The organism is Brevundimonas sp. FG8, from assembly GCF_057808845.1.
On record NZ_JBMDIU010000005.1, the window covers coordinates 166,091 to 220,774 of the forward strand.

A 54,684-nucleotide genomic window follows, 5' to 3' on the forward strand; every position below is an offset into this window, starting at 1 on the left:
CACCCAGGACACCTTCGGCCCGATCTTCTTCGAGATCATCCAGCGCAAGGGCAACGAAGGCTTCGGTAACGGCAACTTCCAGGCCCTGTTCGACTCGATCGAGCTGGACCAGATTCGTCGCGGCGTCATCAAGGTCGACGCCTGAATGCAGATGCGCCCGCCGTCATGGCTGCCCTGGCTCGGCCCCGTCCTCGCGGCCGGGGTCGGGGCGGCGGTCGGTAAATACGGCCTCGGCGGCGGCTTCTGGACGGTGCTGATCGCCGCGTTGGTGTGCGGGTTCGCACCGATCGTCGGGTACCGCGTGTGGAAGTGGCGGTTTCACCGGCGAAGTTGAAACTGATTTCCGGGACGTCTCGCCGCGTCGTCACGAGTTGTCAGTTTTCTGCATGACCCACTCCCCTAGAGTCACAGCGCATCTTGGGAGAACGACATGCGGCTGTCTGGCTATGGAATTCTGGCGATGGCGCCCGCTCTGATAATCGCCGGAGCCGCTCTGGCGCAGGATAGTACATTGCCGGGCCTGACGCGTAGCGCCGTTGCCTCTTGCGAGGGGGTGATCCGCACGGGTGGAACGATCGCGGACCAGCGCTTGCTTCATGACTTCGAGCGGATAACGGTCCCGGGAACGGACGAAGCCTGGGGCCGGGGCTTCCGCGCCTCGGGCGACGCTGAGGTCTATGTGAAGGTCATGCGGGGTCGGGGAGCCTGCGTCGTAATGGTGCGCGACACGGTCAGGAATGAGGCCGGGGCGGCGGTCGAGGGCTGGTTGCGCGCCTCTGGAATAGTCCTTCAATCCCAGCCGGACGGCTTCCGCACGGCTAGGCGGAACAGCCTCGAGTATCGGTACCATCTCGCCCAGCAGGGCATTCACGTCGTTTTTGTTGGCCCTGCCCCGACCTGAAATCTGTGACGACGGCCTCATGCCGGCCCTCCCCTCAGTGAAAATCCCGCGATCCCGGCAACACCCGCACGTCCCTCGGATGCCGTCCCCGCGCCGGGGCATGGGCTGAGCCCGGCGCGGCATCCGGCGACAAATGGCCCAGCATGGGCGTCCAGTCCTCCAGCTCCTCGACCACCAGATGGGTCACCCCCTCGGCGGTCTGCACCTTACCCCGGGCCAGCACCATCCGCGCGCCCATGGCCACCGGGCGCAGGCGCTCGAACACGTCGGGCCACAGCACAAGATTGGCCACGCCGGTCTCGTCCTCCACGGTCATGAAGCAGACGCCCTTGGCCGTGCCGGGCCGCTGGCGGACCAGCACCACGCCCCCGACCGCCACCCGCCTGCCGTTGGCCTCCGCCGGATAAGCCTCCGCTGTCCGCGCCCCCGCCGCCTCCAGCCGATCGCGCAGATAGCGGACCGGGTGCCCCTTCAGGGACAGGCGGATCGCCTGATAGTCCCCGACCACCTCCTCGGACGGGGCCAGTTCCGGCAGAGCCTCGGGCGGGCGACCGTCCGCCTCGCGCAGGCCCATCGCCTCGAACAGGGGCGCAGAGGCCGCCGGCGGCGCCCCGCGCGCGGCCCACATCCCCTGCCGCCGGCTCAGTTTCAGCGATCCATAGGCGTCCGCCTCGGCCAATCGATCCATGGCGGCGGGCGTCAGCCGCGCCCGCAGGCGAAGGTCGTCCAGATCGGTGAACGGCCCTTCCGCCCGCGCCGCCATGATGGCCTCAGCCCACCCCTTCTTGAACCCGTCAATGGCCCGCAGGCCGAGACGCATCGCCCTGCGCCGCCGCCGGGGGCGCGGCTCCAGCGTCGCGTCCCAGTCGCTCAGGTTCACATCCGGGTGCCGCACCTCGACCTTATGCTCCCGCGCATCCCGCACGATCTGGGCCGGGGCGTAGAAGCCCATCGGCTGGCTGTTCAGCAGGCAGGCGGCGAATACATCCGGGTACAGCCACTTCACCCAGGCCGACACATAGACGAGGTGCGCGAAGGAGCAGGCGTGGCTCTCCGGGAAGCCGTACTCCCCGAACCCCTTGATCTGGTTGAAGCAGTTCTGTGCAAAGTCGGGATCATAGCCGCGCGCGATCATCCGCCCGACCATCAGCTCCTCATAGTTGCCGATGGTGCCGTTGTGCCGGAACGTCGCCATGGCCCGCCGCAGGCCATTGGCCTCGTCTCCGGTGAACTCGGCCGCCACCATTGCGATCTTCATCGCCTGCTCCTGAAACAGGGGCACCCCGAGCGTCTTCTGCAGCACCCGCGTCAGTTCCTGCGGGTCCGCCGTCGATCCCGGCATCTGGAAGACATAGGGCTCCCGCCGCACCTCGGCGGCACGCCGGTCCGACCGCCGCTGCAGATAGGGATGCACCATCTTGCCCTGGATCGGACCGGGCCGGACGATGGCGACCTGCACCACCAGATCATAGAACTCGCGCGGTCGAAGCCGGGGAAGCATCGACATCTGGGCCCGGCTCTCGACCTGGAAGACCCCCAGCGAGTCCGCCTTGCACAGCATCCGGTAGACGCCCCGCCGCTCGGATGGCACCGCCGCCGTATCCTTCAACGGCCGCCCGTAGGTGTCCTCGATCATGCGGAAGGCGCGCTTCATCGCCGTCAGCATGCCCAGCGCCAGCACATCGACCTTCATCAGCTTCAGATGATCGATGTCGTCCTTGTCCCACTCGATGAAGGTGCGGTCGTCCATCGCCGCATTGCCCACCGGCACGATCTCGATCAGCGGCGTCCGGCTCAGCACGAAGCCGCCCACGTGCTGGCTCAGGTGGCGCGGGAATTTGATGATCTCGGCCGTCAGCTCCAGCGCCAGTTTCATTCGCGCGTCGTCGCGGCTCAGCCCCGTGCGATCGACGTGTTCGTCCTTCACCGCATCGCCCCACGAACCCCAGACCGTATCGGCCATGCGCGCCGTCACATCCTCGGTCAGACCCAGCGCCTTGCCCACATCACGAATGGCCGACCGCGGACGGTAGTGGATGATGGTCGCCACGATGGCCGCCCGGTCGCGGCCGTAGCGCTCATAGACGTACTGCATCACCTGCTCGCGCCGTTCGTGCTCGAAGTCGACGTCGATGTCCGGCGGCTCGGATCGCTCGGACGAAATGAAGCGCTCGATCAGCACATCCTGCTTTGTCGGATCGACATTGGTGATGCCAAGGCAGAAGCAGATCACCGAATTCGCCGCCGAGCCCCGGCCCTGACACAGGATCGGATCGGGTCTTGATCGGGCCCAAGCGACCACATCGTGCACCGTCAGGAAGTAGGAGGCGTAACCGAGGGCCTGAACCAGCCGCAGTTCCTTGAGGATCGTCGCACGGATATGCGGTGGCACGCCTTGGGGCCAGCGCATCCTCGCCCCCTTCAGAGTCAGTCGAGCCAGCCAGCCCTGCGGTGAATACCCGGCCGGAACTGGTTCGTCCGGGTACTGATATTCCAGTTCCCGCAGCGAAAACGTGCAGGCCCGCGCCACGTCCATCGTCCGCGCCAGCGCCGCTTCATGGCCGCGAAACAGCCGCGCCATCACCTCCGGCGGCTTCAGGAAACGCTCGCCGTTGGCCTGCAGCCGCCGTCCCGCCTTGTCGATGGTCGTTCCCTCGCGGATGCAGGTCAGCACGTCCTGCAGCATCCGCCGGTCGGGATGGTGATACAGCACGGAATTGGTGGCGATCATCGGCGCGCCGGTGCGTTCCGCCATCGCCGCCAGCCGGGCCAGCCTGCGCCGATCATCTCCCCGCCACAGGGGCGCCGCCGCCAGATACAGCTCATCCGGCCACGCCTTTCGCCACATCGCCAGCCGCGCCTCGAACGCCGCATCCACAGCTTCGGGAGCGGGGACAAGGGCGATCATCCCTTCGCCCAGCCCGACCGCCTGTTCGAACGTCAGTCGCGTCTCGGCCTTTTCGATCCGTTCGCAGCCGGCCTGCGCCCCCGGTTGCGGAACAGCCTCGCTCTTGCCCAGCGTCAGCAGGCGGCACAGCCGCCCATAGGCGGGGCGGTCACGCGGAAAGACCATGAGGTCTGTCCCATCGGTGAAACCCAGCCGAGCCCCGACGATCAGGGGGAGGTCCACCTCTTCGGCCCCCATCAGGGCGCGCACCATCCCGGCCAGCGTATTGCGGTCCGCCACCCCCACGGCGGCCAGCCCCAACGCCTTGGCCTGATGCATGATCTCGCCCGGATGGGACGCCCCCTCCAGAAAGCTGAAGTTGGTGATCGCGCCCAGTTCAGCGTATCGGCCATCCCAGCTCATGCCAGCACCCCGTGCATCCACCAGCTCGGCGCCCGACGGTCATCGCCCGCACCGGTATAGTCCCAGCCGTACCGCCCCTCGCGGAACAGCCAGTAGCGCCCACCCTCGCCGTCCTCGACGCGGTAGTAGTCACGGGTTCGCATCTCACGTCCGTCCGGACGCGGCCGCCACCATTCGGGCGACAGGCGCTCCGGCCCCTCGGCCCGCACGATGCGCCGGCTGACCCGCCTCCAGGTGAAGCGCGCGGGCGCCCCGTCGGGCAGGTCGAACACCGGGTCCTCCAGCGGTTCCGGCGGCTCCAGCAGAAGGATCGGCCGCCGTCCCACCTCGGCCCCGTCCGCCGTCGGTGTCCGCCCCAACATGGGGACCAGCCGCTCGGCCCGTTCCGGAATCCAGCTGTCCACCGGTTCGGGCGTCAGCACCCGATCCTCGCCCAGCCGCGCGGTCAGCCGATCAATCAGCGCCGCCAGACTCTCGGCCTGCCTCGCCTCCGCCTCGCTTTCCAGCGCACCCTGCCGCGCCGTAATCGGCTCGGTCAGATCAGCGCTCAGCATCAGGGCGTCCAGGCCGAAGCCTAACTCCAGCCGCCCGAAACCGGCCTCGCGAAACAACCGCATCCAGATCGTTCCGTCCCGTCCGGGCAGGCCCATCCTCACCGACAGGCGGGTCGTTTCGCCGTCCGTGCGGAAGCCGGTCAGGGTCAGGGCCTTCGCCCCCTGCCCGTCCTGTTCCAGCGCCCGGGACAGGTCATCCGCCAGTTCCGGCAGCCGCATCTCCACGCCCTCCACATCCCCCAACGGCTCGGCGAAGGCCTGCCAGACACGATAGCGCGGGGGGGGGCGCACCGGGGTCAGCGCCTCGCCCGCGTGCCCCCGCGCCTGATCCAGCCGCTTCACCAGACCGATGGCGTCTCCGTCCCGAAACCGTCGCGCCAACCCGGCTCGGGGCATGGCGTATAGGCTGCCCACGGTCTTCAGCCCCAGCCGCCGGGCACCCGACACCATCCGTTCGTCCAGCCGGAGGGCCTCCACCGGCAAGTCGGCCAGCAGGTCCGACAGGGTCTCGTCGGTGGCGACAGGGTCTCGCTCCTCGCCCCAGCGCGCCAGGGCCCAGGCCGCCCCCGGTGTCGGCGCCATGGAGACGCGCGCGGTCGCCCCCGCCTCGGCCAGCCGGTTGCGGATCAGCGCCAGAAGGGCCGCCTCCCCGCCGAACAGATGGGTCGCCCCGGTCACATCGAGGAACAGGCCTTCCAGTCCGTCACCAGACAGATCGAGACTGACCGAAGGCGACCAGCGCTCGGCCCAGATCGCCAGCGCCTCAAGCGCCCGATGATCGGCGGCGACGTCGGCGGGCCGACAAAGCAGATGCGGGATCATGGCCAGCGCGTCCGCCTGGGTCTGCCCCCGACGCAGTCCCGCCGCCCGAGCCGCCGGGTTCAGGGCATGGATAACGGCCGCGCCTCGCCGGTTCTTCAGGATCAGGGCGAACGGGTTTTGTGGATCAAGGACGGGATCAGGCGGCGAGGCCGGTCGCCGCGCCCGTTCCAGCGATCGGCGGCGGACGGAAACCGGCCAGTCGATCAGCCAGACGGAGACGATGCGTTTCATCATCCTGCTCCATCATCCAGACGCCGGTGCGTTCGCCCCGGCCACGCGTCAGTTCGGCCATCAGACGGGCTCTCCCCGGCGCGCGGGGATCGTCGAGGTCCGCCGCGGACAGGCTCGTCACGACCCGCCAGCGTCGTCGCGCGGCGCTGAGACCCTCCGGCGTGCGTGGCAGCATCACCCCGGTGGCGCCGCCCGCCTTCGCCGCGAACTCCAGCCGCCGAGACTGCGCCAGACTGACGCCGTCCACCGCGCCCATGGCCAGCGCCACCGCGCCGGACCGCAGGGCCTGTTCCAGCACCCACAGCCCCTCGGCCGCCGTCGACACCGGCGTCAGGATCAGGGCCTGTCCCGGCAGTCCCGGTCCATAAGGCCGGCCATTCTCCCCCAGCCAGGCCCGGGATGCGGCGATCAGCACCGGCCGCTCGTCGACCTTTGATCGCCGTGACAGGGCGAACAGGAAGGCCGCAGCCCGGTCACGGGGCATAGGCGCGCACACCTCCTCCAGGGACTCGGCGGCCTCCGGAAACGGCTCCAATGACAGGGCGGAATGGGGGGACATGACGGGCTCGGAACGATAGATGTTCATTATTTGTTCCGCCCGTCCCGGAGTCAAACCGGAATCGCTTCGCGTGTCGAAAGACACCGCTGAAATCCACTCCTGATTGCAGAACTGGTCCGGTCCATGCACGTTTCCGGACCGGAACCTGTCATGGTTCCCGAAACGGGACAGCATCGTCATGGCGCTGAGAGAGATCACCGAGAGCGACTATCCGGCCATCCAGGCCCTGCACCGCAGCGTCGGCTGGCCCGAACGGTCACTGGCCGGCTGGCGATGGCTTCACGCCAACCCTGCCCGCCTCGACATCGGCGCGCCTACCGGCTGGGTCGCCGACGGCCCGGACGGAGAACCCGCCGCCCATGTGGGCAACCTGATCCAGCGCTTCCGCTTGGGCGAGCGGCGCCTGCATGGCGCGACCGGCTTCAACATCATCGTGACGCCGTCCGTGCGCGGGACCAGCCGCCGGATGCTGCAGACCTTCACCACCCAGCCGAACGTCTTCGCCCGCTATACCTTCAACGCCAATTCGAAGTCCCAGCCCCTGTATGTCCGGCACGGCATGCAGTCCTGGCCGGAACAGACCCATGCGGTGAAACTCAGCTGGGTGGTCTCACCCCTGCCTCTCGCGATCAGCAAGGTCTGGCGCAAGCTGTACGGCCTGGCGCCCAAAGCCATTTCGGGTCTGGGCGAGCAATTGATGAACGACCGCCTGGGCCGCACGCCTCGCCTGTCCCTGCCGCCGGGTGTCAGTCTGCTGGACGACTTCAGCGACGCTTCTCCCTATGCCGCCTTCTGGTCCGCCCTGACACAGGATGGTCGGCTGCTGGCCGACCGCAGCCCGGAGATCCAGCGGTGGCGGCTGCAGGACCCTGATCTGTCGGAACCTCCGCTGACCCTGGCCTTCGAGCGGGACGGCGTGATGGTCGCCTACGCCATGGCCATGATGGCCAAATCGAACATCCTCGAGCCGCCGGTTCTGGAAATCCTCGATCTGGAGGCCCTGCGCAGCCACGCCGACGCCATTCCGGTTCTGATGACGGCCCTGAAGGACGCCGCCCGGATCATGGGCGCGGCCAAGTTGAGGCTTTCAGTCGTCACGCCGGAGGCCATGGCGCGGCTGAGGGACTTCGCCCGAACAGCTCGCAATGAGGGTGGCTGGGGCCACTGCCATGTGCAGTTCGCGACGGATGCGCCGAATACGGCCCTTTGGTCGCCGACGCCCTATGACGGCGACTACGCCATCTGCCTGCGCCCCATTCCTTTAGATGCGATCCACCACGGGGCGCGCAGGCCCGTTCAAACGTCACAGACCGCATCCAAGGCCTGAGCCGCGATCTAGGCTTTCGGGCGCGCTTTCAGTTCGTCGCGGATTTCCGCCAGCAGAGCCTCGGTCGCGGTCGGGGCAGCAGGGGCTTCCGGCGCGGCCGCCTGCTCACGACGGAGCTTGTTGACCAGCTTGACCATCAGGAAGATCACCACCGCGACGATCAGGAACTGGATGACGGTGTTGATGAAGGCGCCGTACTGGATGGCCACCTTCTCGACGTCAGTTGTGGCCGGGTTCTCGGGAACCAGAACCCACTCCAGATTCGAGAAATCCACCCGCCCCAGAAGCAGGCCGACCGGCGGCATTACGATCTGCTCGACCAGACTGGTGACGATCTTGCCGAACGAGGCGCCGATGATCACGCCGACGGCCAGATCAATGACGTTGCCGCGGGCGATGAATTCCTTGAACTCGGTAACCAGTCCCATGGGGCTCCTGTGGGTCAGTCAGCGTTCAGCCGCTCGCGCAGCTCCTTGCCGCTCTTGAAGAAAGGCACCGCCTTGGCGGGCACCTCGACCGACTCGCCTGTGCGCGGGTTACGACCGGCGCGCGCCGGGCGGCCCCGAACAGAAAAGGCTCCGAAGCCGCGAAGTTCCACGCGCCCCCCGTTGCCCAGAGCATCGACCATACGGCCGAGCACGACATTGACCACACGCTCGACCTCGGCATGGGTCAGATGCGTGTTTTCCGCCGCGAGCTTTTCGATCAGCTCTGATTTGATCATGCAGGCCCCCGCCCTTTTCAGCCCGTCCCGGGCACATACGGGTGCATCTGAACGCCGGATGCAAGCCCACCCTAACGCTCGCGCGACGAGGGAAAAAGGGCCAAAGCCGCGCTGAGGGACCAAATTGTGAGTTAACCGTCGGCAACCGCACACAAAATTCCGATTGGCAGGGATGCGGGCACGAAAAAGGCGGCCGGATTTCTCCGACCGCCTGATCCGTCTTCAGTCTGTAACGAAGGGGCTTAGTCCTTCGAGCCGGCCTTTTCGCGCAGGGCGGCTCCCAGGATGTCGCCCAGCGAGGCGCCCGAGTCGGACGAACCGAACTGTTCGATGGCCTCGGCCTCGTCCTTCATTTCCAGGGCCTTGATCGACACCGAGACGCGGCGCGAGGCCTTGTCGATGCCGGTGACCATGGCGTCGACGCGATCGCCGACCGAGAAGCGCTCGGTGCGCTGCTCGTTGCGGTCACGCGACAGGTCCGACTTGCGGATGAAGGCGGTCGCCGGAGCGTCGTCTTCACCGAATTTGACCTCGATGCCGCCGGTTTCGATCGCCGTCACGGTGACGGTGATCTGCTGACCCTTCTTGAAGGTGTCGCCTTCCATCGGATCGCCGCCGAGCTGCTTGATGCCCAGCGAGACGCGTTCCTTCTCGACGTCGACGTCCAGGACCTTGGCCTTGACGGTTTCGCCCTTGCGGTAACGCTGGATGGCTTCCTCGCCCGACACGTTCCAGTCCAGATCCGACAGGTGGACCATGCCGTCGATGTCGTTGTCCAGGCCGATGAACAGGCCGAACTCGGTGGCGTTCTTGACTTCACCCTCGACGGTCGAGCCGATCGGGTTGGCGGCCACGAAGGCATCCCACGGGTTGTCCTGGGCCTGCTTCAGGCCCAGCGAAATACGGCGCTTGGAGGCGTCGACGTCCAGCACGACCACGTCGACTTCCTGCGAGGTCGAGACGATCTTGCCGGGGTGGACGTTCTTCTTGGTCCACGACATTTCCGAGACGTGCACCAGACCTTCGACACCGGCTTCCAGCTCCACGAAAGCGCCGTAGTCGGTGATGTTGGTGATGCGGCCCGACATCTTGGCGCCGACCGGGTACTTGGCTTCCACGCCGTCCCACGGGTCGGCCTGCAGTTGCTTCATGCCCAGCGAGATACGTTGGGTGTCCGGGTTGATCTTGACGATCTGGACCTTGACGGTGTCGCCGACGGCGAGGACTTGCGACGGGTGCGAGACGCGCTTCCACGACATGTCGGTGACGTGCAGCAGGCCGTCGATGCCGCCCAGGTCAACGAACGCACCGTAATCGGTGATGTTCTTGACGACGCCTTCGCGGACTTCACCCTCTTGCAGCTGGCCGACCAGCTCGGTGCGCTGTTCGGCGCGGGCTTCTTCCAGGATGGCGCGACGCGAGACGACGATGTTGCCGCGCGGACGGTCCATTTTCAGGATGGCGAAGGGCTGTTCCTTGCCCATCAGCGGAGCGACGTCGCGCACCGGACGGATGTCGACCTGCGAGCCCGGCAGGAAGGCCGAGGCGCCGCCCAGATCGACGGTGAAGCCGCCCTTGACGCGACCGACGATGGTGCCGTTGACGGGTTGGCCGTCGGCGAAGACGACTTCCAGACGGGTCCAGGCTTCCTCGCGGCGAGCCTTGTCGCGGCTGATGACCGCTTCACCCAGGGCGTTCTCGACGCGCTCCAGATAGACTTCGACGTTGTCGCCGACCTTCGGGATCACGGCGCCTTCGCCGATGCCGAATTCGCGGGCCGGGATGCGGCCTTCGGTCTTCAGACCGACGTCGATGATCAGGATGTCCTTTTCGATGCCGACGACGCGGCCGTGGACAACCTGGCCTTCGCCGAGGTCACGACCCTGCAGGGTCTCATCAAGCAGCGCCGAGAAATCGTCGCGGGTGGGGGAAAGGGTATCGGTCATGTAACTCTGGAGTTGGAGAAAAGGGTCTCTGCGCGCGACCGGAAGGTCCCGCGCGAAGGGGTTCAAAAGGGGAAATCAGGTCGTCTGACGCGAGGCTTCAAACTCAGCCAGAGCGCCCGCGGAAGCCGAGGTTTGGAGCGTTGGATTTGCGGACCGGGCCTAGAGACCCTGTTTCGCGCGCGCCGCCTCGACGATACGGCGGGCCGCATCGAAGGCCGTCTCTATATCCATATCGGTCGTATCCAGCAAGACGGCGTCTTCAGCCTGCACCATGGGAGCCGCGCCGCGCCCGGCGTCGCGCTCGTCCCGCTTGATGATGTCGGCCAGCATGGCCTCGAAGGCGATGTCGTGCCCGCGCGCGGTCAGCTGCTTCCAGCGCCGGGTCGCCCGCACTTCGGGCGTGGCCGTGATGAACAGCTTGGCCGGAGCCTCCGGCGCGATGACCGTGCCGATATCGCGCCCGTCCAGCACCGCGCCGCCCGTCTGCGCCGCAAAGGCCTTCTGGAAGGCCAGCAGGGCCGCGCGCACGCCCGGATAGCCGGCGATCCGGCTGGCGGCCTCGCCCGCCTCTCCGCTGGTCAACCGATCGGTGTCTGTCAGATGGCTGGCGTCCAGAGCCTGTGCGACAGCCTCCGCGGCGGCCTCATCATCCAGAGACTTGCCCGCGTCCAGCAGACCCACGCCGACGGCGCGGTACAGCAGGCCGGTGTCCAGATGCGCCAGCCCATAGGTCGCGGCCAGCCGAGCGGCGATGGTGCCCTTGCCCGAGGCAGCGGGGCCGTCAACGGCGATGATGAGGGAAGCGGTCATTGGTCTGCCGCGATATCCGCCCCAAGGCCGTTCATCAACTCCACGAAACCCGGGAAACTGGTGGCGATCATGTCCGGCTCGTCGACGGTGACCGGCTGTTCGGCGGCGAGGCCCAGCACCAGATGGCTCATGGCGATGCGGTGATCGTGGGCGGTGTGCACCGTCCCGCCGCCCCGCACGGGCCCACCCGTGACAATGAAGCCCTCGGGCTCTTCCTCCACGGCGACACCACAGGCGCGCAAGCCGTCGACCATCAGCTTGATGCGGTCGCTCTCCTTGACCCGCATCTCGCCCACGCCGCGCATGACGGTGACACCGTGGGCGAAGGCGGCCGTGGCGGCCAGGATCGGATACTCGTCGATCATCGAGGCCGCGCGATCTTCCGGCACGACGACACCCTTCAGCGCCGAATGGCGGGCGGTGATGTCGCCGACCTCCTCACCCCCGGCCCTGCGGCGGTTTGTGATGGTCAGGTCCGCGCCCATCTCCCGCCAGGTCTCGAACAGACCGGTTCGCAGCGGGTTCAGCATGACGCCCTCGACCGTGACGACCGAGCCCGGAACCACGAGCCCTGCCGCCAGCGGGAAGGCCGCCGACGACGGATCGCCCGGCACCGCCACGAAGGTCCCCGTCAAGGGCTGCCCGCCCTTCAGCGTAATCGTCCAGCCCTCGCCGTCTTCCACAACGCTGACCTCCGCTCCGAAGGCGCGCAGCATCCGTTCAGTGTGGTCCCGGCTCTTCTCCGGCTCGGTGACAGTGGTCACGCCCCCGGCGTTCAGCCCGGCCAGCAGGATGGCCGACTTGATCTGGGCCGAGGCGACCGTCTGCACATAGTCGATGCCGGTCAGCGTCCCGCCGGTCAAACGCAGCGGCACCCGATCCTCGGCGGTCAACCAGTCGAAGGTCGCGCCCATTCCAGCCAATGGGCCAGTGACACGCTTCATCGGACGTTTTCGCAATGAAGCGTCCCCGTCGAAGGTCGCGGTGATCGGATAGCCGGCCGCCGCGCCCATCAGCAGGCGCACGCCCGTCCCGGCGTTGCCGCAGTCGATGACGCTGTCCGGGGTGCGGAAGCCCCCCTGCCCCGTGATCCGCCAATGCCCGTCCCCCAGCCGCTCAACCTGCGCGCCGAAGGCCTCCGCCGCCCGGGCCGTGGCCAGGACGTCGTCGCCCTCAAGCAACCCCTCAACCTCGGTCACGCCGGTGGCCATCGCCCCGAAGATCATCGAGCGATGCGACATGCTCTTGTCGCCCGGTGCGCGCACGGAACCGGTCAGCGCGCGGCTGCGACGGGCGGTCAGATGTGTGGTGTTCGTCACCCAGCGGTCTCCGAAAGGGCGTGTCAGGCGCGGGTGGCGGCCATTTTTGCTTCAGGTCTACGAGACCTGAATCCAAAAAATGGCCCAAGCTCCAAAGTTCGGCGAAATCTGAGTTCGGGAGCGCGCAGCGCTCCTGAACCGATTTCGCCGGAGAGAACGTTTTTGACAGCGGCTCCAAGGGGTGGCAAGGGACGCGCCCGAATTCCCCGAACGTGAGAGGCGCCTCCGTGGCTAATCCCGAACTGGGCCAGAAGCAGGTCTGTCCGAACTGCCAGGCCAAATTCTACGACCTCAACCGTCGTCCGGCCCACTGCCCCAAATGCGGCACCGACTTCGATCCCGAAGAAGCCCTGAAGCTGCGCAACCGCCGCGGCCGTCCGGCCGGCTACCCGGCCGACGACGAGGCTGAAGATCAGGTCAAGGACAAGAAGGTCGACGGCGACGAGGACGACGAGGAAGAAGCCGTCTCCACGCCCGAGATCGACGAGGAAGGCCATGAGCCGATCCTGACCCCGGACGACGACGATGACTCGCCGACCGACCCGACCGAAGAGCCCGGCATGGGCGAGGCCGGTGAAGATGACGATGACGTCCTGGGCGACGACGACGATGACTCGGTGCCCTTCATCGAGGACGAAGACGATGACGACTCGTTCGAGGACGAGATCGGCAAGCCCGAAAAGGACGAGGACTAACGCACTTCCGGGCGGATCAGAGCCCTCTGATCCGCCCGGAAATCGCCTTTCGAACAGCGTTCGAAAAAGGTGAAAATAAAAGGCGAAAACGGGCTTGATCCTCAAACGGCCCTGACATAGTTTCCGCCGCCTCGCCGGGGGCCAACACCAATACCGCGGCGGACCAGACCGGCAACGGTTCGGGGCTTTAGCTCAGTTGGTAGAGCGCTTGCATGGCATGCAAGAGGTCAGCGGTTCGACTCCGCTAAGCTCCACCATGAAGGCCTCGCGGGACACCGCGAGGCCTTCTCCAATTCCGGTTCTGATGATCCCTACAGGCTGATGGTGCGGGCGCGGCCCAGATCGGCTTCGTCGGGCACGTCGACGTTCTGCGAACGCAGGAGAGCCGACACCGGACCGATCATGGACCGCATCGCATTCAGCTGCGTCCCGGCCAGACCGCCCAAGGTGCGCAGATGGCCCAGCTTGCTGACATTCGCCGGATTACGCGAAGCCGCCGTCAGCATGGCGGGGAAGTCGGAGACCAACTGCGCGTCGATCAGACCCGCGCGGATCATGTTCACCCCGGCGTCCAGCATCAGGCCGCGCTGGTTGCGGTTGGCGGTCTCGTACAGCGCCTGAAGCTCGGCCTCGCTTCCGGCGTTGGCCTTCAGGGCGTCGATGTCCTCCTCGAAGGCGGCGTTGTACGAACCCAGATCATCCGCGTCCTGCACGACCTGGATGGCGTTCACCCGCTCACGGATCGACGCCATGTCGTTCTTGTTGCGCGACATCTGGGCCAGCACGGCGGCCGCGACCATCATCTGCTTGGTCGCCTCCACGCCCTCACGAAGGAACACATCCGGGTTGTGAGCCGTCGCACCGGACGCGCCGCCGCCGAAGGGGTTGGGGACGCCCGGGACGCTGCGCGGCAGATTTTGTCCCATCCCCCGAAGGTTGGGAAGCTGGGCGCTGACGGACGCCGGCGTGAGCACCGCGAGGCCGAGGGCCAGGATCGCAGCGACGGGTTTGGATGCCTTCATAGGTCTTCTCCGGTTTCGAAATGGATTGAGGATTATCTCGGGGGCGTGGTTTCAGCCGCCGCCTGACGCGCCATCACGGAGGTCGCCTCCGCGAGCGCCTGTTGCAGCACGCCGGCTCGCGACCCGGCGTCAGCGCCGGCGGACACCGCGACGCCGGTCAGGGCCTGCTGTTTGCCGACGCCGCCCTCGACCCGCTGGCCGTTGCGCCGAAGGCTGAAACCGACGGTCAGGTCATAGTCCGACAGCACCATCCCCTGCCGGGGGCGAGGGGCGCCGCGTGGCTCGACCTGATGGACCGGTTCGAAGCACACGTCCTCTGGCGGCGGCGACAACACGCCCATCTGCTCCAGCCCTTCAAACTGACCGATCAACAGCGGGCGCAGCTCATCCTCGAAGTCGCGGATGCGGACAGGAGCCCGGAACGCGGCCGCGAAGGCGTTGACCGCGATCGGCCCAAAGGTCGGCTGAGGGATGGAGCCCCGCGCGCTGACGCTGCCGTTCCCCTGTGCATCCGCGCACTGGATGAACCATCGACGGGACGCGGTGGCCAGCGATGGCGCCTCCCAGGCCAGCTGGTCGCCGGACCCTACGGACACCGTCTCCACCCCGGCGAAGCGCGCGGTGGCGCCGTCCTGATCGGTGGACACGACCTCGACGTTGGTGATGGGAGACCAGACATCCCCATCGATTCCGGGGACACGGCCGATCCGGCGCAGGATGGAGGCGGACACGCCCGGGGTCAGAGCGCCGCCCGGATCAGCGACCCGAACGCCTCCTGCGGCTGCGCTGACCGGAAGACGCAGAGTTTGCGGCCGGAACTCCCGACCGACGACCTCCACCGCCTGTCGTACCGCCGCGATCAGGGCCAGATCGTCCCGCTGTTCGGCGGAGAAGCTCAGGTCCGCGATCTCGGCATCGCGCCAGCTTTCCACGCCCTGTCCGGCGAACAGCACCCGACCGGCGCGGTCGATCACCTCGACCAGCACCCGGGCCTGATGCGACCGGATCGAGACGCCCCGGACCTCGGTGGGCATGCCGGCCGACGGCAGGACCAGCGCGGTCACGCGCAGGAAGTAGTCAGGCAGGGCCCGCGGGCGATAGCCCGCCCCTGACTGGCCCAGCGTCTGGTTCCGTATCTCCACGAAGCTCGGATTGACCGGCGCGGCCGAGAAGGCGGTCGCCTCGCCCAATGCGGTTTCGACCATGGCCGCCAGATGTCGCCGACCGACATGCGCCGGCGCGTCGGCCACGACAACCAGCATCGACGGCCGCGCCAGCGCGGTCGTGGGCTGGGCGACCTGCCGCGACAGGGCTTGCCCGACGCTGAGGCTCCCCAGCAGGGGCTCGACGATCGAATAGGCCGCGTCGGCGTGCACGACCCGAACGTCGCCGCCCAGGAAGTCGCCCTCGCGAAGGCCGCCGGACCGACCCTGATCGACCACGAAGCGATCCCCTGCCCGGCCCCGCACCTGCGCGGTCAGGGCGCGGGGCTGGAAGCGGGTCGCGGCCTGATCCACCAGGGCGTCCAGCGCGGTCTCCAGCTGGCCGTCGATCTGTCGCTGGATCTGCTGGAGGCCGCCGCCGCGCGACATGATCCCCGAGACCCTGCCGTTCAGGCTCTCCGAGAACAACACCTCCCCGGTCGCCATGTCGGAGACCATCAGCGTCAGCCCCATGGGCGCATGCACCTCGATGGAGGGGCCGTTGGGGACACGCCAGAGGTCGAGCCGGGTCATATGCAGGGAGACCACCGCCGTCCCGGTGAGCGTGGCCTCGCGGGTCAGGCCAGCGCCCGGTCCGACCGACAGATCGTTGACCACGCCCGGGAAGCGGGCCGCGACCCGCTGCCGGAACCGCTCGCCCAGCGCCATCCGCCGCTCGGGCGTCACTGCGAAGCAGAGTTCGGGCGAGACATAGGCCGTGTCATTCGACGCCGCGCTGCCGGCAGGCCGTCCGCAGGCGGTCGCGTCGAGGCCGAAGAGGCCCGCGACAGGGTAGAGCCGCAGGGATGGCGTTTGCGCCTGCGCGGCCGCCCCCCCGAGCAGCCACAGAAGGGCGGACAGCGCCGCCAGACCGATCGTCCGGGCCGTCACAGGCTCAGCAACCGCCGGGCAGGCAGAAGATGACCTGACGGCCCACGACCTCGCTGGTGGCGTTGGCGAAGGCCGGTTTGCCCCGCAGCCGCTGATACAGGGCGAGGTTCAGCGGCATCGGCCCCTCATAGCGGACCTGGAGGTTCATCTGACCGCCCTCCTGACCGAGGAAGGCGTGGCTCTGAACCCCAGGCAGCCCCTGCAGAGCGTCCAGCACATCGGCCTGCGTTCCCATGTCCGCCGCGCCGCGAATGACGAGCGTGTACTCGACCGGACCCTGCGCGGCGGCGACGGCGTTAGCCACGCCGCGCGACTGGTTGCGCCAGTGGCGCTGGACCTGCGGCCCCAGCTCCTCCGCCGCCAGACGGGCGAGGTTCTCGGACAGGCGGGCGGCGCACAACTCGTAGCTTGAGGCGGCGTCCTCGCCCGACTTGCTGGTCGCGGCGATGTCCTGCGAGGTGCTGGTGGCGAAGGCCTGGGCATACAGTTGGCCGGTGCAGGTGGCCTGCCCGGTGTTCGGGCTGCGGCCGTTGTCCTGAATGCTCAGTTGCCCGCCCATGAAGAAGGGCGCCCGGCTGGTGCGGTAGGCGTCGGCGAGGAAGGCCGTCAGCTGACCACTGTCGCGCAGCTCGGTGAACAGGGGCGGCGCACCCGGCGCGAACTGAGCCAGGGCGTTCATCCCGTTCGCCGTCGCCACATCGTGACGCAGCAGCTCCCCGGTGAGGGCCGCGACCGCCGCCTGCCCCACCCGCGTGGTCGCGGTCGCCTGATAGACGACACGCTGGCGATACCGGGTGGCGTCGACCGCGGCGGCCTGAACATTGTTGCGGTCTTCCAGACGGGTCGATCGCGCATAGGCGTCGGCGTCCGTCCTGCGGGCGGCGCCGGCGCCGTACCAGTTGGCATAGGCGCCGGTCCGCTGCGACGTCGACGCCGCCGCCTCGCGGTCCGAGTAGCTGAGGCTCGAGGTATCGCTGAAGGTCGCGCCCCGGAACCGGTCATACTCGGTCGTCACCTCGATCGGCTGGTTGGTGTCGCGCGACGGCCCGACCGCCTCGTCCAGCATGACCAGAACCCGCGCATTCTGCCCCCCGGCCTGCGTGCTGGAAGAGACCACGCCTTCGTCATCCAGACGCGCCTGGAACCACGCCCGGTCGATGCGGGCCGACGCCGTCGCGCGGTACTCCTGTCCCACCCGTTCATAGGACCAGGGCTCAAACATCTCGGGTCGAAGCTGATTGGCCAGACGGGCCGTGATCTCGGGCGTCACCTCGCCCAGCCGTTCGGCGCCCAGCACCTGACGGGCCATGTTCCGCACCAGATCCTGACGGGCCGCCGCTTCGGCATTCGCGCGGGTGGCGTTGGCGTCGCGGGTGACCGGCGCGGTCCCCGTTCCGGAGACGACGCCCTCCTGCGCCATGGCGGCGTATGGAACGGACACGGCGATGACGGCCGCGAACGGCATGAATGCACGCATGGATAGCTCCCCCGACGCTTGAGCGTCACCATACGCTACCCAAGGATGCGGCCCGTGTCAGCGGTTTCCGAACGGGGGTCGCGAAACTTCTGTGACTTGTCGCCGGAGCGCGCAGGCCCCATCTAATCGGTGTTCAGGTCTCGCCATTCCGGGAGGCCTGATTCAACGCCTGCTTCGGGGGCTCGAGACCATATGACGACACGCACCATCCTGTTCGACAGCCCCTTCCTGCTGGGCTTTGACCACACCCGGGCCCTGATCGACCGGGCGCAGCGGGCGGCGGCGGACAGCTATCCGCCCTATAACGTCGAGCAGCGCGGCGAGCAGGCCGTCCGGATCACCCTCGCGGTGGCCGGCTTCGGCCCCGACGACCTGGCCATCACCCTTGAAGGCCGCCAACTGACCATCGCCGGCAAGCGCGAGGACGCGGGCAAGGACCCGCAGGCCTTTCTGCATCGCGGCATCGCCGGGCGCGGCTTCGTCCGCAGCTTCGTGCTGGCGGACGGCCTGGAGGTCGATGCGGCGACCCTCGAACACGGCCTGCTGCACGTCGACATGAGCCGTCCGGATGACGTCCAGACGATCCGTCGCATCCCCATCACGACGGGCTGAGAGCCGTCGATTCACCGGCCGCCGAATTCGGGGCCGAACCCATACGCCCCCGTGGCGTTAGTAGAGCGTAAGGAGGCGGTCACATGACGCCGGAACAGAAGATGACCCGACAGGACTTCGCCCATCTGGGGGCGCCGGACCTTGTCTATGTGCGCGAAATCCGCGCCGCCGACGTGCTGGCCGATGCGCCTATGACGGCCATGCAAGGGCTGTCGGTCGACCCCGACGCCACCCTCTATGCCGTGCACGGCGCCGACGGCGAGCGGCTGGCCATCATGACTGACCGCGAGACCGCCTTCGCCACCGCCGTGGCGCACGAGCTGGAGCCCGTCTCGGTTCACTGACGCATCCCAAGAGCGCTATCGCTCGCGCCGCGGGCGCTCCCTGCTTGAGCGCGAGATCGGCGCGACGCTGAAGGCAGGCCCGCGCTCAAGCAGCCACCCGCCGCGCGGGTGGCGTTAGCGCCCTTCAAGAGAGATGATGCCGCCGTCAGGCGGCTGTCGCGGGGGCGCGGTCGCTGACGAAGAGGGCGTGGATGGCGTCGGCGGTTCGGGCCTGACGCAGTTGCTCCCGCATCCCGGACGAGCGCAGGGCGCGCGAGACCGCCGCCAGGGCCCGCAGGTGCTCGGCGCCGTCGCTGGGCGGAGCGAACAGGGCGAACAGCAGATCGACCGGACGGTCGTCCACCGAGCCGTAGGCCACGGGCGTATCCAGACGCACGAAAACGCCCGTCACGCGGCGGACGCCCTCCAGACGGGCATGGGGCACGGCCACGCCCGAGCCCAGCCCGGTCGAGCCCAGGGCCTCGCGCTCCAGCAGAGCTTCCAGCACGCGTCCCTCCGGCAGGCCGAGAGCCTGGGCGGCGGCGTCCGCCACCGTGTGGAGAGCCTGCCGCTTGGATGACGCGCCGCTGCGCAGGACGACGCCGCCGTCCGCCAGCAAATCACCGATGTCCATTGAAACCCCGACTCTACTCGATCATCCCGGGTGGGCGGGCGCCCTTTAGAACACCCGCCCCCTTGTGGGAAGCACTATGACGTATGACCGTTTACCGAACCGTGTGCGGCGAGTGAAACACCTTTCCTGTCCGGGTCGATCCAGCCGACGTTGCCGTCAGGGCGGCGATAGACCACCGAGATGCCGCCGTGGGCCGCGTTGCGGAAGACGACGACCGGATAGCCGGTCATGTCGAGCTCGGCGACCGCGCGGCCGACGGTGATGGTGCGGATCTCGGTCTCGTTCTCCGCGATGACCATGCCCACCGGAGGCGGACCGTCCGCCTCGCCCGCGTCGCCGAAGGTTTCGTCCTCGACCTCGTCCGGATTGCGCAGGACGATGCTGCGAGCGACCTCGCGGGCGGCGTCCTCGGTCTTCTCCGGGGAGAGACGCTTGGGCCCGATGTGGTGATCCTTCAGGCGACGCTTGTAGCGGCGCACCCGCTTCTCGAGCTTGTCGAGCGAGTCGGAGAAGGCGCCGTGGGCGTCGCCGCCCAGCCCGGTGGTGACGATAGCCTGTCCCGACGCAAGGCGAACCCAACAGTCCACCTTGAAGCCGTGACCGTCTTTCGACACCACGACCTCAGCATCCTGAGCACCGCGTTCGAAATATTTTCCGATCCCGTCTTCGAGTTCCTGGGAGATGCGCGAGCCTAACGCTTCGCCGACATCTACGTGCTTGCCGCTGACCTGGACTTGCATGCCGATAGAACGCGACCGATCCAGTTTGGTGTCAACGGAGAACAACGAAATCGACAGTCACGCTTGCGCGATTTGACGCATCTCTTTTTTGGGGTCGCGGTCAGAAGGCTCCGCCTTCTCGACCCGACGCGACCCTGCGCTTCGCGCCCGCCAATTTTCGAAAGGAAGTATAGCCCGAGCCTGCCGCGCAATGCAAGAACAAAGAAAGAACAGCCTTGCGTTCAGGGCATTTCAGCCTGCCTTGAGCATCCGTTTGCGCTCGACCGAGGACGGGATGCGGAGCGCCTCGCGGTACTTCGCGACCGTGCGGCGGGCGATGTCGATGCCGGCCTCGCTGAGCAGTTCGACGATGCGGTCATCAGACAGGACGTCGCCGTCGCGGCCCTCGCCGTCGATCATCGACTTGATCCGGTGACGGACGGCTTCAGCCGAATGGAGCGCGCCGCCGTCGGAGGACTGGATGGCGGCGGTGAAGAAGAACTTCAACTCGAACACGCCCCGGGGCGTCGAGACGTATTTGTTTGAGGTCACGCGGCTGACGGTCGACTCGTGCATCCCGATGGCGTCGGCGACGGTCTTCAGATTCAGGGGGCGCAGGAACTCGACGCCGAAGGCCAGGAAGGCGTCCTGCTGGCGCACGATTTCGGACGCGACCTTCAGGATGGTCCTGGCCCGCTGGTCCAGCGACTTGACCAGCCATGACGCCTGGGCCGCGCAGTCGGCGACGAAGGTCTTGTCGACCTCGGTCCGCGCCGCGCCCGCCACCACCCCGTGATAGCGCTTGTCCATGATCAGGCGTGGCAAGGTGTCGGCGTTCAGCTCCACCTTCCAGCCGCCCGCCGGGTCGGCGCGGACGTGGACGTCGGGGATGACGGTCTGGGCCGGTTCACCGCCGAAGCCCGCGCCGGGGCGCGGCGTCAGGGCCTTCAGCTCGGCGATCATCTCGACCATGTCCTCGGCGTCGACGCCGCACAGCTTGCGCAGGCCGGTCAGGTCCCGCTTCGCCAGCAGGTCGAGGTTGTCGAGCAGGCACTCCATGGCCGGATCGAAGCGATTGCGTTCGACCAGTTGCAGCTTGAGGCACTCGGGCACCGAGCGGGCCATGACGCCGGTCGGCTCGAACCCCTGACAGACCGCCAGCACCCGCTCGATGCGGCCGGCGTCGACGCCCAGACGTTCGGAGACCTCGGCCAGATCGCCGCGCAGGTAGCCGCCCTCATCGACCATGTCGATCAGGGTCAGGGCGATGCCGTGGTCGGCGGGCGAGAAGCCGGCCTGCGAGGCCTGGGCCTGCAGATGCTCCCACAGGGTGGCGTCGCGGGTGTCGGGCTGTTCACGACCCTCGCCGTCCGGCAGGCCGCCGCCGGACCCGGCGCGGGACCAGTCGGTCAGACCGGGCTGGCCGTCATCGGTGCGATCCGCCCCGCGCTCGCCCGGCGCGGCATCGCCATAGACATCGTCCCCGCGCGCATCGACGGCGTCGCCCGCGTCGGCGGCGCGGCCGTCCTCGAAGGTCATTTCGGCGCGGTCGGCGACCTCGATCCGCTCGGGCGTGGCGTCGTTCGCCTCGCCCGGCTCGCCGTCCTCGCGTTGCAGCAGGGGGTTCTTCTCCAGCTCGGCTTCGACGAAGGCCTCCAGCTCAAGGTTCGACAGCTGCAGCAGCTTGATCGCCTGCTGCAGCTGGGGCGTGATGACAAGCCCCTGCCCCTGTCTGATCTCGAGCCTTTGACCGAGCACGCGATTTTCCCCTGCCCCGGCCGAAGTGGCCCGGAACTTGCTTCGGCGACCATGTCGCCGAACCGGTTAACGACCCTTGAAGGGTTTGAACGCCCCTGAAACGTCGTCGATGGAAAGCTCTGCCGGGTCCGGCGGGGCGAAACTTTCAGGGATCGGGCGCGGGGGAAAAATCCGGGTGCGAACAGGCCGGATCAGGGGCCGGATCGGGGGGCGGAGCCGGAGACAGCGGGAAGGTCCCGCGCACCCCGGCGACCACTTCGTCATTCAGCTCGCACAGCTCATGATAATCCTCCCGGATCAGCCGGCCCGACCTGAACGCCCGCGTCAGACCGAGATGCGTCGAGGCCGCGCCCCGGATGATGGTTTGCTGGTTCCGCAGGGACGCCAGGGTCCGCGCGATCGCCCCTTCCGTTCCCTGCTCCCGCGCCACCCGCTCACGCCGCCTTTCACGCGCCTCGCCGGCCTCAAGCCGGGCCTGCAGCTTCTCATGCAGCCGCATCCACGACGCCGCCTCACCGGCCCGGCCCAGCCGCAGCGCCCGCCGCACCCGGACCAGCGCGTCTTCGGCCAGCGCGGCGCAGTCGACGGGTTCGTCCGCCTCCGGGTCGTCATCGGGAACAGGCGCCGGCTCCGGCTGATCGCACCGGCGCCAGCCCTCGCGCCGGGCGCGATCACTGAAGGTGGATGGGCTCAGGCCATAGCGGTCACAGACCTGCGTCCCGGAATCCCCGTTGATATAGTCCCGACGGGCGAGCGCCCATGTGTCGTCCGAGCGCGGGTCGTAGCCGCGCGGGGCCTCAAGGGCGTGGGGGTTGGGGTGTGGGGCGTCTGTCAGCACGGGCGATCCTCCTGTCGGAGAGGAGGATGACATGCCGGTGCGTCAAAAACGGACGTATGGGCGTCCCTGCGCCGAACGCCCTGAGCCGAAAACAGAAAGAGGCGGGGCCGGGGCCCCGCCTCTTCGTCAGGATAGAGAGCGTCGCTTCACGAAAAAGGACGCGAGGACCAGAGCCGCCCCCACCAGAATGATCCCGATCAGGCCGTAGACGGCCGCTGTGGTCCAGCCGGTCGCACCGAACATGAAGACCGCGATCCAGTGATCGAGGAACAGGGTTCGGAGGCCGAGGAAGGCGAGCGCTCCCCCCAGAAGAAGGGAGAGACCGATCAACCCCATGCTGCGAGGGTTACCCAAAGCGCTCATTTTGAATCATTCCTAAAGAGGGCCGATGTCGATTTCGGTGCGTTCGAGTTCATCAGGGATGTTGTTCCGGTTGCGGTCAACACCCGTGAAGGAGGTGCCCGGCCCGAGAATGGCGGTGCGCGAACCGACAAACGGAATACGGACGGTGATCCGGGCCGAGCCCGTCAGGGTATAGGTGGAACGCCCACCGCCGACCGACCGGCCGGTGCCCGGCGTGCCCGGGCGGATGGTGAACAGGGGATCCGGCTCGACCGGCGTCGGGTCGACGACGTAGGTCGCCTGATCATCGAAAGGCAGGACGCCGCCTTCGGTGTAGGGCTGCTGGGACTCATCCTCGAGCCCCACCTCCTGTTGGTAGTCCTGGCAGCAAAGCGCGGCCGTCATGGCCATGGCAGTCAGTATCATTCTGGTAGTCCCCCAATGAAAAACCACTACCGAGAGTATGAGGCAACAACCCGAAGTCAAGCTTCGGGTTGCAGGATCGATGCACGCCAGCGTTGAATAGCAGGATCGGGGCGCCGGAGCCAGAGAGAGAGGCAGGCGCGCGCCGCCTTCCGGGGCGTCTAGAAACGCTGGGACAGACGCAGGCGAAGGGTCCGGCCAACCGGATCATTCCGATCTGCATTCCAGCCGGAGGGCCATGCCCCGTCGGCTAGCCGGGCCTGCCTGCGGCCATCCAACAGATTGTCGATCTGAAGCTCGATGCGGGCGCCGGGGCTCTGTCGGCGCTGATCATCGCCGTCGCCGCCGCCCCCGCGACCGGACAGGGTGAACCCGAGCCTGAGGTCCAGCGAGGCCCATGGCGCATAGAGAATGTCGCCTTCGCCATCGCGCCCGGCGATGCGACGCACCCGATAGGCGCCCTGCCGCCGTCCGGTGAGGTTCATCGTCCATCGCCCCCGGGCCGAGGTGAGCTCAAGCTGTGACGATGCGCCGGGCGCGCCGCCGCTGTCGCCGGCCAGACGATCAAGCTCGGGCGAACCGGGAATTATGGAGAACCGGTCCTCCAGCCGCTGACTGTGACGCAGCCGGAGTTGAACCGGAGCCGGCAGAATCGGGCCCTCGGGAAGGGTGACGGCGGCGGTCAGATCGAGCGAAGCGTCCCGGAAGCCTGCGAGGTTCAGGGGACGGCGGTCAACCGCCAGCAGGCGCCCGTCATCCGACCGCAGGAAACGCTCGGGGAACAGGGCCTCGTTCTCGGGCGTCGCCGCGAGATCGCGCACGATGCCGTCGCGGCCACGGCGCGCGCCCAGACTGGCGCCCATGGAAAACCGCAGGGCGGTCATCGGCCCGATCGACGCCCCGAGCACCGTGGCGTCCGTGACGCTGGCTCGAAGATCGGGGGCGCCGCCCTCGATCGTGAAGACCTGCTCGGTCCGGCCGTTCCGGAAGTCATAAACGAGGGTGGAGGGGCCGTCGTAGGCCGGGGCGAAGCGGTCCGCTTCGCCCGGCGCCGCCGTGGTGCGGGTCCAGGATGCGTTCACCCGCACACCAGGCCCGAAGCGACCGGTCAGACCCAGATGAAGATTGTCGCCCTGCCCAGCCCTGCCCGTCTGGCGACCAACCGCGAGGGCGAGATCCAGCCCCCCGGGCCGTCCGCGCGGCGCGACCGGCCCGCCGAGCACCGGCGCGGGTCCCCCGAGCAGGGGGATCGAGAGCCGCGCCGACCAGGAGCGGGTCTCCGCCTCGAGATCGCGCACGACGTCGCCGCGGGTCTCGGACTTGCTGTGATTGCCGCCAGCCTCCAGGCTGACGGTCGCCGGCCCGGCGGGCGTCAGGGGGAAGCTTCGGCTGGCGTTGAGGCTGAGATCAAACAGCCGCCCCTCGCTGGTGGTGCTGGACAGCCCCTCGCGACGCGCCTCGGTGGTTTGGGCCCGGAGCGACGCGCTGACATCCCAGTCAAGGGCGCGGCCCGACAGTCCCGTGACGGCGCCGACGATCCGGTTGGTGGAGGTCTGATCCACCGGTCCGCCCTCCACGACGATGGTGGAGCGGCTTTCGTTCTGTCTGGCGTTCGCGTTCAGGCTGAGGTTCCAGTCGCCGAGGGAGCGGCCGAGCGCGAACTGGGCGGTGTAGGACCGCGAGGCGGGCGTCAGCGTGGCGGCGCCCGCATCCGGCCGCCCGTCCATGACGCCGGGCCGTTCGTCGCCGAAGAGGGCCGTCGTGCGCGTGGCCCCGAGCGTCAGCGCGGTGATCTCCAGTCCCGCGAGGCGATTGGCGCGCCCGGACAGGGCCACGCCGGTCAGACCGCCGGCGCTCGGCCGATGCGCCCTGAGTTCGCCGTCGAGACTGCCGAACCGCTGGGCGAGGACCAGATTTATCGCTCGCCCGGAGACGGGACCGCCGAAGGCGCCGGCTGATCCCGGAGGGAGAACCTCGGCGGACCGCAGGGCGTCGGGCGGCAGGCTGAAATAGAGGCCGGGATCGGCCACCCGCCGCCCGTTGATGATGATGACCGGCGGCTCCGGATCGGCGTAGAATTCCGAAAGCCGCGTCGCGAGTTCGCCGATGCTCCAGAGATTGAGCGCATCGATCTCGGCGGGGCCGATCTCGACCTCGGCCGCGACCTCGGCCCGCCCCTGGGCGCCGAGGACGAGGACATCCTCAAGCTCGGTGACGGGAGGACGGGGCGGCGCGGTCTGGGGCGACGGAGGCGACGCGAGAGCCAGGGCGACCACGAGGGCGCCGGACACAAGAAGACTCACAGCGGAGCCAGGCCCGATGCCGGATCAGGTCGGGGAACGCCCAACGACTTTGACATGGCCCCTCCCCCGGAGAACCGGCGCAACGCGCCGGAATCGGTCGAGCGTAGCAATCACAGGTTGCCTCGAAAAGGCGGGGGCTGAGGTCGGTCAGGACGCCGTCGGATCGCCGTCGAGCCGCTCGCTCCACACATCCAGATCCGCCTCGCGGCCAATCAGGGCCAGGCCCGAGGCGATGGACTCGAACTCGCCGCCGGTCTCGATGCGGTCGGCGCCGAAGCGGCGGTGGAAGATGTCGCGGACGGCGGGGACGAAGGAGGTGCCGCCGGTGAGGAAGACGCGGTCGATCTGATCGGGGCGCAGGCCCGAGCGCTGCACGGCCTCGTCCACGGCGGCCTCGATGGCGGCGAGGTCGGGGGCGATCCAGCTTTCGAACCGGGCGCGGGTGACCGGCTTCTCGATGCGGATGGAACCCGCGATGAAGCTGAAGTCGGCCTGCTCCCGGCTGGACAGGGCCATCTTCAGGTCGGCGACGGCGCGGTACAGGGCGTAGCCGTGGTTGTCGTCCAGAACCTCGATCATGCGATCGAGCTTGTCAGGCTCCAGCGCGGTGCGGGCCAGATCACGGAGATCGCGCATGTCCTTTGACGCACGGAACAGGGCCAGCTGGTCCCAGCGGGCGAAGGCGGCGTAGTAGCGCTGGGGGATGGGCAGGGTCTTGCCGAAGGTGCGGTATTCGCCGCCCTTGCCCAGCTCGGGCGACACCAGATGATCGATGATCCGGTAGTCGAAGGCGTCGCCCGCGACGCCGACGCCTGACCGGGCGAGCGGGGTGGAGCGCAGGCCGTCGGGGCCGCGCTCGAACCGGACGACGGAGAAGTCGCTGGTGCCGCCGCCGAAGTCGGCGACGAGAACATTGGCGTCAGACTGGAGCGTGCGGGCGAAGAAGAAGGCCGCGCCGATGGGCTCATAGGCGTAGCGGATGTCGGTGAAGCCGAGCCGGGCGAAGGCGGTCTCATAGCGGCTGAGCGCCAGCTGTTCGTTCGGCGAACCCCCGGCGAAGGTGACGGGCCGTCCGACGATGACCCGCGCCGGAAGATCGGCCATGCCCTCACCGCCATGGGCGCGCAGACGCAGCAGGAAGGCGCTGAGCAGGTCCTCGAACCTGTAGCGCCGGTTGTCGATGACCGTGTCGGTGAAGGCGGCGTTGGCGGCGAAGGTCTTGAACGACTGGATGAAGCGGGTGTCGAGCGCGTCCTCGACCCAGGCCTCGATGGCCCAGGGCCCGGCCTCGACGATGCGCTGGGGCGGTTGGCCGCCGGTCGACTGCGGGATCTGGAAGCTGAGGGTCGAGCGGAAGGCGGTGACCTGACCGGTGGGGGCGTCGAAGCGCAGGACCGTCGCCTCGCCGTCGGCGCCCGCGATGGCGACGACGGTGTTGGTGGTGCCGAAATCGATACCGACGGTGGGGGCGGTGTCTGAACTCATGAAGGCGGCTCCCGGCGGTGGGCGGCGTTCCTAGCGCAGAAACGCCGGGAAGGCTTCCGCTCAGATCACCGCCTGCACCAGACCGCGCGCCTGCGCCTCGCCAGCTTCGAGATACCAGTCGTCGGATGCGCGTTTCAGCACTTCTTCCATGGTGATGTCGGAGCCGCGGATCAGATTTTCGAAGCCTTCGTTCTGGATGGCGATGGAGTGTTCCAGCTCATGCAGCATGGCCTTCACCGGGGCGAGGCAGGCGGTCAGGGGGCCGGCCACCTGAAGCGTCTTGTCCATCTTGCGCTCGTGGATCATCACCCGCGTGCCGCGCGTCAGATAGCGGTTTTCGCGCGCGAAAAAACTCATGAAGGTGGCGCCGGCGGAGTAGATGGCGGCCTTGCCGAGGAAGACGAAGCGGCGCTCGGGGCGGTCCTCGCTGTGGAAGCGGATATCCTCGCCCATCATGCGGGCGACCTCGGGATCGCCACCCAAGGTGGACAGTTCGGTGACGACCAGACCGGTCGGCGGCGCGGCCGCCAACCGGTCGCGGAAGCGGTCGTACATGGCATAGTCGACCGCACCGGCCAGCATTATACTCGGGCAGGCGAAATCGCGAGCGGTGAGGGTCAGGCTGTCAGGGGCCCGATGCATCGCGGTCACGCTCATCCCTGACGCACCTCATAGCCCCGCGACGTGGCCCAGTTGCGGGCCTCGTCGAGCGAGAAGAAGGGGTGCAGCGGATCACGGACCGAGCCCCGTTCGTCCGTCAACTCGCACTCCCACCACTGGATGACGCGATGGTCGCGGGTGCGGCGCTGAATCGGGATAAGGACGGCATAGGGGGTCATCGGTCTTGTCCTCACAGCGCAACGGATCGTGTAAACCTCTGATCCGGCGGAGAGTTCCTGCGCCGGACGCCGGACGTCACGGTTTCGACCACGCCGTCGTCAGGCGCGCAGCACCTTCTCCATCGCCTTGCCCCGGGCCAGTTCGTCGATGAGTTTGTCGAGGTAGCGGATTTCCTGCATCAGGCCGGGCTCCATGGCCTCGACGCGGATGCCGCAGATGGTTCCGGTGATGAGTTCACGGGCCGGGTTCAGGGCGGGGGCGTCGCCGAAGAAGGCCTCGAACGGGGGTCTTGTCGGCGATCAGGGCGTCGAGCTGCGGCTGGGTGTAGCCGGTGAGCCAGAGGATGACCTGGTCGACCTCCGCGCGGGTGCGGCCCTTCCTTTCAGCCTTGGCGATATAGGCCGGATAGACCGAGGCGAAAGGCATGGCGAAGATGCGGTGGGTCATGCCTCGCGCTCCACCGGGAACAGCCGGGCCATGCCGACAGACTTCGGAGCCGTCTCGGTGAAGCCGTACCGGGCGTAAAGGCGTTTGGCCTCGCCGTCCGCGATCAGGCTGACATAGGTTCCCGGAAGGGCGTGGCGCTCGGTCCAGGTCATGAGGGCGGCCATGATCGCCTTGCCGAGGCCCCGGCCCTGATGGTCCGGCTCGACCGCGATATCGACGACCTGAAGGAAGAGGGCGCCGTCACCGACGAGGCGGCCCATGCCGACGGCGCGGCCCTGATGCTCGATGACGACAGAAAACAGGGTGTGCGGCAGGCCCGCGGCGGCGGCCTCCGCGCTCTTGCGCCCCATGCCCGCGACGGTGCGGAGACGCAGATAGTCCTCGACGGCAGGCGTGCGCTCGACGAGGACGTAGCCTTCCGGCATCAGCCGTACATGTCGCCCAGGTACACCCGGCGGACTTCGGGGTCGCGGATGACGTCTTCGGCCTTGCCCTCGAACAGGACGGCGCCGCCCGAGATGATCGAGGCGTGGTCGATGATTTCGAGGGTTTCGCGGACATTGTGGTCGGTGATCAGGACGCCGATCCCCTGCCCCGCCAGATAGCGGATGACCTGACGGATATCGGCGATGGCCAGCGGGTCGATGCCGGCGAAGGGTTCGTCCAGCAGCATGAAGCTGGGCTTGCCGGCGAGGGCGCGGGCGATTTCGCAGCGACGACGCTCGCCGCCTGACAGGCCCGAGGCCGGGGCCTGCCGCAGGTGGTCGATGCGGAGTTCTTCCAGCAGGCGGCTGGTTTCCTCGGCGATGGCTTTCTGGCCGGTGTGGTGCAGCTCGACCACCGCCTTGATGTTCTGCTCGACCGTCATGCCGCGGAAGATAGAGGCTTCCTGCGCCAGATAGCCGATGCCCATGCGGGCGCGCTGGTACATCGGCTGGGCCGTGATGTCCTCGCCGTCCAGCCAGATCGAGCCGGTGTCCGGCGGGATCAGTCCGGTGATCATGTAGAAGCAGGTGGTCTTGCCCGCGCCGTTGGGGCCGAGCAGGCCGGCGACCTCGCCCCGCTGGACCGTCAGGGAGACGTCGCGGACGACCTGACGCTGGCCGAAGGCGCGCGCCAGATTCTCGGCGCGCAAACCCGTGGGGCGCGCGGCCGCCACCGGCGCCGGAGCGGCGGCGTCATGGACGTTGAGGGCGGAGAGTTCCTTGCGAGCCACGAGCGCGCCGAGCCGAAGCTCAGTTCCCCCGCTCGGGGTAGAAGACGCCCTGGACGCGGCCGTTGGAGCCGCCTTCCATCTGCGCGGACTCGGTGCGGGTGTTGTAGACCAGCCGCGAGCCGGTGATGACGTTCTCGCCCTGGGTCAGGATCACGTCGCCGGTCAGGACGATGGTGTCATTGGCCGGGGTGTAGACGGCGCGGTCGCCGCGGATCGTCTGTTCCGGGGTGACGAAATAGACGCTGCCCGACGCCTCGACCCGCGTAAGCGAACCGTTGGTGATGGCGCCCTCGACCCGGTCGGCCCGGATACGGTTTTCGCCCTGAATCAGTTCAGCGCGGCCGCGCAGGGACAGGCCGGTCGGGCTGTAGGCGCTCTCATCGGCGCCCCACATGATCGGCTGGTTGCCCTGGAAGCTCTGGGCGTCGCCGATGGTCGGCAGGGCCAGAAGACCGATGCCGAGCGCCGCGGCGGTGAGGAGACGGGTGTTGATCATCAGTTCGACCTCGACGGGTTGATGGTCCCGCGCACCTTGTTATCGCCAGAGCCGCTGAACACGACCCGTTCGCCTTGATCATAAATCGCATAGGACGAAGCGTTGATCGTTCCAAGAGGCCCGTTGCCCTGAACGCCCTTTGAACCGGTCACGACACCGGTCGCGGTGTTCACCACGGCCTCGGGCGTCACCAGCGTAAAGCCGGATCCGCCGTCGGAAATCCGCACGTTGGGACCGATCGTCACGGTCTTCGCCGCCTCGTTATACTCGCCGCCGTCGGCTGTGAGTGTGGTGACCTTGCGGCCGCCCAGATTAAGACGCAGCGCCGGGCCGACCAGACGGAAGCGGCCAGTGTTCGGATCACGCACCGCGCCCTGTGCGCCGATGACGAAACTGCGCCCCTGGGCGTCCTGACCGTGGAACATGGGATTGTCGAGCCGGACCTCGCGGCTGGTCCCGGCCTTGCGCTCGACGTCGGACATGACGGTGCGCAGGACGATCCAGCTGATGGTGCCGCCCGCGAGGACGAGGATCATCACCGGCAGAAGACGACGCAGCAGCTGGACCCGGCGCGAGCGCGCGCGGAAGGCCGAGGCCGTCGCGGCGACGCGAGCCTCGTCCTCGGCCTTGCGGGTCTCCACCGGCTCGTTGCTCATCAGACGTCCAGTTTACGCATGGGCGAAGATGTCCTGTTCGTCCCAACCGGCCAGATCCAGGGCGGAACGGGTGGGCAGGAACTCAAAGCATTTGCGGGCCAGTTCGGTGCGGCCCTCGCGCTCCAGCATCTCGTCCAGACGCGCCTTGACGGCGTGCAGGTACAGGACGTCGGAGGCGGCGTAGTCGAGCTGGGCCTGCGTCAGGACGGGCGAGCCCCAGTCGCTGGACTGCTGGGCCTTGGACAGCTCCACGCCCGCGCACTCGCGCACGACGTCCTTGAGGCCGTGACGGTCGGTGTAGGTCCGGGCCAACTTGGAGGCGATCTTGGTGCAATAGACCGGGGCGGTGTCCAGACCGAGGTGCAGCTGGAACATGCCGATGTCGAAGCGGCCGAAGTGGAACAGCTTGAGCACGTTCCGATCAGCCAGCACGCGCTTCAGGTTCGGACAATCATAGGCCGGGCGGTTCAGGCGCACGACATGGGCGTTTCCGTCGCCGGCCGACAGCTGGACGACGCAGAGCGGGTCGCGGCGGAAACGCAGGCCCATGGTCTCGGAATCGACAGCCACCACCGGGCCGAGGTCCAGGTCGTCGGGCAGGTCGCCTTCGTGCAGATAAACAGTCATGGGGAGCTAGGTAGCGCCTTGGCGGCTGGGAGGCGAGGGCCGGGGCGGTGAATAGTGATTGGTGATTGGTGATTGGTGATTGGTGGGCGGGGCCGCCTCAGACGACGGAGCCCGGAAAGTGGCTGGTGGATAGGGATTAGTGGGTGGCCGCTGAACGGCCCGCGTCAGGATGGGACCAGCCGGTAGCGGCATCGAACCACTAACCACCAATCACTTCGCCGCACCGGCGTCAGACGCCCGCGCACCGGCTGACATCGAGCCCAAAAGAGAAAAGGCGCCGCATCGGAAGATGCAGCGCCTTTTCAATAATTGGTGCCCAGAAGAGGACTCGAACCTCCACGACCTTTCAGTCACTGGCACCTGAAGCCAGCGCGTCTACCAATTCCGCCATCTGGGCCAAACGTCCGTGCCGCAAGCGGCGTTTCCGTCTGGAAGGCGCGGACCTCTAAGGCAGTGCCCGGACCGGGTCAACAACCTTTTCCAGCATTTTTTGCGTTTGCGTTGCGAGGCCCCACGCCATCGTCTAATCCGCCGTCGTGCAAGGGTATTCCCGCGCGCCGTCCGCATTGGAGTCTGACATGAGCGAAGTCGCCCCCGGCCTGATCACCGTCTTCGGCGGAGCGGGATTCGTCGGCGCCCAGGTGGTGCAAGCGCTGGCGCGTCGCGGCTGGCGCATCCGTGTGGCGAGCCGCCGCCCGGACCGGGCCTGGAAGCTGCAGACGGCGGGCACGGTCGGCCAGATCAAGGCCATCCGCTGCGACGCGACGGACCCGGCGCAGGTGGCCGAAGCCATCCACGGCGCGGACGCCGCGATCAATCTGGTCGGCATCCTGTACGAGACCGGCGGCCGCAAATTCCATGACCTTCACGTCGGCCTGGCCCGCACCATCGCGGAAGCCTGCGCGGTGGCGCAGGTGCGCCTGCTGCAGATGTCGGCGCTGGGCGCCAATCCGGAGAGCGACTCGCTCTACGCCCGCACCAAGGCCGAGGCCGAGATGGCGGTGCGCGAGGTGAAGCCGGACGCCATCATCGTGCGCCCCTCGGTCGTGTTCGGCCCGGGCGACGACTTCCTGAACAAGTTCGCCGCCATGGCGCAGGTGTCGCCGGTGCTGCCGCTCATCGGCGGCGGCCAGACGAAATTCCAGCCGGTCTATGTCGGCGATGTGGGCGAGGCCATCGCCCGCGCCATCAGCCGGACGGACGCGGACGGTCAGACCTATGAGCTGGGCGGCCCGGCCGTGATGACCTTCGAGGAGGTGCTGAAGCTGGTGGCCCGGGAGACCTATCGCGAGCCGGGTCTGGTGTCCCTGCCCTTCCCCATCGCCAGGGCGATCGGCGGTCTGGCCCAGATCACGGCGGCGTTCGGCATCAAGCCGGTGCTGACCGAGGATCAGGTGACGCTGCTGCAGACGGACAATGTGGTGTCCGACGGCGCCCAGGGCCTGGCCGCGCTGGGCATCGAGCCGACGGGCGTGGAAGCCGTCGCCGCCGGTTATCTGTGGCGCTACCGCAAGGGCGGCCAGTTCGCGACGGAAGCCGCGGCGGCCTGAGCCGCCTTCTGCGGAGTGGTTAGTGGCGAGTGATTAGTAGCTGGCCACCAGCCTGCGACGGGACGGTTTCCGCCGCCTTCCGCCAGCACTGTCAGCGGAAGGGCGGCGCAGGTCTTGCGGCTGCACCCTGTCGGCCAACCACTAGCCACTAACCACTCGCCACTTCCCTCGCGCCGCGCTTCAGGCCAGCCAGAGCGCCAGCAGGCCGACGGTCCCGACCACGATCCGCCAGATGGCGAAGGGCGTGAAGCCGTAGTTGGACACGAAGCTGAGCAGGAAGCGGATCACCAGCAGGCCGGCGACGAAGGCGCTGATGAAGCCCACGGCGATGACCCAGCCGAAGCTGAGGTCCAGAGCGCCGCCGCTCTTGATCAGGTCGTAGGTGAAGGCGCCCACCATGGTCGGGATGGCCAGAAAGAAGGAGAACTCGGCCGCCGCCGGCTTGTCCAGGCGCAGCAGCAGGCCGCCCGCGATGGTCGAGCCCGAGCGCGACACGCCGGGCACCAGCGCCAGACACTGGAACAGGCCGATCAGGGCCGAGGTCTTCCACGTCAGCTGCATCGCGTCGGATTGCTTCGGCGTGGGCGCCCAGCGGTCCAGCGCCATCAGCAGGAAACCGCCGATGATCAGGGTGATGCAGACGATCTGGGGCGTCTCGAACAGATAGCCCTTGATGAAGTCGTACAGAAAGGCCCCCGCCAGCAGCGACGGGATGAAGGCGATCACGACGCTGATGGCGAAATGACGGGCTTTCGGATCGGTCGGCAGGCCGATCAGCACCTTCCACAGGCGTCCGAAATACAGCAGCACGAGCGCGAGAATGGCGCCCAGCTGGATCATCACCACGAAGGAGGACCAGCGCGAGTCGGTGAGGCCCAGAGCCTCGCGCAGAAGCAGCAGGTGGCCGGTGGACGACACCGGAATGAACTCGGTCAGACCCTCGATCAGACCGAGGAGGATCGCCGCAAGCCAGTCAGCCATGGATTTCCCTTATCGCCGGGTCCGACGCCTCAATGCGCGCCCGGCTCCGGCCCCACATAGCGCAGGCGCGCCCGGATAGGCGAGCCGTCAAGCGACTGGTCGAGCGCATGGGCCAGCAGACCGGCCAGACGCCCCACCAGAAAGATGTCCTGCGCCCCGTCGCGCGGCAGCTCCATGCGCCGGGCGGCCGTGGCGAGAGCCAGGGCGAAGCCGGGCGGCGGACCAGCGGCGGCCTGACCGTCGCGCAAGACGCGCAGAAGATCGGCGGGCAGGTCGGCGGCGGCCAGCAGGGCCTGGGCGCGCGGGTCGGCGTCATTCCAGTCGGGATCTCCGAAACCCGCCCGGTCGAGATCGCGCGTCGCCTCCGCCGGATGGCGGCGGACGGCGTTGATCCAGCCGGAAGCGCGCGACAGCTCCGTCACCGTTCGGCAGGCGGCGGCGACGGTCAGCCCGGCGAGGGCGGCGGCGGCGGGCGAGGCCCCGCCCGCGGCGACCGCGCGGGTGGCGATGACGGCGGCGTCCATCCCCGCGTCGGCGGACAGGACCAGAGCCCGGCGGATCAGCTGGGCGTCGCGCTCGGGCGCCTTCCAGAAGCGGGCGAGGCGCTGGTGCAGGAACAGACGCGGGCCGGGACCGGCGACGGCGTCCACCGCCTCATCGAGCACGCGGGCGCATTCGACGCGCAGGGCCTCCGGATCGCGGGCGGGCGTATCGGCGTCCTCGTCCGCGCGACGGGCGAGGGCGGTGAACAGGCGGGCGCGGGCCGAGCCCCCGGGGGTGACGCCGACGCGGGGGCGGATTTGGGCGAAGGGGTTGGCGGCGCGGGAGGCCCAGAGCGTCCGTGCGACATCTTCCAGCGTGGCGGTCGCCGACAACTGGACCGCGTCCAGCCCCCGGTAGAACAGCCGCCCGGAGGCGATGACGCTGACCGACGAGGCCAGATCAGCCTCGCCCCGCCCGGCGGGGCCGCGCTCCATGACGCGCGGCGCCTCATCCGTCTCGATCAGGTCGCCGGTCAGACGCGCGATGTCGCGGGCGGCGTAGAGACTGCGGCGCGGATCGGCGGGATCAGGGCGCGCGGCGATGCGGCCACGACTGACATAGGCGTAGAGCGTCTGGGCCTTGACCCCCAGCCGTCCCAGGGCCTCCGTCCGCCCGATCCAGCGTTCGCCGGTCGTTTCCATCGCAGTCCCCCCGGTCCCGTCACACTCCGGAAACCATAATGGGCCGCGACCTTGGGGCCGTTTCGTGACGAACACGCTAACGCCGGTATGTACGACGACTTGGCAGGGTCGCAGGTTTCCGCGACAAGGCCGTTCATGAGCACCGCTTCTCTCGATGATGTTCACGCCGCGACACGGGGCGTGACCCGCCTGTCGGTCGCCGTGGCCGTCATCCTGATCGTGCTGAAGACCTTTGCGCTGGGCGCGTCGGGGTCGGTGTCGATCCTGGCGTCGCTGGCGGATTCGGCGCTGGACCTGATCGCCTCGCTGGCCACCTTCTTCGCCGTGCGCTGGGCCGCCGCCCCGCCGGACGAGGAACACCGCTTCGGCCACGGCAAGGGCGAGGCGATGGCGGCGCTGGTGCAGGCCGGTCTGATCTTCGCCTCCAGCGTCTTCATCGGCTGGGAAGCGATCCAGCGCCTGTTCGACCCGCGCCCGGTCAGCGCCGGCTGGGCAGGCGTGTCGGTGATCCTGATCTCCATGGCCCTGACCGGCTGGCTGATCTGGCAGCAGGGCCGGGCGATCAAGGCCAGCGGATCGACCGCCGTGGCCGCCGACCGCGCCCACTACGCCTCCGATCTGGCGGCGAACCTCGTGGTCCTGATCGGGGCGGCGTCCGGCGCCTTCCTGTCGGCGTCGGGACTGGACGCGGCGGCGGGTCTGGTGGTCGCGGTCTGGCTGTTCTGGGGCGGGACGGGCGTGCTGAAGGGCGCCGCCGACCAGCTGCTGGACCGGACGGCCTCGGACAGCGACCGGGCGACGATCACCACGGCCATCCTGTCCGATCCGCGGATCACGGGCGTGCACCGCCTGCGGACCCGTCAGGCCGGGCCGGTGCTGATGATGCAGATGCATGTGGACATGGCGCCCAGCCTGACGCTGGCGGAGGCACACGACATTCTGGACGCGGCGGAGACGCGGTTGCTGGAGCTGTGGCCGCACGCCGACATCATGATCCACCCCGACCCGCGCGATGCGGCGCCCGTCGACGGGATCGCGGAAAAAGACCCGGATACGGCCGCCACCGGAGCTGATGACTAACGCCCGCTTAACGGCCTTGGGCGCATGGAATGCCGGATGTCGGTGTCCGTCCTCTTTCACTTCGCCTTTGATCCCGCCTCGCGCGTCGCGCGTCTGGCGCTGGGCGAAGCCAAGGTTCTGTTCGAGGAAAACGCGGTCAAGCCGTGGGAGCCGGACTGTCCCATCTTCACGCTGAATCCGTCGGGCATGACCCCGGTGCTGCAGACGACGGCCAACAGCCGGGTGCTGACGGTGTGCGAGCAGTCGGCCATTCTGGGCTGGCTGGAGGATCGCGGCCGCGAGCCCTTCCTGCTGCCGTCGGACCCGTTCGAGCGGGCCGAGGCGCGGCGGCTGGTCGGCTGGTTCGACGGTCGCTTCCATGACGAGGTCAACGCCGTGCTGCTGCACGAGCGGATGGAGAAGCCCCTGCTGCGGCTGGGACCGCCGGAGGCGCGGGCGCTGCGAGCCGGACGCGAGGCGCTGAAATTCCATCTGGTCATGCTGGAGAAGCTGCTGGGCGAGCGCGACTGGCTGGCCGGGCGCCGGATGAGCCAGGCCGACATCGTCGCCGTGGCCCATTTGTCGGTGCTGGACTATTTCGGCGAGATCAGCTGGGCCAACTATCCGGGTCTGAAGACCTGGTACATGAAGCTGAAATCGCGGCCCTGTTTCCGCACGCTGCTGTCGGACAGGTTCCCCGGGGTGGCCCCGGCGGCGCACTACACGGATCTGGATTTCTGATTGGCGGGTGAAAAGTGCTAGTGAGCGAGGGGTGAACGGGTTTGCGCCGTCGCCCACGCCATTGGCTCACCCATTCGCTCACCAGCACTTTTCACTCCCATGAGCGACCGTTTCAAGACCGCGATCAGAGCCGCCGCCGCGGACCTCGGCTTCGAGGTCTGCCGGTTCGCATCGGCGTCGGAGCCGTGGAGCGCGGGGGAGCGGCTGGCGCATTTCGTCGAGGCCGGACGGCACGGCGAGATGGGCTGGATGGAGACGACGCTGGAGCGCCGCGCCCATCCGACCGCCATGTGGGACGGGGCGAGGACGGCGATCGTTCTGGGGCTGAACTACGGCCCTGAAACCGATCCCCTCCCCGAGCTTGAGGACCGGTCGAGCGGCTACATCTCGGTCTATGCGCGGGGCGACGACTATCACGAGGTCATCAAGGGACGGCTGAAGACGCTGGCCGGGCAGGTGGCGGCGAAGACGGGGCAGGACGTGAAGGTGTTCGTGGACACCGCCCCCCTGATGGAGAAGCCGCTGGCGCAGCGGGCCGGTCTGGGATGGCAGGGCAAGCACACCAATCTGCTGTCGCGGAACCACGGCAACTGGCTGTTCCTGGGGGTGATCCTGAGCGCGGCGGAGATGGAGCCGGACGCGCCGGAGACCGAGCACTGCGGCCGCTGCACCGCCTGTCTGGACGCCTGCCCGACGAACGCCTTTCCCGCCCCCTTCCAGCTGGATGCGCGGCGGTGCCTGTCCTACCTGACCATCGAGTTCGCCGGGCCGTGGCCGGAGGAGTTCCGCGAGGCGACGGGCAGCCGGATCTACGGCTGTGACGACTGTCTGGCGTCCTGCCCGTGGAACAAGTTCGCGGCGGCGGCCAGCGAAAGCCGGGTGCAGGCGCGCGACAGTCTGGTCTCGCCCCGGCTGGCCGATCTGGCGGCGCTGGACGACCCATCGTTCCGGGCGCTGTTCACCAAAAGCCCGGTCAAGCGGATCGGGCGCAACCGCTTCGTCCGCAATGTGCTGTACGCCATCGGCAACAGCGGGGACGCGGACCTGATCCCGTCGGCGCAGGCGCTGACGGACGACCCCGATCCCGTGGTGCGGGACGCGGCGGAATGGGCGCTGGAGCGGCTGCGCCCCGGCTGACGATCAACCGTTGGCGGTGCGGCCGATGGGTCCGCCGCCGGGGGCGCGGGAGATGTCGAGCAGCTTCAGGCGGAAGACCAGCACGCTGTTGGCCGGGATCTCGGGCGAGGAGCGTTCGCCGTAGCCCTTGTCGGCGGGCAGGTAGACGATCCATTCGTCGCCGGGCTTCATGTGCTGAAGCACCTCGGTCCAGCCCTCGACGACCGTGCCGAGGGTGAAGACGGCGGGGGCGCCGCGCTCGTAAGAACTGTCGAAGACCGATCCGTCGATCAGCGAGCCCTCATAGTCGACGCGAACCAGATCATTACCGTCGGGGCTTTCACCGCCGGCGGGGCCGGACTGGACGACCTTGTACTGGATGCCGCCGGGCAGGGTCCGGACGCCCTCGGCCTTGGCGTTCTGCGCGAGGAAGGTCTGGCCCGCCTGCAGATTGGCCTCGGCGTCGGCGGCGTTGACCTCCGGCGCGCGATTGCACGCGGCCAGAGCCGCGATCATGGCCAGCGCCGCGGCGCCCTTAACCCATCCGGAGTTCATAGCCCGCACCTTCAAGTCCCTGTCTGATTTCTTCGGCGTGCGCCTCGCCGCGGGTCTCGACCATGATGTCGAACTCCGCGCCCTTGGCCGGCACGTCCAGCGCCAGCCGGTTGTGCACCACGTCTATGATGTTTCCGCCAAGGCCACCGATGACGGCGCTCATTTTCGACAGCATGCCCGGGCGGTCGTCGCCGAGGATGCGATAGACCACCAGCCGCTTTTCGCGGACCAGTTCGCGGTTCAGGACCACGGCCAGCATGCGGGCGTCGATGTTGCCGCCGGTCAGCTCGATGCCGACCTTCAGGCCCTTGAACTTGTCCGGATAGGCCAGCATGGCGGCCAGACCGCCGGCGCCCGCGCCCTCGGCCACGGTGCGCTCCATGGTGGCGAGACAGGAGACGCCGCGCTCGAAATCAGCCTCCTGACAGACCAGAACCTCGTCGATCAGCCCTTCGGCGACGGCGAAGGGGATGTCGCCCACGGCCTTGATGGCGATGCCCTCGGCGATGGTCTGACCGCCGCATTTCGGAGCCTCGCCGTTCCGGCGGGCGTTGAAGGAGGGGTACATGGCCGCCTCGACACCGACGATGCGAATCGACGGCTTCAGCGTCTTGGCCGCCAACGCCGAACCGGCGATCAGGCCGCCGCCGCCGATGGGGATGATCAGGACGTCGAGATCCGGCGCATCCTCCATGAACTCCAGCCCGCAGACGCCCTGACCGGCGACGATTCCCTCGTCATCGAAGGCCGAGACGAAGATGAAGCCTTCCTCGTCGCGCAGACGGTGGGCCTCCTCGGTGGAGCCGGAGAAGTCGAGCCCCTTGATGACGACATTGGCGCCGTGCTGGCGCGTGCCGTCGATCTTCACGAAAGGCGTGCCCTCGGGCATCACGATGGTGACCGGCACGCCGAGGCGGCCGCCGTGGTAGGCCAGAGCCTGGGCGTGGTTGCCCGCGCTGGCGGCGACGACGCCGCGCTTGCGCTCGTCCGGGGTCAGTTGCAGCAGGCGGTTCAGCGCCCCCCGCTCCTTGAAGCTGCCGGTGAAATGCAGGTTGTCGAACTTGATCCACACCTCGGCGCCCGTCAGCTGGGACAGGCGGCGGGAGTAGCGAACGGGCGTGCGGTCGACCTGACCGGCGATGCGGTCCCGTGCGGCCAGAATATCGTCAAACGTGACTGTCATGGACGTCCCCTATAGCCGGTCTCGCGCCGGATTTGTGGCGCGCTTGTGGACCACGGTCCAAACGGCCGCAACCTTGACCTTATCGCGGCGTTGAGCGTCTGATCCGACGTTCGACCCACGCCTGTATGGAGAGAGCTCATGTCCATCGCCCGGTCCGTTCTGACCTTTGCCGCCGTCAGCGCCTCGGCGGCTGTTCTGGCCGCCTGCGCGACCACGCCGACCGGCGCGGCCGGACCCGCCGGTCCCGCCCCGTTCAGCACCGCAGACTTCAACTGGTCGACCGTCGCCGGTCGCGCCTCCATCGAGGGCCGCGTCGACTATCGCCGCGACGGACAGGCCTTCGCCTGCACCGGCTCGGTCGCCCTGACGCCCGACACCCCCTACACCCGCGCCCGCTTCCGCACCTTGTACGGGGCGACCGACCGCGCCGCGATCCCGGAAGCCGTCGTGCGCGCCCGCACCGTGGCCGATCCCAACGCCGACTATCGCGGCTTCGTCCGCTCGGCGACCTGCCAGGACGGTCGGTTCGAGTTCACCGGCCTGCCCGCGGGCGGCTGGTTCCTGATCACCCCGGTCAGCGCCGGGGGAGATCGCGTGGTGCTGATGCGGCGCGTCGATACGCGTAGCGGACGAATCGCCGTCACCCTGCCCTGAGTGCGTACAGTTCCGTCTTTCGAGGCCGCGTATCAGGCCGCCCCGGAGAATTAACCATGCGAGCTGCCCTCCTGATCGCCGCCGGTCTGGCCGTCTCCCTGACGCTGGTCGGCGGCCCGGCCTCGGCCCAGTCCTACGACGGCTACGGGTACGAGTACGGGAACAGCGGCTATCACGGCGGCCATGATCCGCAGGACGATCGGTATTATCGGCCGCGCTATCGCTCGAACGCCGTGCCGTCGACCTTCGACTGGCGCAGCCAGCTGGACAGGCCGGGCGATTATCGCTGCGACCGGTTCTGGGACGCCAGCCGCGACGACTGCGGCGACCGCTGGCGCGACCAGCGCCGCCGGGTCAGCGCCCAGGCCCGCGGCGACTACCGGGAGCTGGCCGGGTATCGGGCCGGGGACGGTTACGGCTACGGGTACGGGGACGGCTATGGCTACGGGTACGGCTACAACGGGTACGGTTATGGACCGCGCCGGGGCTATGGCTCGCGGGCCTATGGTTATGGCTACGGCTATGGCGGCCACGATCAGGGCGGCACGACCTATGAAGGCGCCTATGGCCGGCCCGACGTGGTCTTCCCGGGCGGCGGACGTTACGGCCGCTACGCCGATACACGGTACTCCGGCTCGCGGGACGGACGCCGCATCGACTGGTGCCGGGCGACCTATCGCTCCTACGATCCGGGCAGCGGCTATTACCGCGCGTACAGCGGACGACTGGTCTGGTGCGGCTAAGCTTCTGAAAATCGGACAATGTTCGTCCGATCACGGATGTGTGGGTGAGCGGCGTTCGCCATTTTTTCGCCCGCTCCGACCCGCTTCGCTCGGCATGGCCCCATGCGGGCGCAGTCGAGGGGGAGCGTCATGTCCCAGCACAACATCTCCGGTTCCGAGGTTTTCGGTCCCAAGCCGTTCGTCATCCTGCGCGGCGTGAAATCCAGCGGCCTGCGCCGCCGCAAGAGCGCGCGTGTTCTCGGCGCCTTCATCGCCGGGGCTGTCGTGACCCTGGTCGGCGGCGCGGTCGCCGTGGCGGCCCTGGTCGGGCCGACGCTCTTCGGGTAGGCCCGACGGCCTTCAAACACTTCACGCGGCATTCTCCCTCCCCGCCCCGGGGAGGGATGTCGGCGCACAGCGACGACAGGGTGGGGGCGGCTCGGCGATACAAGCGCTGTATCGCCTTAGAGCCCTCCCCACCCGGCTTCGCCCGCGGCTCAGCCAACCTCCCCCGGCATTGGGTAGCAAACACACCTAGAGTTTCTATGCATTTTCCGAGGGTTATGTAGACTCCAGCCAGTAAGAGTGGATCGCCGATGTCGTGGAAGGGACGGCGGTCCCACAGCAGGTTAGGAGATATGCCCAAACAGCAAAGCGTCGTTCCGCCAGGTGCGGATCATGCACAAGCGCTTCATGCGCTGACACGGAAGTATGCCGAGGTAGCTGGCCTCATCGGTCGCGCCAAGGCCGAGGTGCATCGGCTGACAACCGACTTGGCCCACATTGAGGGGGCCATTCGCATCTTCGACCCGACGATCGAAATCGGGCGGATTAAGGCCAAGTATGTGCCGATCCGCGAGCCTTCGGCTCAGGGCGAGGTCACCAGCATCATCCTCGACGCCTTGAGAGAAAGCCCCGATCCTCTAACGCCGCGCGAACTCACCGAACACCTGATGGTGAGACGCGCGCTGCCGGTCGATGATCGGGACCTGTTCAATATCATGCTGAAGCGCGTTCGCGCCTGCCTGCGGTCTCAACGTGGTCGTGGCGTGCTGAAGCCCATCGCCATGGAGGGCATGGCCCAACGCTGGGAAGTCACGCTATGAAAATTCAACGGTTTAAGGCGGGTCCGATCCGGTTCACGCGCGGCCGACGGTTCTACGAGGTCGCTCACGCCTACGACGGCCATGGCTTCATCGGTCTGTGCGATGGTCGCGTTATCGCGACCGCCGCCGAACCGGCCGCCGTGGCGCGCGCCATGATCAAGTCCGTCGCCTGGATGAAGTAGGACATGCGTCGCGACATCTCGCGGCATCGACTGGCTGATCATCTCCTCAACTGCCCCGGCCCGCCGGGCGCGCTGGAGGTGTTCGTCGGGACCCGGCCGATTGAGGATGGCTGGGTCATCGTCGTGCTTCGCATCGACGGCTGCACGACTGAGAAGCAGGCTGCGTGGTTCGGTGGTGGCGTCCAAGGCGACCTTCTGGACCATCTTCGGCACTCCAACCCGGAGGAGGTTCCGGCCGAGGCGGTCGAGGCCGAATGGGCAATCCCTGCCGGCGCCGCGACGTGGAGCATCGCTATCTTTGTCACGCTGGGATCGATGCTGGAGGCCCTGACGATGGCGGACTTCCTGAAAGCCTACGCCGCGCCCACGCCCCATTGATCAGAAAGGAATATCGAAGCCGACCACCCCCGGCCGTAGGTCTCACCTTCTTGCCGTTTCCACCTTTCCCTGTGCTATCCCTCGCCGCCGAGGGGTAGTAACGCATGAACCATCAGTCTCTGTCGGCCTTCATCTGGTCCGTCGCGGACCTGCTGCGGGGCGACTACAAGCAGTCGGACTACGGCAAGGTGATCTTGCCGTTCACAGTGCTGCGCCGGCTGGACTGCGTGCTGGAGCCGACCAAGGCGGCCGTCCTGGCTGAGGACGCGAAGCGCAAGGCCGACGGCTTGAACCCCGACGCCTTCCTGAAGCGCGCGGCCGGCCTGTCCTTCTACAACACCTCGCCGATGGACATGGGGCGGCTGGTCGGCGACGCCGACAACATCGCCGCCAACCTCTACGCCTATATCCAAGGCTTCTCGCCCGAGGTCCGGGACATCTTCGAGCGTTTCGAGTTCACCGCCCAGGTCGACCGGCTCGCCAAGGCCGGGTTGCTCTACCAGGTGACCGAGCGGTTCGCGCGGATCGACCTGCACCCCAAGGCGATCGACAACCATCAGATGGGCCTCGCCTTCGAGGAACTGATCCGTCGTTTCGCCGAACTGTCGAATGAAACCGCCGGGGAGCACTTCACCCCGCGCGAGGTGATCCGGCTGATGGTCAGCCTGATTTTCATCGAGGACGATGACGTCCTGTCGAAGCCGGGAGTGGTGCGGTCGATATACGACCCCACGGTCGGCACGGGCGGAATGCTATCCGTAGCCGAGGAATACCTCGTCGAGCATAGCCCCGGCGCGCGGGTGAGCCTGTTCGGTCAAGAACTGAACCCGGAGTCCTACGCCATCTGCAAGGCCGACATGCTGATCAAGGGTCAGGACGTCGGCGCCATTATCTTCGGCAACACCCTCTCAGACGACGGCCATCCGGGGCGCAAGTTCGACTACATGCTGTCCAATCCGCCCTTCGGGGTGGAGTGGAAGAAGGTAGAGAAAGTCGTGCGCGCCGAGCACGAGCAGCAAGGCCATAGCGGCCGGTTCGGTCCCGGACTGCCGCGCGTATCGGACGGCTCGCTGCTGTTCCTGATGCACCTGCTGTCCAAGATGCGGCCCGCCAAGGAGGGCGGCAGCCGGTTCGGCATCGTCCTGAACGGCTCGCCCCTGTTCACCGGCGGCGCCGGATCGGGAGAGAGCGAGATCAGGCGCTACCTGTTGGAGAACGACCTGGTCGAGGCGATCGTCGCCCTACCGACCGACATGTTCTACAACACCGGCATCGCCACCTACGTCTGGATCGTGTCGAACCGGAAGCCGGCGGCGCGCCGAGGCAAGCTGCAACTGATCGACGCTTCGGGCTTCTGGCAAAAGATGCCCAAGTCGCTCGGCTCCAAGCGGCGGAAGATGTCGAACGATCACATCGGCAGGGTTACGCGCCTGTTCGGCGCCTTCGATCCGGCGCAACTGGCGACTCTATTCGACGCGAACGGCAAAGAGGTTGGCCGCGAGATCGTGGTCGAGGGCGACGCGCCCCCGCCGGCGCCCGAGGCCGGCAAGGTCAAGCTGCGTCCGCTGTCGCTGATCTTCGACAACACGGAATTTGGCTACCGGGCCATCACCGTCGAGCGACCCGCGCTGGACGATCAGGGTCGGGCGATCTTGGGACAGAAGGGCAAGCACAAGGGCAAGCCGGTCGCAGACAGCGCGCTACGGGACACTGAGAACGTGCCGTTAAACGAAGCGGTCGAGGCCTATTTCGAGCGAGAGGTTAAGCCCCACGCGCCGGACGCCTGGATCGACGATACGAAGACCAAGGTCGGCTACGAAATCCCGTTCAACCGGCACTTCTACGTGTTCGAGCCGCCACGTGACCTAGCCGAGATCGACGCTGATCTGCGAGAAGTTACCGACCGCATCAAAATGATGATCGAGGGGCTGGCGGCATGACGGGCGCCGATCTCAGGGCCGCCATCCTGGCGCTGCTCGACAGCCATCCGTCGGTTTCCGCATCGCCCGCCGGGCATGCCAAGCACGCCCTGCGCTACGTCACGGCCCAGGCCGCGCCGATTGGCTTCGAGCCCCGGACCGTGCGATTTCAGAATCTCTGGGTCCGCGCCGATTCAGTGCGAAAGCATCGGCTCGCCGACATCGACAGCCGCCGTTACGCGCACGCCGACTTCCACGTCAGCCAGCCGAACCACGACCTGTTTGGTGAACCTGCCTTCAAGGATACCGACCTCGTCTGCTTCAAGGTGAAAGACCTTTGGCAGGCTGCGCGGGTCGTCGCGGAAGTCGCCGGGTCAGGGTCTGGCGCGTGAGCTGGCCGTATCCCGAATACCGCGACAGCGGTGACGTATGGCTCGGAGCGCTGCCCAGCCACTGGGAGGTCCGACGCCTCAAGCAGGTCGCCCACGCATACCCGAGCAACGTCGACAAGAAGAGCCACGAGGGCGAACTGCCGGTGCGGCTCTGCAACTATACCGACGTCTACTACAAGGATGTCATCGCTGACGCTGATGGGCTGATGGCGGCCACGGCGAGTGCGGAGCAGATCGAGAAATTTTCTCTTCGCGCCGGCGACGTCATCATCACCAAGGATTCCGAAACGGCCGACGACATCGCCGTGTCGGCCTACGTCCCTGATGATCTGCCTGGGGTGGTCTGCGGCTACCACCTCTCGATAATCCGCCCCAAGGGGGGCACCAGCGGTGCGTTTCTGAAGCGCTACTTCGACTCGCACTACGCGAAGTCGTGCGCGGCGGTCCGCGCCAATGGGCTGACCCGCGTGGGGCTCGGCCAATATGCGGTGGATAACCTTGTCGTGCCGTTTCCTCCGCTGGAAGAGCAGACAGCCATCGCCGCGTTCCTCGACCGCGAGACGGGCAAGATCGACGCGCTGGTGAAGGCGCAGCAGCGGCTGATCGACCTGCTGAAGGAGAAGCGCCAAGCTGTGACCTCCCAGGCCGTCACCAAGGGCCTCGACCCGGCCGCTCCCATGAAGGACTCCGGCGTCGAATGGCTCAGCATGGTCCCATCGCACTGGAAGGTCTTGCGAATAGCGAATTTGTTCCGGGAGGTCAGTGACTCGGGTGACGACAGCCTTCCAGTGCTTAGTGTCTCCATACATCACGGGGTCTCGGACGATGAAGCTGATCCGGACGAGGCTGACAGAAAGATCACGCGCAGCGAGGACAGGTCTAAGTATAAGCGCGTCGAACCTAATGACCTTGTCTACAACATGATGCGAGCGTGGCAGGGGGGCTTCGGGACAGTCAAAGTCTTGGGCGCAGTCAGCCCGGCCTATGTAGTTGCTCGCCCAGCCCGCCCGGAGGTTGCCAAGTTCGTCGAACTGCTCTTGCGAACTCCAAAAGCCATCGAGGAGATGAGACGCCGATCGCGAGGAGTCACGGACTTCCGTCTTCGACTGTATTGGGACGAATTCAAAGACATGCGCGTCGCCTTGCCGGGGCCCGACGAGGTGAAGGCGATCTTGGGGCACATTGAGAACCAGATTTCTAAGTGGGAGCGCTTGATAGAGGTTGGTCACGAGACCATCGCTTTGCTTGAAGAACGACGCGCCGCTCTCATCTCAGCCGCTGTCTCCGGCAAGATCGACATTAGGTGCGATCGGCCAACCGCTCGTCGACTCGTTGGAGCGGCGGTCCTCGAACTCGTCGCCGACACACCCGCCTCAAGTCGGATGACGTCCGCCAAGCGGATGTATCTAGCCGAGGCCCACGCCGGGATATGGGAACTTCGGGGCCAGCCACAGCGCATGGCCGCCGGTCCCTTCGACGGTGCCCTGATGAGCGAGGTCGAGGCTGAACTGGCGCGGGTCGGGCACGTCGCCACCAGCCAGCCGGGCGGTCCGAACAGCCAAGTTCACTACCAGCTGACCGGACAGCGGGACGCGCTACGCCCCGAACTCGACGCGCTGCTGGGCGACCGCCGCGCCGCCTTCGACAAGATGCTGGCCGATCTCGGGAAACTGGAGTCCAAGGGCGTCGAGGCCGTCGCCACCCTCTACGCCGTCTGGAACGACATACTGATCGATGGAAAGACGCCCACGGAGGACGCCGTCATCGACGGCGTCCTGAACGACTGGCACGCCGAGAAGCGCGACAAGTTCACCAAGGCGGACCTGCGCAACTACCTCGGCTGGATGAGTCGCCACGGCATGATGCCCACGGGTCGTGGACCTCGCACCAAATCCGGCGCACTGCTCTGACTCCGTTGGGGTTGTGCTGATACGCGGCGATTCCGTAGGTTAGTGCGGGAGTTGAGGGGGATCGCCGTGAATGAACTGGCCGCCGTGCCTGGAATCGGGAAGCTGGAACGCGTCGCCCTGCGCGAGGTGTGGCGGCACGAGGCCTATGACTTCACGCGCTGGCTCCAGGACAACATCGACGTCCTGAACGAGGCGCTGGGCTTGTCGCTGGTCAACGTCGAGCGCGAGCAGGCGGCCGGCAGCTTCAGCATCGACCTTGTCGCCGAGCGTGAGAGCGGCGGCAAGGTCATCATCGAGAACCAGTTGGAGAAGTCGAACCACGACCATCTGGGCAAGGTGCTGACCTACATGGTCGCCATGGAGGCCCAGACGGCGATCTGGATCGTCGCCGAACCCCGGCCCGAGCACGTCTCGGTGGTCGCCTGGCTCAACGAGTCGAGCAGTTCGGACTTCTACCTGGTGAAGGTTGAGGCGGTGCGGATCGGCGTATCGCCACCGGCGCCGCTGCTGACGCTGATCGTCGGTCCATCAGCCGAGACGGCCGCCGTCTCGCGCAGCAAGCGCGAGTTCGCCGAGCGGCATGACGTGCGCCAGAACTGGTGGGCACGCCTAGTCGCCCGGCCCGACGCCAAGCTGCACAGCCACATCACGCCGGGTCCGTCGACCTGGATCGGCGTAACCTCCGGCGTGCGGGGCCTGCCGCTGAACTACGTCATCACGCAGCAGGACTGCGGCGCCGAACTCTACATCGACCGAGGCAAGGGCTCGGAGGCCGAGAACAAGTCGATCTTTGACCAGCTCTTCGCCCGGCGCGAGGAGATCGAGCAGGCCTTCGGCGGCCCCCTGAGTTGGGAGCGGCTCGACGACGGTCGCGCCAGCCGCATCCGGGCGCGTGTCACTGCCGGCGGCTATCGCGCCCCCGAGGACGAGTGGGACACCATTCAGACCCAGCAGGTCGATACCATGAACCGGCTGCACAAGGCGCTCCAGCCACACCTGAAATCCCTCAAGCTGGGCTACGAGGCGCCGGAATGAGCGTCCTCGTGCCCGGCTCTGGCGGAGCGACGGCCGGCCGCTCGCTGGAACTCTATTTCATCGACGGCCGCCCCGACGGCATGCTGACGGCCGAGGTGTTCAACTGGACGGGCCACGTCCTAATGGCGCCTCGAACTCAACTGGCGGCCGCTCTAAGTCGCAAGGAGGCTGGCTACACGGGCGTGTATCTGCTGCTCGGCGAATATGAGGGAGAACCGCGCGCCTACGTCGGCGAGGGCGAGGACATCAGCGACCGCATCCGCAGCCACGATACCCGCAAGGACTGGTGGACCACCGTGGTGCTGGTGACTTCAGCGGCCAACAACCTGCACAAGGCGCACGCAAAGTATCTGGAAGCGCGTCTTGTCGAACAAGCGCGCCTCGTCGGCCGCGTGGCGCTGGACAACGGCAACACCCCTCCTCGACCTGGCCTGTCCGAGGCTGCCCGAGCAAACATGGAGGCGTTTCTCGACTACCTCTTCATGGTGTTGCCGGCCCTGCGGATAGACATGTTCCTTCAGGCGACGCGGCCCGCCCGCCAGGGCCCCGTCGAGACGTCGGGCACGAGCCCAACTCGCTTCGAGCTGGTGAACAGAAAGCATAAGCTGCGGGCGACGGCTGTGCTCGACGATGGCGACTTCATCGTTCAGGCGGGATCGCTCGCACGAGCGAGTTGGGAGGGCCGAAATACGGAAACGAGCGGCTATGCTCTCCTGCGCGATGAACTCCAGCGAATGGGTGTGCTGGCGACCCGCGGCGGAGCCTGCGAGTTCACCAAAGACTACGCGTTCAAAAGTCCTAGCGCCGCCGCCGCCGTGGTGAATGGACGGCCTGCGAACGGCACCCTTGAGTGGCGGTTGGAAGGCGGTGGAGCGACCTACAAGGAGTGGGAAGCACAGCATCTAGAGGTGTTGACTGGGAAGGCCGGCTTATGAGCCTTCACAAAGAAATCGGCTTCGAAACCGAGGTCTGTGAGCATCTCGCTGCTCACGGCTGGCTCCACGACGCCGGCGACTACGTCCACCACGACCGTCGGCGCGCGTTGTTCACCCCGGACTTGGCGGCTTGGGTGGAACAGACCCAGCCCGAGGCCTGGGCGGCCTTGTCCAAGACGCATGGAGCCGCTGCCGCCGACGTCCTCGCCGACCGGCTGCGCAAATCGCTGGACGAGCGTGGCGTGCTGGACGTGCTGCGCAATGGGCTCGACATCGTGGGCGCGCGCCGTCGCCTGGCGATGGCGCAGTTCCGTCCCGCCATGGGGATGAACCCCGAGATCACCCGGCGCTACGAGGCGAACCGGCTGCGGGTGGTCCGACAGGTGCGCTACTCGACCGCCAACGAGAACTGCATCGACCTGGTGCTCTATCTGAACGGTGTGCCGGTCGCGACGGTGGAACTGAAGACCGACTTCACCCAGAGCGTCCGCGACGCCGTCGATCAGTATCGCTTCGACCGGCTGCCTCGGACCAAAGGCGGCCCGGTCGAACCTCTGCTCGGCTTCCCCGGCGGTGCGATGGTCCACTTCGCGGTCAGCAACCGCGAGGTCGAGATGACAACGCGGCTGGAAGGACCGGCCACACGGTTTCTCCCGTTCAATCGGGGCGATCACGGCGGCAAGGGCAACCCGTCAGACGGCGCGGGACATCCCACAGCCTACCTGTGGGAAGAGATCTGGCACCGCGATAGCTGGCTCGAAATTCTGGGCCGCTACATGGTGACCCGGCGGGACCCCAAGAAGCTGATCACCAGCGTCATCTTCCCGCGCTACCACCAACTCGACGGCACGCGGAAACTGGCGGCCGAGGTGCTCAAGGAAGGCCCCGGCGGACGGTTCCTGATCCAGCATTCGGCGGGGTCCGGGAAGACCAACTCAATCGCCTGGTCGGCGCATTTCCTATCCGAGCTGCACGACGCTGACGACAACAAACTGTTCAGCAGCGTGATCGTCGTCTCGGACCGCAATGTCATCGACAGCCAGCTTCAGGAAGCCCTGTTCGACTTCCAGCGCGTCCAGGGCGTGGTCGAGACCATCAAGAGCGAGAGCGGGTCCAAGAGCGGTCAGCTGGCCAAGGCCCTGGCGGCCGGCAAGAAGGTCATCGTCTGCACCATCCAGACCTTCCCCTTCGCGATCGAGGCTGTGCGAGACCTGGCCGCGACCGAAGGTAAGGCTTTCGCCGTCATCGCCGATGAAGCCCACTCCAGCCAGACCGGTGAGGCAGCGGCCAAGCTGAAGGAGATGCTGTCGGCCGAGGAAGCGGCGGCGCTGGCCGACGGTGGCGAGGTGTCCAACGAAGACATCCTGGCCGCCAAGATCACCGGGCGCGCCAGCGACAAGGGAATCACCTACGTCGCCTTCACCGCGACTCCCAAGGCCAAGACCATCGAACTCTTTGGACGACCCGGCCCTGATGGGCTGCCCGCCCCCTTCCACGTCTACTCGATGCGGCAGGCGATCGAGGAAGGTTTCATCCTCGACGTTCTGAAGAACTACACGCCCTACCGACTGGCGTTTCGGCTTGCCCACAACGGGCGCGACTGGGACGACAAGGAGGTCGAACGCGACGCCGCCGGAAAGGCGATCATGCGCTGGGTGCGGCTGCACCCCTACAACATAAGCCAGAAGGTCCAGATCGTGGTGGAGCACTACCGCGAGAACGTGCAGCCACTGCTGGACGGCAAGGCCAAGGCGATGGTGGTGCTGGGCAGTCGGCAGGAGGCCGTGCGCTGGCAGTTGGCGATCAACCGCTACATCGCCGACAAGGGTTACCGGCTCGGCACCCTGGTAGCCTTCTCGGGCGAGGTGAACGACAAGGAGTCCGGTTCCGAACCGTTCACCGAGACCAGCAAGGAATTGAACCCCGGTCTGAAGGGTCGCGACATCCGCGACGCCTTTGCCGGACCCGACTACCACCTGCTTCTGGTCGCTAACAAATACCAAACCGGCTTCGACCAGCCCCTGCTGTGCGGGATGTATGTGGACCGGCGGCTAGCTGGCATCCAGGCGGTGCAGACGCTGTCGCGCCTAAACCGCGCTCATCCCGGCAAGGACACCACCTACATCCTCGATTTCGTGAACAGTTCCGACGAGGTGCTGAAAGCCTTCCAGACCTACCACGAGACCGCAGAACTGGAGGCGGCGACCGACCCCAACCTGATCTTCGACATCAGGGCCAAGCTGGATGCCGCCGGGCACTACGATGACTTCGAGGTCGAGCGGGTGGTGCGGGTTGAACTCGATCCGAACGCCAAACAGTCGGAGTTGATCGCAGCCATCGAGCCCGTGGCGGATCGTCTGCTGAAGGTGTTCGCAGCCGCCAAGCAGGCGCATCAGACGGCGCAATCCCGAGGCGATGAGCGCGGCATGGCCGAGGCTCTGGACCACATGTCCGCCTTGGACATGTTCAAGGCCGATATGGCCGGATTCCTGCGCCTTTACAGCTTCCTGTCTCAGATCGTCGACTACGGCAGCACCGACCTGGAGAAGCGGGCGATTTTCTATCGCCGTCTGCTGCCGCTTCTCGCGTTCGGGCGTGAGCGTGAAGGCGTCGATCTGACTGGGGTCCGCATGACCCACCATTCCCTCAGAGACGAAGGGCAACGCGACCTGCTCTATCCGACGGGTGATGCCCCCAAACTTAGCGGTGTGGCTGAACTGGGATCGGGCGGCATCCACGAGAAGGAAAAGGCGCTTCTCGACGAGATCATCGCCAAAGTGAACGACCTTTTCGAGGGCGATCTGACTGATGACGACAAGCTGGTCTACGTCAACGACGTCATTAAGGGGAAGCTGCTGGAGTCCGAGGAACTAGCGACCCAGGCCCGCAACAACACCAAAGCGCAGTTCGCCAACTCGCCCACCCTGCGCGACGAGATGATGAACGCCATCATGGACGCGCTGGCAGCCCATCAGGCCATGAGCAAGCAGGCCTTGGACTCCCAGCGGGTGCGCGATGACATGAAGGACGTGCTGCTTGGGCCGGGGCAGCTATACGAAGCGTTGCGGGATCGCGACTAACCCTGATCTCGCTGCATCCGGGCCAACAACTCAGGCGGCAGTTGCGAGGTGAACGTCACGTCGGGCTTGAAGGGGATCAGTTCGACCCCAATCGCCTTCATGGTCTGCAAGGCGAACACGAACGAAAAGGTGCCCCGGCTGACCTTATTGCGGATGCTGGTTTCGCTTTCTTCGACGCCGATTTCGGCCAGCAATTGGGACAGGTCTGCGTAGGTCACACCACGCCGCTTCAATTCGACCTTGATGACCCGTTTTGCGGCGTCACGCCAATCCTCGTCGCTCAGGGCGGCGGGCTTTAGTTCAGCGGGCTGGTTCGTCATGGCGGGAAGGTATATCGGCCGAGCCGTGGTTCAACAGAAATCGCCGCGACACGCACTGAATTTGCGACATTCGCACGCACGTTAATGGCTGCGGCACCCATAAAGTCGCATAAGCGGCGTTAACATCGCACTTATGCGATAAAATTCTTGACGGCCTCCAACGCGACAAGTATCGCGTATGTGCGACTTTAATCGCACCGGGACGCAGTTGGAATTTCCTGTCGACGATAGCGGCCAGGCTCTCGCCTTGATGCCCTTCGACGTCGCCACATGGACGGAAGAAGAAGCGCGCGTCCAGTTTCAGCGGTTTCGTTGGAGTGAACACGGGGGCCGCCCGACGTGCGGGCACTGTGGCTCGGACGCCGTCAACACCCACAAGCGTCGCCGCATCTACACGTGCAAAAAGTGCTTCCGGCAGTTCTCCGACACCAGCGGCACCCCTTGGGCATATCGGAAACTCGGCTTTCGAAAGCTGATGCTCGTCATCTCGGTGTTTGCCGACAACCGCCAGGCCGTGCCGGCACGGACCCTCGCTCGCCAACTGCGGCTGAACTACAAAACCGTGCTGCTGTGGGTGCATAAGCTGCGAGAGGCGATCGCGCACCACGCCAGCCTTCAACAACTCAGTGGCGACGTCGAGGTTGACGCCTCCTATCATGGCGGAAACGTCCGGCCTAAGAACGTTAAGAAGACCCAGAAGGACCTGCGAAAGATTCCTTATCGCGCCAATGACCGCGCGTTCGCAGTGGTTGGCGCACGTCAGCGAGATGGCTCAATCCGCACCTGTGTGGTGAAGGAGGAGGCCCACGCCCGTCCGTTTCTCTGCGAAGCAATCGCTCCAGGGGCAAACGTGTTCACCGACATGGAATCCGGCTTCAAGCCGATGCGCGGTCGCTACTGCCTTTTTCAGATCAATCACAAGCTGGCCTATTACACCCCCGAAGCTTGCACCAATGCGATCGAAACGCTTTGGGCGCTTATGCGCGTGCTGGGGCGAACGCACCGGCACATTGCCCAGAACTACCTCGACCTCTATGCCGCCGAAGCCGCGTGGACCCTGCTCAAGGGTAAGAAGGCCGTCGGCCAGGCCTTCACTGAACTGATGGCTTGGATGAGCAAGTCCCGGCGTTCTCCCCTTGCTGGCTATTTCCAGGGGCGTAAGCGGTCTCTGCCTGTTCATCAGGCCGATGGCACCGTCGCCTTGTGGAAGCCGGCCCCGCGCCGGGGGCGGGCTGACTTCATCAACAAGGACGGCAAGGTCGTCGAATTCAAGCCCCGCCGGACGCGCGACAAGACTTGGCGGGAAGAATGGAATTTCCTGAGTGCCGAGGCGTTCCTGAACGAGCCCACGGCTGTTCCCAACGGACCCGGCGTGTATGCCCTCTTCGCGCGTGACGAGACCGGGATGCTGGCTGCTAGCGGATTCGTCGAGCAGCCCAGCCTGCCGCTTTGGCTGCATGATGGAGCCGCCCACATCTATACCGGCGAGACCTTTGGCATCCGAGGCCGGCTCCTTGAGCACGTAAGGGGAAGTATCCGGGGATCGCCGCTTCGCGAAACGCTGCTGGCTCTCCAGTTCGATCAGGGGCTTCTCCAAGCCGCCCCCGCCGAGGAACACCGTGCTGTAGTGGAAGAGAACCTGACCGAATGGATGCGCGATAATGTGGTCCTCGGCTTCAAGTCGTGCGGATATGTTCGCGACATGGAGCGCATCATCCTGACTGCCACGGCGAGCCCGATGAACCTGGTTAGGCCGAACGCCAATGACTACACCAAGGGCTTGCACGAACGGCGGCGCCAGTTCCGCGATCAGGTCGTCGCCACTTGGCCCGCCGTGACGGCTACCGCCATCACTCGCCGCCGTCGCTAGGGGCGCTTTAGCGAGGCCGATGCCGCCACGACCAGCGACGCCGCCAGCCGGGGTTATCCGGCAGATGACCAGGGTGTTCGATCAGGTCGTCTCGGAAGGTCCCGGCGAAAGCCTGGTTTATGGCGTCATAGTAGCGCTGCCGCTCGCTAACCGAGGAGAGGTCGAGTCCAAATTGCTCGGCCATGATATCCACGATCTCGGACACTGCGAGGTGTTCATCTGACGACCGCACGATGTCCATCGCCGTTCCTGAGATGCCGTTTGGCATAGCGACCCTATTCAACGCCTTGGGCCGAACCGGCT

The 54,684-nt window shown here is 67.1% G+C and carries 57 protein-coding genes, 2 tRNA genes and 1 pseudogene (2 of these 60 only partly in view); 25 read left to right on the forward strand and 35 right to left on the reverse strand.

What is annotated here, in order from left to right:
* From hppD to ACODRV_RS11090, 3 genes are all read left to right on the forward strand, one after another.
* Positions 1-145: the final stretch of a 4-hydroxyphenylpyruvate dioxygenase gene (gene hppD / locus ACODRV_RS11080; RefSeq protein ID WP_141627767.1), read on the forward strand. Its footprint begins 941 nt before the window's first position; the window shows 145 of its 1,086 coding nt (coding positions 942-1,086); its start codon lies off the left edge, out of view; its stop codon occupies positions 143-145.
* On the forward strand, positions 146-334 hold the full coding sequence (locus ACODRV_RS11085) for a hypothetical protein (protein WP_488908351.1): 189 nt from the start codon (positions 146-148) through the stop codon (positions 332-334).
* 96 nt (positions 335-430) lie between these two features.
* Positions 431-901: a hypothetical protein gene (locus tag ACODRV_RS11090; protein ID WP_141627769.1), complete on the forward strand. Its 471-nt coding sequence runs from the start codon at positions 431-433 to the stop codon at positions 899-901.
* A gap of 34 nt (positions 902-935) precedes the next feature.
* Here the strand turns inward: ACODRV_RS11090 and ACODRV_RS11095 are convergent, their stop codons facing one another.
* From ACODRV_RS11095 to ACODRV_RS11105, 3 genes are read right to left on the reverse strand one after another with little or no spacing between them, the layout of a single operon-like run.
* Positions 936-4,211, reverse strand: a complete 3,276-nt coding sequence (locus ACODRV_RS11095; protein WP_488908352.1) for an error-prone DNA polymerase — start codon at positions 4,209-4,211, stop codon at positions 936-938.
* Positions 4,208-5,818, reverse strand: coding sequence for a Y-family DNA polymerase (locus ACODRV_RS11100; protein WP_488908353.1), 1,611 nt, complete (start codon positions 5,816-5,818; stop codon positions 4,208-4,210). The genes ACODRV_RS11095 and ACODRV_RS11100 overlap by 4 nt, the downstream gene beginning before the upstream one ends.
* Entirely contained in the window at positions 5,724-6,377 is a 654-nt protein-coding gene (locus ACODRV_RS11105; protein WP_141627772.1) for a hypothetical protein, read from the reverse strand. Before ACODRV_RS11105 ends, ACODRV_RS11100 begins: the two co-directional genes overlap by 95 nt.
* 178 nt (positions 6,378-6,555) lie before the next feature.
* Between ACODRV_RS11105 and ACODRV_RS11110 the strand changes: the two genes are divergently transcribed.
* Positions 6,556-7,704, forward strand: coding sequence for an N-acetyltransferase (locus tag ACODRV_RS11110; protein WP_488908354.1), 1,149 nt, complete (start codon positions 6,556-6,558; stop codon positions 7,702-7,704).
* Between the two features lie 8 nt (positions 7,705-7,712).
* Here ACODRV_RS11110 and mscL read toward each other — a convergent pair whose 3' ends face one another.
* The 5 genes from mscL to aroA form a co-directional block, all read right to left on the reverse strand.
* Entirely contained in the window at positions 7,713-8,132 is a 420-nt protein-coding gene (gene mscL, locus ACODRV_RS11115; RefSeq protein WP_488908355.1) for a large-conductance mechanosensitive channel protein MscL, read from the reverse strand.
* A gap of 14 nt (positions 8,133-8,146) precedes the next feature.
* Positions 8,147-8,428: an integration host factor subunit beta gene (locus tag ACODRV_RS11120; protein ID WP_488908356.1), complete on the reverse strand. Its 282-nt coding sequence runs from the start codon at positions 8,426-8,428 to the stop codon at positions 8,147-8,149.
* 242 nt (positions 8,429-8,670) lie between these two features.
* Positions 8,671-10,374, reverse strand: a complete 1,704-nt coding sequence (gene rpsA / locus ACODRV_RS11125; RefSeq protein ID WP_141627775.1) for a 30S ribosomal protein S1 — start codon at positions 10,372-10,374, stop codon at positions 8,671-8,673.
* A gap of 159 nt (positions 10,375-10,533) precedes the next feature.
* Positions 10,534-11,184 (reverse strand): (d)CMP kinase, encoded by a 651-nt coding sequence (gene cmk / locus ACODRV_RS11130; protein WP_488908357.1) that lies wholly within the window; start codon positions 11,182-11,184, stop codon positions 10,534-10,536.
* Positions 11,181-12,485 (reverse strand): 3-phosphoshikimate 1-carboxyvinyltransferase, encoded by a 1,305-nt coding sequence (gene aroA / locus ACODRV_RS11135; RefSeq protein WP_488908399.1) that lies wholly within the window; start codon positions 12,483-12,485, stop codon positions 11,181-11,183. The genes cmk and aroA overlap by 4 nt, the downstream gene beginning before the upstream one ends.
* Positions 12,486-12,730: 245 nt before the next feature.
* Between aroA and ACODRV_RS11140 the strand changes: the two genes are divergently transcribed.
* Together ACODRV_RS11140 and ACODRV_RS11145 are read left to right on the forward strand one after the other, a co-directional pair.
* Positions 12,731-13,198 (forward strand): TIGR02300 family protein, encoded by a 468-nt coding sequence (locus ACODRV_RS11140; RefSeq protein ID WP_141627778.1) that lies wholly within the window; start codon positions 12,731-12,733, stop codon positions 13,196-13,198.
* Between the two features lie 181 nt (positions 13,199-13,379).
* A tRNA-Ala gene (locus tag ACODRV_RS11145) sits at positions 13,380-13,455 on the forward strand.
* Positions 13,456-13,509: 54 nt separating this feature from the next.
* Here ACODRV_RS11145 and ACODRV_RS11150 read toward each other — a convergent pair.
* The 3 genes from ACODRV_RS11150 to ACODRV_RS11160 are packed head-to-tail and all read right to left on the reverse strand — an operon-like array spanning position 13,510 to position 17,790.
* A complete protein-coding gene (locus ACODRV_RS11150; RefSeq protein ID WP_141627779.1) occupies positions 13,510-14,220 on the reverse strand; it encodes a hypothetical protein in 711 nt (236 codons plus the stop codon).
* A gap of 32 nt (positions 14,221-14,252) precedes the next feature.
* Positions 14,253-16,313 carry a hypothetical protein gene (locus tag ACODRV_RS11155; protein ID WP_488908358.1) on the reverse strand — a complete coding sequence of 687 codons (2,061 nt, stop codon included), beginning with the start codon at positions 16,311-16,313 and terminating at the stop codon, positions 14,253-14,255.
* Positions 16,314-16,317: 4 nt separating this feature from the next.
* Entirely contained in the window at positions 16,318-17,790 is a 1,473-nt protein-coding gene (locus ACODRV_RS11160) for a hypothetical protein (RefSeq protein WP_488908359.1), read from the reverse strand.
* 192 nt (positions 17,791-17,982) lie between these two features.
* Between ACODRV_RS11160 and ACODRV_RS11165 the strand changes: the two genes are divergently transcribed.
* On the forward strand, positions 17,983-18,402 hold the full coding sequence (locus tag ACODRV_RS11165) for an Hsp20 family protein (RefSeq protein ID WP_141627782.1): 420 nt from the start codon (positions 17,983-17,985) through the stop codon (positions 18,400-18,402).
* Between the two features lie 83 nt (positions 18,403-18,485).
* Complete coding sequence (locus ACODRV_RS11170) at positions 18,486-18,746, forward strand: DUF1150 family protein (RefSeq protein ID WP_488908360.1); 261 nt, start codon at positions 18,486-18,488, stop codon at positions 18,744-18,746.
* Between the two features lie 145 nt (positions 18,747-18,891).
* Here ACODRV_RS11170 and ACODRV_RS11175 read toward each other — a convergent pair whose 3' ends face one another.
* From ACODRV_RS11175 to ACODRV_RS11260, 18 genes are all read right to left on the reverse strand, one after another.
* Positions 18,892-19,359: a PTS sugar transporter subunit IIA gene (locus ACODRV_RS11175; protein WP_141627784.1), complete on the reverse strand. Its 468-nt coding sequence runs from the start codon at positions 19,357-19,359 to the stop codon at positions 18,892-18,894.
* Between the two features lie 74 nt (positions 19,360-19,433).
* Positions 19,434-20,099: a ribosome hibernation-promoting factor, HPF/YfiA family gene (gene hpf, locus ACODRV_RS11180; protein ID WP_141627785.1), complete on the reverse strand. Its 666-nt coding sequence runs from the start codon at positions 20,097-20,099 to the stop codon at positions 19,434-19,436.
* A 231-nt stretch (positions 20,100-20,330) separates the two neighbouring features.
* On the reverse strand, positions 20,331-21,836 hold the full coding sequence (gene rpoN / locus ACODRV_RS11185; protein WP_488908361.1) for an RNA polymerase factor sigma-54: 1,506 nt from the start codon (positions 21,834-21,836) through the stop codon (positions 20,331-20,333).
* 145 nt (positions 21,837-21,981) lie between these two features.
* Entirely contained in the window at positions 21,982-22,674 is a 693-nt protein-coding gene (locus tag ACODRV_RS11190; protein WP_488908362.1) for a hypothetical protein, read from the reverse strand.
* A 126-nt stretch (positions 22,675-22,800) separates the two neighbouring features.
* Positions 22,801-23,037 carry a hypothetical protein gene (locus ACODRV_RS11195; protein WP_488908363.1) on the reverse strand — a complete coding sequence of 79 codons (237 nt, stop codon included), beginning with the start codon at positions 23,035-23,037 and terminating at the stop codon, positions 22,801-22,803.
* A 12-nt stretch (positions 23,038-23,049) separates the two neighbouring features.
* Positions 23,050-23,442 carry a hypothetical protein gene (locus ACODRV_RS11200; protein WP_141627789.1) on the reverse strand — a complete coding sequence of 131 codons (393 nt, stop codon included), beginning with the start codon at positions 23,440-23,442 and terminating at the stop codon, positions 23,050-23,052.
* A 158-nt stretch (positions 23,443-23,600) separates the two neighbouring features.
* Positions 23,601-25,730, reverse strand: a complete 2,130-nt coding sequence (locus ACODRV_RS11205) for a TonB-dependent receptor (protein WP_488908364.1) — start codon at positions 25,728-25,730, stop codon at positions 23,601-23,603.
* 159 nt (positions 25,731-25,889) lie between these two features.
* Positions 25,890-27,227 (reverse strand): Hsp70 family protein, encoded by a 1,338-nt coding sequence (locus ACODRV_RS11210; RefSeq protein ID WP_488908365.1) that lies wholly within the window; start codon positions 27,225-27,227, stop codon positions 25,890-25,892.
* A 60-nt stretch (positions 27,228-27,287) separates the two neighbouring features.
* A complete protein-coding gene (locus ACODRV_RS11215; protein WP_240811663.1) occupies positions 27,288-27,884 on the reverse strand; it encodes a peptidase S14 in 597 nt (198 codons plus the stop codon).
* The gene (locus ACODRV_RS11220; protein WP_488908366.1) at positions 27,881-28,066 is read right to left on the reverse strand and encodes a hypothetical protein; all 186 of its coding nucleotides are present in this window, start codon (positions 28,064-28,066) and stop codon (positions 27,881-27,883) included. The genes ACODRV_RS11215 and ACODRV_RS11220 overlap by 4 nt, the downstream gene beginning before the upstream one ends.
* Positions 28,067-28,165: 99 nt before the next feature.
* Positions 28,166-28,261, reverse strand: coding sequence for a DUF2200 family protein (locus ACODRV_RS11225; protein ID WP_488908367.1), 96 nt, complete (start codon positions 28,259-28,261; stop codon positions 28,166-28,168).
* Between the two features lie 40 nt (positions 28,262-28,301).
* The gene (locus ACODRV_RS11230; protein ID WP_488908368.1) at positions 28,302-28,514 is read right to left on the reverse strand and encodes a DUF2200 family protein; all 213 of its coding nucleotides are present in this window, start codon (positions 28,512-28,514) and stop codon (positions 28,302-28,304) included.
* Positions 28,511-28,939, reverse strand: coding sequence for a GNAT family N-acetyltransferase (locus ACODRV_RS11235; RefSeq protein ID WP_141627794.1), 429 nt, complete (start codon positions 28,937-28,939; stop codon positions 28,511-28,513). Before ACODRV_RS11235 ends, ACODRV_RS11230 begins: the two co-directional genes overlap by 4 nt.
* Entirely contained in the window at positions 28,939-29,730 is a 792-nt protein-coding gene (gene lptB / locus ACODRV_RS11240) for an LPS export ABC transporter ATP-binding protein (protein WP_141627795.1), read from the reverse strand. Before lptB ends, ACODRV_RS11235 begins: the two co-directional genes overlap by 1 nt.
* A 19-nt stretch (positions 29,731-29,749) precedes the next feature.
* The gene (locus ACODRV_RS11245; protein WP_141627796.1) at positions 29,750-30,226 is read right to left on the reverse strand and encodes an LptA/OstA family protein; all 477 of its coding nucleotides are present in this window, start codon (positions 30,224-30,226) and stop codon (positions 29,750-29,752) included.
* Positions 30,226-30,882, reverse strand: coding sequence for an LPS export ABC transporter periplasmic protein LptC (gene lptC / locus ACODRV_RS11250; protein ID WP_488908369.1), 657 nt, complete (start codon positions 30,880-30,882; stop codon positions 30,226-30,228). The genes ACODRV_RS11245 and lptC overlap by 1 nt, the downstream gene beginning before the upstream one ends.
* Before the next feature lie 12 nt (positions 30,883-30,894).
* On the reverse strand, positions 30,895-31,509 hold the full coding sequence (locus ACODRV_RS11255; protein WP_141627798.1) for a ribonuclease D: 615 nt from the start codon (positions 31,507-31,509) through the stop codon (positions 30,895-30,897).
* 310 nt (positions 31,510-31,819) lie between these two features.
* Positions 31,820-31,906 (reverse strand) — tRNA-Leu (locus ACODRV_RS11260).
* Positions 31,907-32,087: 181 nt separating this feature from the next.
* Between ACODRV_RS11260 and ACODRV_RS11265 the strand changes: the two genes are divergently transcribed.
* On the forward strand, positions 32,088-33,059 hold the full coding sequence (locus ACODRV_RS11265; protein ID WP_141627799.1) for a complex I NDUFA9 subunit family protein: 972 nt from the start codon (positions 32,088-32,090) through the stop codon (positions 33,057-33,059).
* Between the two features lie 180 nt (positions 33,060-33,239).
* On the opposite strand, the gene ACODRV_RS11270 is transcribed toward ACODRV_RS11265, so the two are convergent.
* Positions 33,240-34,040 carry an undecaprenyl-diphosphate phosphatase gene (locus ACODRV_RS11270; RefSeq protein ID WP_488908370.1) on the reverse strand — a complete coding sequence of 267 codons (801 nt, stop codon included), beginning with the start codon at positions 34,038-34,040 and terminating at the stop codon, positions 33,240-33,242.
* Between the two features lie 29 nt (positions 34,041-34,069).
* Positions 34,070-35,224 carry a citrate/2-methylcitrate synthase gene (locus ACODRV_RS11275; RefSeq protein WP_488908371.1) on the reverse strand — a complete coding sequence of 385 codons (1,155 nt, stop codon included), beginning with the start codon at positions 35,222-35,224 and terminating at the stop codon, positions 34,070-34,072.
* Positions 35,225-35,359: 135 nt separating this feature from the next.
* Here ACODRV_RS11275 and ACODRV_RS11280 point away from each other — a divergent pair, with 135 nt between their 5' ends.
* From ACODRV_RS11280 to queG, 3 genes are all read left to right on the forward strand, one after another.
* Positions 35,360-36,304, forward strand: a complete 945-nt coding sequence (locus ACODRV_RS11280) for a cation diffusion facilitator family transporter (protein ID WP_488908372.1) — start codon at positions 35,360-35,362, stop codon at positions 36,302-36,304.
* A 36-nt stretch (positions 36,305-36,340) separates the two neighbouring features.
* Entirely contained in the window at positions 36,341-37,024 is a 684-nt protein-coding gene (gene fzlA / locus ACODRV_RS11285; RefSeq protein ID WP_488908373.1) for an FtsZ-binding protein FzlA, read from the forward strand.
* A gap of 99 nt (positions 37,025-37,123) precedes the next feature.
* The gene (gene queG / locus ACODRV_RS11290; RefSeq protein WP_488908374.1) at positions 37,124-38,161 is read left to right on the forward strand and encodes a tRNA epoxyqueuosine(34) reductase QueG; all 1,038 of its coding nucleotides are present in this window, start codon (positions 37,124-37,126) and stop codon (positions 38,159-38,161) included.
* Between the two features lie 3 nt (positions 38,162-38,164).
* Here the strand turns inward: queG and bamJ are convergent, their stop codons facing one another.
* Together bamJ and ACODRV_RS11300 are read right to left on the reverse strand one after the other, a co-directional pair.
* Positions 38,165-38,695 carry a BamJ family beta-barrel-assembly machinery protein gene (bamJ, locus tag ACODRV_RS11295; RefSeq protein WP_488908375.1) on the reverse strand — a complete coding sequence of 177 codons (531 nt, stop codon included), beginning with the start codon at positions 38,693-38,695 and terminating at the stop codon, positions 38,165-38,167.
* Positions 38,676-39,878 carry a threonine ammonia-lyase gene (locus ACODRV_RS11300; RefSeq protein ID WP_488908376.1) on the reverse strand — a complete coding sequence of 401 codons (1,203 nt, stop codon included), beginning with the start codon at positions 39,876-39,878 and terminating at the stop codon, positions 38,676-38,678. Before ACODRV_RS11300 ends, bamJ begins: the two co-directional genes overlap by 20 nt.
* A 138-nt stretch (positions 39,879-40,016) precedes the next feature.
* Between ACODRV_RS11300 and ACODRV_RS11305 the strand changes: the two genes are divergently transcribed.
* The 12 genes and pseudogenes from ACODRV_RS11305 to ACODRV_RS11360 form a co-directional block, all read left to right on the forward strand.
* Positions 40,017-40,532 carry a hypothetical protein gene (locus tag ACODRV_RS11305; RefSeq protein WP_141627807.1) on the forward strand — a complete coding sequence of 172 codons (516 nt, stop codon included), beginning with the start codon at positions 40,017-40,019 and terminating at the stop codon, positions 40,530-40,532.
* Between the two features lie 56 nt (positions 40,533-40,588).
* On the forward strand, positions 40,589-41,275 hold the full coding sequence (locus ACODRV_RS11310) for a hypothetical protein (protein WP_205750772.1): 687 nt from the start codon (positions 40,589-40,591) through the stop codon (positions 41,273-41,275).
* 129 nt (positions 41,276-41,404) lie between these two features.
* A complete protein-coding gene (locus tag ACODRV_RS11315) occupies positions 41,405-41,602 on the forward strand; it encodes a hypothetical protein (protein WP_141627808.1) in 198 nt (65 codons plus the stop codon).
* A gap of 290 nt (positions 41,603-41,892) precedes the next feature.
* Positions 41,893-42,360 carry a hypothetical protein gene (locus ACODRV_RS11320; RefSeq protein WP_488908377.1) on the forward strand — a complete coding sequence of 156 codons (468 nt, stop codon included), beginning with the start codon at positions 41,893-41,895 and terminating at the stop codon, positions 42,358-42,360.
* Positions 42,357-42,542, forward strand: a complete 186-nt coding sequence (locus tag ACODRV_RS11325) for a hypothetical protein (protein WP_312689779.1) — start codon at positions 42,357-42,359, stop codon at positions 42,540-42,542. Before ACODRV_RS11320 ends, ACODRV_RS11325 begins: the two co-directional genes overlap by 4 nt.
* A gap of 3 nt (positions 42,543-42,545) precedes the next feature.
* The gene (locus tag ACODRV_RS11330; RefSeq protein ID WP_488908378.1) at positions 42,546-42,920 is read left to right on the forward strand and encodes a hypothetical protein; all 375 of its coding nucleotides are present in this window, start codon (positions 42,546-42,548) and stop codon (positions 42,918-42,920) included.
* 104 nt (positions 42,921-43,024) lie between these two features.
* Positions 43,025-44,860: a type I restriction-modification system subunit M gene (locus tag ACODRV_RS11335; protein WP_488908379.1), complete on the forward strand. Its 1,836-nt coding sequence runs from the start codon at positions 43,025-43,027 to the stop codon at positions 44,858-44,860.
* Positions 44,857-45,231 (forward strand): hypothetical protein, encoded by a 375-nt coding sequence (locus ACODRV_RS11340; protein WP_488908380.1) that lies wholly within the window; start codon positions 44,857-44,859, stop codon positions 45,229-45,231. Before ACODRV_RS11335 ends, ACODRV_RS11340 begins: the two co-directional genes overlap by 4 nt.
* Positions 45,228-47,141: a restriction endonuclease subunit S gene (locus tag ACODRV_RS11345; protein WP_488908381.1), complete on the forward strand. Its 1,914-nt coding sequence runs from the start codon at positions 45,228-45,230 to the stop codon at positions 47,139-47,141. The genes ACODRV_RS11340 and ACODRV_RS11345 overlap by 4 nt, the downstream gene beginning before the upstream one ends.
* A gap of 66 nt (positions 47,142-47,207) precedes the next feature.
* Positions 47,208-48,176: a DUF4268 domain-containing protein gene (locus ACODRV_RS11350; protein WP_488908382.1), complete on the forward strand. Its 969-nt coding sequence runs from the start codon at positions 47,208-47,210 to the stop codon at positions 48,174-48,176.
* A complete protein-coding gene (locus ACODRV_RS11355; RefSeq protein WP_488908383.1) occupies positions 48,173-49,111 on the forward strand; it encodes a GIY-YIG nuclease family protein in 939 nt (312 codons plus the stop codon). Before ACODRV_RS11350 ends, ACODRV_RS11355 begins: the two co-directional genes overlap by 4 nt.
* A pseudogene (locus ACODRV_RS11360) lies at positions 49,108-51,927 on the forward strand (type I restriction endonuclease subunit R); the annotation flags it as partial. The gene ACODRV_RS11355 and the pseudogene ACODRV_RS11360, both read left to right, overlap by 4 nt.
* A gap of 260 nt (positions 51,928-52,187) precedes the next feature.
* On the opposite strand, the gene ACODRV_RS11365 reads toward ACODRV_RS11360, so the two are convergent.
* Positions 52,188-52,511: a DUF6471 domain-containing protein gene (locus ACODRV_RS11365; protein ID WP_488908384.1), complete on the reverse strand. Its 324-nt coding sequence runs from the start codon at positions 52,509-52,511 to the stop codon at positions 52,188-52,190.
* A gap of 208 nt (positions 52,512-52,719) precedes the next feature.
* Between ACODRV_RS11365 and ACODRV_RS11370 the strand changes: the two genes are divergently transcribed.
* Entirely contained in the window at positions 52,720-54,381 is a 1,662-nt protein-coding gene (locus ACODRV_RS11370; RefSeq protein ID WP_488908385.1) for an IS1595 family transposase, read from the forward strand.
* A gap of 7 nt (positions 54,382-54,388) precedes the next feature.
* On the opposite strand, the gene ACODRV_RS11375 is transcribed toward ACODRV_RS11370, so the two are convergent.
* Positions 54,389-54,684: the 3' portion of a hypothetical protein gene (locus tag ACODRV_RS11375; protein WP_488908386.1), read on the reverse strand. Its footprint extends 238 nt past the window's final position; 296 of the gene's 534 nt are visible here — the last part of the coding sequence; the start codon falls outside the window, past its right edge; its stop codon occupies positions 54,389-54,391.

Excerpts from the sequence above, each read along its gene's own strand:
- ACODRV_RS11210 (WP_488908365.1), bottom strand. The coding sequence starts at position 27,227 with ATGAGTTCAGACACCGCCCCCACCGTCGGTATCGATTTCGGCACCACC.
- ACODRV_RS11100 (WP_488908353.1), bottom strand. The coding sequence starts at position 5,818 with ATGAAACGCATCGTCTCCGTCTGGCTGATCGACTGGCCGGTTTCCGTC.
- ACODRV_RS11300 (WP_488908376.1), bottom strand. The coding sequence starts at position 39,878 with ATGACAGTCACGTTTGACGATATTCTGGCCGCACGGGACCGCATCGCC.
- ACODRV_RS11310 (WP_205750772.1), top strand. The coding sequence starts at position 40,589 with ATGCGAGCTGCCCTCCTGATCGCCGCCGGTCTGGCCGTCTCCCTGACG.
- ACODRV_RS11355 (WP_488908383.1), top strand. The coding sequence starts at position 48,173 with ATGAGCGTCCTCGTGCCCGGCTCTGGCGGAGCGACGGCCGGCCGCTCG.
- ACODRV_RS11095 (WP_488908352.1), bottom strand. The coding sequence starts at position 4,211 with ATGAGCTGGGATGGCCGATACGCTGAACTGGGCGCGATCACCAACTTC.
- fzlA (WP_488908373.1), top strand. The coding sequence starts at position 36,341 with ATGTCGGTGTCCGTCCTCTTTCACTTCGCCTTTGATCCCGCCTCGCGC.
- ACODRV_RS11215 (WP_240811663.1), bottom strand. The coding sequence starts at position 27,884 with ATGAGCGTGACCGCGATGCATCGGGCCCCTGACAGCCTGACCCTCACC.
- ACODRV_RS11365 (WP_488908384.1), bottom strand. The coding sequence starts at position 52,511 with ATGACGAACCAGCCCGCTGAACTAAAGCCCGCCGCCCTGAGCGACGAG.
- bamJ (WP_488908375.1), bottom strand. The coding sequence starts at position 38,695 with ATGAACTCCGGATGGGTTAAGGGCGCCGCGGCGCTGGCCATGATCGCG.
- ACODRV_RS11305 (WP_141627807.1), top strand. The coding sequence starts at position 40,017 with ATGTCCATCGCCCGGTCCGTTCTGACCTTTGCCGCCGTCAGCGCCTCG.
- ACODRV_RS11320 (WP_488908377.1), top strand. The coding sequence starts at position 41,893 with ATGCCCAAACAGCAAAGCGTCGTTCCGCCAGGTGCGGATCATGCACAA.
- mscL (WP_488908355.1), bottom strand. The coding sequence starts at position 8,132 with ATGGGACTGGTTACCGAGTTCAAGGAATTCATCGCCCGCGGCAACGTC.
- ACODRV_RS11265 (WP_141627799.1), top strand. The coding sequence starts at position 32,088 with ATGAGCGAAGTCGCCCCCGGCCTGATCACCGTCTTCGGCGGAGCGGGA.
- ACODRV_RS11270 (WP_488908370.1), bottom strand. The coding sequence starts at position 34,040 with ATGGCTGACTGGCTTGCGGCGATCCTCCTCGGTCTGATCGAGGGTCTG.
- rpsA (WP_141627775.1), bottom strand. The coding sequence starts at position 10,374 with ATGACCGATACCCTTTCCCCCACCCGCGACGATTTCTCGGCGCTGCTT.
- ACODRV_RS11330 (WP_488908378.1), top strand. The coding sequence starts at position 42,546 with ATGCGTCGCGACATCTCGCGGCATCGACTGGCTGATCATCTCCTCAAC.
- ACODRV_RS11225 (WP_488908367.1), bottom strand. The coding sequence starts at position 28,261 with ATGGAGCCCGGCCTGATGCAGGAAATCCGCTACCTCGACAAACTCATC.
- ACODRV_RS11275 (WP_488908371.1), bottom strand. The coding sequence starts at position 35,224 with ATGGAAACGACCGGCGAACGCTGGATCGGGCGGACGGAGGCCCTGGGA.
- lptC (WP_488908369.1), bottom strand. The coding sequence starts at position 30,882 with ATGAGCAACGAGCCGGTGGAGACCCGCAAGGCCGAGGACGAGGCTCGC.
- queG (WP_488908374.1), top strand. The coding sequence starts at position 37,124 with ATGAGCGACCGTTTCAAGACCGCGATCAGAGCCGCCGCCGCGGACCTC.
- ACODRV_RS11175 (WP_141627784.1), bottom strand. The coding sequence starts at position 19,359 with ATGGACATCGGTGATTTGCTGGCGGACGGCGGCGTCGTCCTGCGCAGC.
- ACODRV_RS11325 (WP_312689779.1), top strand. The coding sequence starts at position 42,357 with ATGAAAATTCAACGGTTTAAGGCGGGTCCGATCCGGTTCACGCGCGGC.
- ACODRV_RS11230 (WP_488908368.1), bottom strand. The coding sequence starts at position 28,514 with ATGACCCACCGCATCTTCGCCATGCCTTTCGCCTCGGTCTATCCGGCC.
- ACODRV_RS11090 (WP_141627769.1), top strand. The coding sequence starts at position 431 with ATGCGGCTGTCTGGCTATGGAATTCTGGCGATGGCGCCCGCTCTGATA.
- ACODRV_RS11170 (WP_488908360.1), top strand. The coding sequence starts at position 18,486 with ATGACGCCGGAACAGAAGATGACCCGACAGGACTTCGCCCATCTGGGG.
- ACODRV_RS11085 (WP_488908351.1), top strand. The coding sequence starts at position 146 with ATGCAGATGCGCCCGCCGTCATGGCTGCCCTGGCTCGGCCCCGTCCTC.
- ACODRV_RS11335 (WP_488908379.1), top strand. The coding sequence starts at position 43,025 with ATGAACCATCAGTCTCTGTCGGCCTTCATCTGGTCCGTCGCGGACCTG.
- ACODRV_RS11195 (WP_488908363.1), bottom strand. The coding sequence starts at position 23,037 with ATGAGCGCTTTGGGTAACCCTCGCAGCATGGGGTTGATCGGTCTCTCC.
- ACODRV_RS11120 (WP_488908356.1), bottom strand. The coding sequence starts at position 8,428 with ATGATCAAATCAGAGCTGATCGAAAAGCTCGCGGCGGAAAACACGCAT.
- ACODRV_RS11110 (WP_488908354.1), top strand. The coding sequence starts at position 6,556 with ATGGCGCTGAGAGAGATCACCGAGAGCGACTATCCGGCCATCCAGGCC.
- cmk (WP_488908357.1), bottom strand. The coding sequence starts at position 11,184 with ATGACCGCTTCCCTCATCATCGCCGTTGACGGCCCCGCTGCCTCGGGC.
- ACODRV_RS11105 (WP_141627772.1), bottom strand. The coding sequence starts at position 6,377 with ATGTCCCCCCATTCCGCCCTGTCATTGGAGCCGTTTCCGGAGGCCGCC.
- ACODRV_RS11255 (WP_141627798.1), bottom strand. The coding sequence starts at position 31,509 with ATGACTGTTTATCTGCACGAAGGCGACCTGCCCGACGACCTGGACCTC.
- ACODRV_RS11165 (WP_141627782.1), top strand. The coding sequence starts at position 17,983 with ATGACGACACGCACCATCCTGTTCGACAGCCCCTTCCTGCTGGGCTTT.
- ACODRV_RS11220 (WP_488908366.1), bottom strand. The coding sequence starts at position 28,066 with ATGACCCCCTATGCCGTCCTTATCCCGATTCAGCGCCGCACCCGCGAC.
- ACODRV_RS11280 (WP_488908372.1), top strand. The coding sequence starts at position 35,360 with ATGAGCACCGCTTCTCTCGATGATGTTCACGCCGCGACACGGGGCGTG.
- ACODRV_RS11315 (WP_141627808.1), top strand. The coding sequence starts at position 41,405 with ATGTCCCAGCACAACATCTCCGGTTCCGAGGTTTTCGGTCCCAAGCCG.
- ACODRV_RS11160 (WP_488908359.1), bottom strand. The coding sequence starts at position 17,790 with ATGCGTGCATTCATGCCGTTCGCGGCCGTCATCGCCGTGTCCGTTCCA.
- ACODRV_RS11200 (WP_141627789.1), bottom strand. The coding sequence starts at position 23,442 with ATGATACTGACTGCCATGGCCATGACGGCCGCGCTTTGCTGCCAGGAC.
- ACODRV_RS11245 (WP_141627796.1), bottom strand. The coding sequence starts at position 30,226 with ATGATCAACACCCGTCTCCTCACCGCCGCGGCGCTCGGCATCGGTCTT.
- hpf (WP_141627785.1), bottom strand. The coding sequence starts at position 20,099 with ATGCAAGTCCAGGTCAGCGGCAAGCACGTAGATGTCGGCGAAGCGTTA.
- ACODRV_RS11340 (WP_488908380.1), top strand. The coding sequence starts at position 44,857 with ATGACGGGCGCCGATCTCAGGGCCGCCATCCTGGCGCTGCTCGACAGC.
- ACODRV_RS11235 (WP_141627794.1), bottom strand. The coding sequence starts at position 28,939 with ATGCCGGAAGGCTACGTCCTCGTCGAGCGCACGCCTGCCGTCGAGGAC.
- ACODRV_RS11150 (WP_141627779.1), bottom strand. The coding sequence starts at position 14,220 with ATGAAGGCATCCAAACCCGTCGCTGCGATCCTGGCCCTCGGCCTCGCG.